Annotated in this window: 40 protein-coding genes and 2 pseudogenes; 17 read left to right on the top strand and 25 right to left on the bottom strand. The window is 73.2% G+C overall.

The window, feature by feature from the left end:
- Positions 1-83 precede the first annotated feature (83 nt).
- Together E1212_RS21125 and E1212_RS30090 are read right to left on the bottom strand one after the other, a co-directional pair.
- The gene (locus E1212_RS21125; protein WP_203417060.1) at positions 84-1,103 is read right to left on the bottom strand and encodes a DNA polymerase IV; all 1,020 of its coding nucleotides are present in this window, start codon (positions 1,101-1,103) and stop codon (positions 84-86) included.
- Positions 1,104-1,134: 31 nt separating this feature from the next.
- Positions 1,135-1,989, bottom strand: a complete 855-nt coding sequence (locus tag E1212_RS30090) for a hypothetical protein (protein ID WP_203417061.1) — start codon at positions 1,987-1,989, stop codon at positions 1,135-1,137.
- Positions 1,990-2,162: 173 nt separating this feature from the next.
- Here E1212_RS30090 and E1212_RS21130 point away from each other — a divergent pair, with 173 nt between their 5' ends.
- From E1212_RS21130 to E1212_RS21160, 7 genes are all read left to right on the top strand, one after another.
- Positions 2,163-2,543 carry a VOC family protein gene (locus E1212_RS21130; RefSeq protein ID WP_131986108.1) on the top strand — a complete coding sequence of 127 codons (381 nt, stop codon included), beginning with the start codon at positions 2,163-2,165 and terminating at the stop codon, positions 2,541-2,543.
- A 220-nt stretch (positions 2,544-2,763) separates the two neighbouring features.
- On the top strand, positions 2,764-3,807 hold the full coding sequence (locus tag E1212_RS21135; RefSeq protein ID WP_131986110.1) for a LacI family DNA-binding transcriptional regulator: 1,044 nt from the start codon (positions 2,764-2,766) through the stop codon (positions 3,805-3,807).
- A 29-nt stretch (positions 3,808-3,836) separates the two neighbouring features.
- Positions 3,837-5,138, top strand: a complete 1,302-nt coding sequence (locus tag E1212_RS21140) for an extracellular solute-binding protein (RefSeq protein WP_131986112.1) — start codon at positions 3,837-3,839, stop codon at positions 5,136-5,138.
- Positions 5,139-5,151: 13 nt separating this feature from the next.
- Positions 5,152-6,105, top strand: a complete 954-nt coding sequence (locus E1212_RS21145) for a carbohydrate ABC transporter permease (RefSeq protein WP_131986114.1) — start codon at positions 5,152-5,154, stop codon at positions 6,103-6,105.
- Complete coding sequence (locus E1212_RS21150; protein WP_203417062.1) at positions 6,102-6,935, top strand: carbohydrate ABC transporter permease; 834 nt, start codon at positions 6,102-6,104, stop codon at positions 6,933-6,935. Before E1212_RS21145 ends, E1212_RS21150 begins: the two co-directional genes overlap by 4 nt.
- Before the next feature lie 2 nt (positions 6,936-6,937).
- Complete coding sequence (locus E1212_RS21155; protein ID WP_131986116.1) at positions 6,938-8,011, top strand: glycoside hydrolase family 130 protein; 1,074 nt, start codon at positions 6,938-6,940, stop codon at positions 8,009-8,011.
- Between the two features lie 20 nt (positions 8,012-8,031).
- Complete coding sequence (locus E1212_RS21160) at positions 8,032-10,035, top strand: hypothetical protein (RefSeq protein WP_131986118.1); 2,004 nt, start codon at positions 8,032-8,034, stop codon at positions 10,033-10,035.
- A gap of 3 nt (positions 10,036-10,038) precedes the next feature.
- Here the strand turns inward: E1212_RS21160 and E1212_RS21165 are convergent, their stop codons facing one another.
- On the bottom strand, positions 10,039-10,269 hold the full coding sequence (locus tag E1212_RS21165) for a hypothetical protein (protein ID WP_131986120.1): 231 nt from the start codon (positions 10,267-10,269) through the stop codon (positions 10,039-10,041).
- Between the two features lie 229 nt (positions 10,270-10,498).
- On the opposite strand from E1212_RS21165, the gene E1212_RS21170 reads away from it, so the two are divergent.
- The 3 genes and pseudogenes from E1212_RS21170 to E1212_RS31185 all read left to right on the top strand — a co-directional run.
- Positions 10,499-10,720 carry a hypothetical protein gene (locus E1212_RS21170; RefSeq protein ID WP_131986122.1) on the top strand — a complete coding sequence of 74 codons (222 nt, stop codon included), beginning with the start codon at positions 10,499-10,501 and terminating at the stop codon, positions 10,718-10,720.
- A 5-nt stretch (positions 10,721-10,725) separates the two neighbouring features.
- Positions 10,726-11,151, top strand: coding sequence for an MmcQ/YjbR family DNA-binding protein (locus E1212_RS21175; RefSeq protein ID WP_131986124.1), 426 nt, complete (start codon positions 10,726-10,728; stop codon positions 11,149-11,151).
- Between the two features lie 91 nt (positions 11,152-11,242).
- Positions 11,243-11,491: pseudogene (locus E1212_RS31185) on the top strand (TMEM175 family protein); the annotation flags it as partial.
- 285 nt (positions 11,492-11,776) lie between these two features.
- Here E1212_RS31185 and E1212_RS21185 read toward each other — a convergent pair.
- Genes E1212_RS21185 through argC form a run of 9 tightly spaced genes read right to left on the bottom strand, consistent with a single transcriptional unit; the run spans position 11,777 to position 19,825 of the window.
- Entirely contained in the window at positions 11,777-12,280 is a 504-nt protein-coding gene (locus E1212_RS21185) for an O-acetyl-ADP-ribose deacetylase (protein ID WP_131986126.1), read from the bottom strand.
- An 11-nt stretch (positions 12,281-12,291) separates the two neighbouring features.
- A complete protein-coding gene (gene argH / locus E1212_RS21190) occupies positions 12,292-13,692 on the bottom strand; it encodes an argininosuccinate lyase (protein ID WP_238992430.1) in 1,401 nt (466 codons plus the stop codon).
- Positions 13,693-13,702: 10 nt separating this feature from the next.
- A complete protein-coding gene (locus E1212_RS21195) occupies positions 13,703-13,936 on the bottom strand; it encodes a hypothetical protein (RefSeq protein ID WP_131986130.1) in 234 nt (77 codons plus the stop codon).
- Positions 13,933-14,448 (bottom strand): arginine repressor, encoded by a 516-nt coding sequence (locus E1212_RS21200; RefSeq protein WP_131986132.1) that lies wholly within the window; start codon positions 14,446-14,448, stop codon positions 13,933-13,935. Before E1212_RS21200 ends, E1212_RS21195 begins: the two co-directional genes overlap by 4 nt.
- Entirely contained in the window at positions 14,445-15,377 is a 933-nt protein-coding gene (argF, locus tag E1212_RS21205) for an ornithine carbamoyltransferase (RefSeq protein WP_131986134.1), read from the bottom strand. The genes E1212_RS21200 and argF overlap by 4 nt, the downstream gene beginning before the upstream one ends.
- Complete coding sequence (locus tag E1212_RS21210) at positions 15,374-16,684, bottom strand: acetylornithine transaminase (RefSeq protein ID WP_131986136.1); 1,311 nt, start codon at positions 16,682-16,684, stop codon at positions 15,374-15,376. The genes argF and E1212_RS21210 overlap by 4 nt, the downstream gene beginning before the upstream one ends.
- Entirely contained in the window at positions 16,681-17,622 is a 942-nt protein-coding gene (gene argB, locus E1212_RS21215; RefSeq protein WP_131986138.1) for an acetylglutamate kinase, read from the bottom strand. The genes E1212_RS21210 and argB overlap by 4 nt, the downstream gene beginning before the upstream one ends.
- Positions 17,619-18,776, bottom strand: a complete 1,158-nt coding sequence (gene argJ, locus E1212_RS21220) for a bifunctional glutamate N-acetyltransferase/amino-acid acetyltransferase ArgJ (protein WP_131986140.1) — start codon at positions 18,774-18,776, stop codon at positions 17,619-17,621. The genes argB and argJ overlap by 4 nt, the downstream gene beginning before the upstream one ends.
- A complete protein-coding gene (gene argC, locus E1212_RS21225; RefSeq protein ID WP_131986142.1) occupies positions 18,773-19,825 on the bottom strand; it encodes an N-acetyl-gamma-glutamyl-phosphate reductase in 1,053 nt (350 codons plus the stop codon). The genes argJ and argC overlap by 4 nt, the downstream gene beginning before the upstream one ends.
- A 106-nt stretch (positions 19,826-19,931) precedes the next feature.
- On the opposite strand from argC, the gene E1212_RS21230 reads away from it, so the two are divergent.
- Positions 19,932-20,873: a phosphotransferase gene (locus tag E1212_RS21230; RefSeq protein WP_131986144.1), complete on the top strand. Its 942-nt coding sequence runs from the start codon at positions 19,932-19,934 to the stop codon at positions 20,871-20,873.
- A 167-nt stretch (positions 20,874-21,040) separates the two neighbouring features.
- Here E1212_RS21230 and E1212_RS21235 read toward each other — a convergent pair whose 3' ends face one another.
- The 9 genes and pseudogenes from E1212_RS21235 to infC all read right to left on the bottom strand — a co-directional run bounded on the left by E1212_RS21235 (position 21,041) and on the right by infC (position 29,038).
- The gene (locus E1212_RS21235) at positions 21,041-21,850 is read right to left on the bottom strand and encodes an SDR family NAD(P)-dependent oxidoreductase (protein WP_203417063.1); all 810 of its coding nucleotides are present in this window, start codon (positions 21,848-21,850) and stop codon (positions 21,041-21,043) included.
- Entirely contained in the window at positions 21,847-24,351 is a 2,505-nt protein-coding gene (gene pheT / locus E1212_RS21240; protein ID WP_131986146.1) for a phenylalanine--tRNA ligase subunit beta, read from the bottom strand. Before pheT ends, E1212_RS21235 begins: the two co-directional genes overlap by 4 nt.
- Positions 24,351-25,460 carry a phenylalanine--tRNA ligase subunit alpha gene (gene pheS, locus E1212_RS21245; RefSeq protein WP_131986147.1) on the bottom strand — a complete coding sequence of 370 codons (1,110 nt, stop codon included), beginning with the start codon at positions 25,458-25,460 and terminating at the stop codon, positions 24,351-24,353. Before pheS ends, pheT begins: the two co-directional genes overlap by 1 nt.
- Positions 25,461-25,516: 56 nt before the next feature.
- Entirely contained in the window at positions 25,517-26,056 is a 540-nt protein-coding gene (locus E1212_RS21250) for an MOSC domain-containing protein (protein ID WP_131986149.1), read from the bottom strand.
- A 77-nt stretch (positions 26,057-26,133) separates the two neighbouring features.
- Positions 26,134-26,598: pseudogene (locus E1212_RS21255) on the bottom strand (PPOX class F420-dependent oxidoreductase); the annotation flags it as partial.
- A gap of 9 nt (positions 26,599-26,607) precedes the next feature.
- The gene (locus E1212_RS21260) at positions 26,608-27,456 is read right to left on the bottom strand and encodes a TrmH family RNA methyltransferase (RefSeq protein WP_131986153.1); all 849 of its coding nucleotides are present in this window, start codon (positions 27,454-27,456) and stop codon (positions 26,608-26,610) included.
- A gap of 133 nt (positions 27,457-27,589) precedes the next feature.
- Positions 27,590-27,979 carry a 50S ribosomal protein L20 gene (gene rplT, locus E1212_RS21265; RefSeq protein WP_131986155.1) on the bottom strand — a complete coding sequence of 130 codons (390 nt, stop codon included), beginning with the start codon at positions 27,977-27,979 and terminating at the stop codon, positions 27,590-27,592.
- 58 nt (positions 27,980-28,037) lie between these two features.
- A complete protein-coding gene (gene rpmI / locus E1212_RS21270; RefSeq protein WP_131986157.1) occupies positions 28,038-28,232 on the bottom strand; it encodes a 50S ribosomal protein L35 in 195 nt (64 codons plus the stop codon).
- Positions 28,233-28,249: 17 nt separating this feature from the next.
- Positions 28,250-29,038, bottom strand: coding sequence for a translation initiation factor IF-3 (gene infC, locus E1212_RS30930; RefSeq protein ID WP_131986159.1), 789 nt, complete (start codon positions 29,036-29,038; stop codon positions 28,250-28,252).
- A gap of 158 nt (positions 29,039-29,196) precedes the next feature.
- On the opposite strand from infC, the gene E1212_RS21280 reads away from it, so the two are divergent.
- The gene (locus E1212_RS21280; RefSeq protein ID WP_131986161.1) at positions 29,197-29,544 is read left to right on the top strand and encodes a DUF1844 domain-containing protein; all 348 of its coding nucleotides are present in this window, start codon (positions 29,197-29,199) and stop codon (positions 29,542-29,544) included.
- 517 nt (positions 29,545-30,061) lie between these two features.
- Here the strand turns inward: E1212_RS21280 and E1212_RS21285 are convergent.
- On the bottom strand, positions 30,062-30,664 hold the full coding sequence (locus E1212_RS21285; protein ID WP_162605572.1) for an SseB family protein: 603 nt from the start codon (positions 30,662-30,664) through the stop codon (positions 30,062-30,064).
- A 180-nt stretch (positions 30,665-30,844) separates the two neighbouring features.
- On the opposite strand from E1212_RS21285, the gene pknB reads away from it, so the two are divergent.
- The 3 genes from pknB to aroF all read left to right on the top strand — a co-directional run bounded on the left by pknB (position 30,845) and on the right by aroF (position 35,030).
- On the top strand, positions 30,845-32,956 hold the full coding sequence (pknB, locus tag E1212_RS21290; protein ID WP_131986165.1) for a Stk1 family PASTA domain-containing Ser/Thr kinase: 2,112 nt from the start codon (positions 30,845-30,847) through the stop codon (positions 32,954-32,956).
- 28 nt (positions 32,957-32,984) lie between these two features.
- Positions 32,985-33,857: a deoxyribonuclease IV gene (locus E1212_RS21295; protein ID WP_203417064.1), complete on the top strand. Its 873-nt coding sequence runs from the start codon at positions 32,985-32,987 to the stop codon at positions 33,855-33,857.
- A gap of 117 nt (positions 33,858-33,974) precedes the next feature.
- Positions 33,975-35,030, top strand: coding sequence for a 3-deoxy-7-phosphoheptulonate synthase (gene aroF / locus E1212_RS21300; RefSeq protein WP_131986169.1), 1,056 nt, complete (start codon positions 33,975-33,977; stop codon positions 35,028-35,030).
- Positions 35,031-35,039: 9 nt separating this feature from the next.
- On the opposite strand, the gene E1212_RS21305 is transcribed toward aroF, so the two are convergent.
- The 3 genes from E1212_RS21305 to E1212_RS21315 form a co-directional block, all read right to left on the bottom strand.
- A complete protein-coding gene (locus E1212_RS21305; protein ID WP_131986171.1) occupies positions 35,040-35,948 on the bottom strand; it encodes a sulfite exporter TauE/SafE family protein in 909 nt (302 codons plus the stop codon).
- A 110-nt stretch (positions 35,949-36,058) separates the two neighbouring features.
- On the bottom strand, positions 36,059-37,093 hold the full coding sequence (locus E1212_RS21310) for a threonine aldolase family protein (protein ID WP_131986173.1): 1,035 nt from the start codon (positions 37,091-37,093) through the stop codon (positions 36,059-36,061).
- A 222-nt stretch (positions 37,094-37,315) separates the two neighbouring features.
- Entirely contained in the window at positions 37,316-38,677 is a 1,362-nt protein-coding gene (locus E1212_RS21315; protein WP_238992432.1) for a class II 3-deoxy-7-phosphoheptulonate synthase, read from the bottom strand.
- Between the two features lie 133 nt (positions 38,678-38,810).
- Between E1212_RS21315 and E1212_RS21320 the strand changes: the two genes are divergently transcribed.
- On the top strand, positions 38,811-40,025 hold the full coding sequence (locus E1212_RS21320) for a pyrophosphate--fructose-6-phosphate 1-phosphotransferase (protein ID WP_131986175.1): 1,215 nt from the start codon (positions 38,811-38,813) through the stop codon (positions 40,023-40,025).
- A gap of 130 nt (positions 40,026-40,155) precedes the next feature.
- Positions 40,156-41,084: acyltransferase family protein (locus E1212_RS21325; protein ID WP_131986177.1), on the top strand; the 929-nt coding region annotated here is incomplete at its 3' end.

Genomic DNA, 41,084 nt, shown 5'->3' on the forward strand with positions numbered 1-41,084 from the left:
CTCCCACCCTGGCGCACATGGTCCTCTCCCCCGCCCTCGGAGTCCAGAGAATCCCGGGATATCGCGGTGCGCAGTCGCGGTACTCAGCCGCCGAACTCGGCCCGCACGCCCAGCAGCCGGACCGGCCGGCGGTCGGTGAACTGGTCGAGCGCGACCAGCGCGGCGGCGGCGATGGCGTCGGCGTCGCTGGTGGGCTCGGGCAGCTTGTGGCCGTGGGTGGAGGTGAAGAACGGCGCGTAGCGGACCTTGACGACGACGCGGACGGCCGGGCGCTCCTCGGCGACGACCTCGCGGGTGACGTCGTGGGCCAGCGCGACCACCTGAGCCTGGACCTCGGCCCAGTCGTCGAGGTTCTGCTGGAACGTCTTCTCCTTGCCGCGCGAGCGCGCCATCCAGGCCTCCCCGGTGACCCGTGCCGACGCGACGCCGCGGGCGATGCGCACCAGCCACGGCCCGATCGTGGGCCCGAACCGCGCGGCGACGGTGTCCGGATGCGTGGCCGCGAGGTCGTGGACGGTGTGGATGTTCATCTCGGCCAGCTTCTTCGCCGTCTTGGACCCGATGCCCCACAGTGCGTCGGTGGGGCGGTCGCCGAGCACGTCGAACCAGGTCGCGTAGGTCAGTGTGGCGACGCCGGCCGGCTTGCCGAACCCCGTGGCGAGCTTGGCCTGCAGCTTGTTCTCGCCGATGCCGACGGTGCACTCGAGCTCGGTGGCCTCGCGCACGCGCCGCTGGATGCGCCGGGCGGTGCCCTCGGGGTCGTCGTCGCCGGCGTCGACGAACGCCTCGTCCCAGCCGAGCACCTCGACCGTCCCGAACTCGCGCAGCGTGGCCATGACGTCGACGGACACCGCCTCGTACGCCTCTTTGTCCGACGGCAGGAAGATCGCGTCGGGGCAGCGTTTCAGTGCGGTGCGCATGGGCAGGCCGGAGTGGACGCCGAACGCGCGCGCCTCGTACGACGCGGTGGCGACCACGCCGCGCTTGGTGGGGTCGCCGTCGCCGCCGACGACCACCGGCTTGCCGCGCAACTCGGGACGGCGCAGCACCTCGACGGCAGCGATGAACTGGTCGAGGTCGACGTGCAGCACCCAGCGGGACACACGGCCATTCTGGCCGCTCGCACCGACAGCGTCAGGGCGCCTTGGTCTCCGGGGCGGGATCGTCGGTGGCGTCGCGCCACACCTCGCCCGGCGCACGCGTCTGTGCACCCCGGTCGGCGGCCTGGTCGGCGGCCTGGTCGGCGGCCTGGTCGGCGGCCTGGTCGGCACCCTCATCGACGACGGCGTCAGCCTGCGGCTCCGCTGGGCTCGCCTCCCTGGCCACCGCGCCGCCGTGGGCGTCGTACTCGACCTCGTCGGCAGGGCCGGCCCCGGTGCCGGCGCTGCCGGCGACGGGGAACCGCTCGGCGCCCGCGGAGTCGTCGGGCCGGGCCGGGGCGCCGCCGAGGAAGTCGCGGATGCGCTGCCCGTACGCCGCCGCCTTGGAGGGGTCGACGGGAAACGTGACGTCCTCGACCAGCCGCGCGACGGTGTCGCGGACCTTCGTGGTGCCGGCGTTGGTGGCGGCGCCGCCGAGGATGGAGCTGACCTGGTCCTGCACCGAGGTGAGGGTGTCGCCGACGAACTCGCGGATGCCGGAGTCGTGCACCGGGCAGCGCGGCAGCGCCGACCGCACCGGGCGGACCAGCCGCTGCCGCCGCCGCCAGGCGGGGTCGTGCAGGTAGGACTGGCCGTCGACGGCGTACCGGCAGATCAGCCCCCCGGTGGCCAGCGCCTCGAGGTCGTCGGCCATGGCCGACGTCGGGTGCTCGTCGAACCGCAGCGCCCACAGCCGCCCGTTGACCACGGCGGCGTTGTCGACCGCGCGGCCGTCGTCGTCGAGCACCGTCGGCAGATACGCCCAGGTGTACGCCGCGGCCAGCGGCAGCCGGGCCACCCGCTCGTCCTGGACGTCGCCCGGCTGGATGGTCCTGGGACTGTGCGCCATGGTCGGCTCCCTCGTCGCTCTCTTCTGCATGCACCTCGTGAGACTCGCCGCCGCTGGGACCTCGCGCTCGGCGCCCGGCCCGTCGGCTACCTCGAATCTACGTCAGCCGGACCCCGCGAACGGGTCTACGCTCGGCCCGTAGCGCACCCACGCCACCTGAGGGGGCGGTCATCGTGACCGGACACGTCGTGCACTTCGAGGTTCCCGCCGACGACCTCGACCGGGCCCGCGAGTTCTATCGCGCCGCGTTCGGCTGGGAGCTGACGCCGATGCCCGAGGTCGACTACACGATCGTCATGACGACGCCGGCCGACGACACCGGCCGGCCGAAGGAGCCCGGTGCCATCAACGGCGGCATGTTCACCCGCGACGACGCACGGCCGAGCCCCGTCATCACCCTCGACGTGCCCGACGTCGACGCCGCGCTGGCCACCGTCGAGCAACTCGGCGGCAGCACCGTCCTGCCGAAGACCGAGGTCATGGGCATGGGCTACGCGGCGTACTTCCGCGACACCGAGGGCAATGTCATGGGCCTCTGGCAGTCCGCCGGCTGACGGACCGGCCTCCCACCGAGCCGGCGTCGTCGCCGCCCGCGGCAGCGGCACGTCACCCGCGCCGACGCCGGACCGCGCCGACGCCGGACCGTGCGGACGCCGGAGCGCAGGGGGCGCAGCGACCGCCGCACCAGACCGGACCACCGTCCTTGCGGCGCCATCTAAACCGGTATAGGCTTGGTGGCTAAACCGGTTTAGAGCTCAGTGTCGAGGAGACCGTATGCCCACCGCCAGGCCCACCATCGCCGACGTCGCCCAGCGCGCCGGCGTCAGCAAGGGCCTGGTGTCGTTCGCGCTGAACGACCGGCCGGGAGTCTCGCCGCAGACCCGCGAGCGCATCCTCGAGGCCGCCCGCGAGCTGGGCTGGCAGCCGAACCTGCGCGCCCGCGCGCTCTCCGTCGACCGCGCGTTCGCGCTGGGCCTGGTCATCATGCGCGACCCCGAGATCATCACCGGCGACCCGTTCTACCCGTCGTTCATCGCCGGCGTGGAGCGCGAGCTCGCCTCGGCCGGGCAGGCCCTCGTGCTGAGCGTGGTCCCGGACGAGGCCGCCGAGCTGGCCGCCTACCGCAAGCTGGTCACCGACCGGCGGGTCGACGGCGTGTTCGTCACCGACCTGCGCCACGACGACGCCCGCATCGCGCTGGCCGCGGAGCTGGGCGTCCCCGCCGTCACGCTGGGCCACCCCGAGGCGCCGTCGCCGTTCCCGGCCGTCTCGATGGACGACCGCGCGGGCATCGCGGCCGCCGTCGACCACCTGGCCGGGCTCGGCCACCGCCGCATCGCGCACGTCGCCGGGCCCGACCGCATGCTGCACGGCAGCCGTCGCCGGCGGGCGTTCGAGGAGGCCATGGCCGCGGCCGGGCTGCCCGCGGGAATGGTCGTCGAGACCGAGTTCCGGGCCGTCGACGGCGCCCGCGCCACCCGCGACCTGCTCGCGCGCCCCGACCGCCCGACCGCGATCGTCTACGCGAACGACCCCATGGCCATCGCCGGGCTCGGCATCGCCCAGCGGGCCGGGCTGCGCGTCCCCCATGACCTGTCGATCACCGGCTTCGACGGCAGCGACGTCGGCGAGCACCTCTTCCCCTCCCTCAGCACCGTGGCCACCGACGCGGTCAGCTGGGGTGCCGTGGCCGCCCGGGTCCTGCTGCGGTCGATCGCCGGCGAGGAGCCCGGCGACACCGACCTGCCGCCCGCCCGCTTCGTGCCGCGTGAATCGACCGCACCTGTCACAGAACCCACCGACCGGACGGTCCCCTGACTGTCCGGTCCCCAGAGAAGGAGACGACCGTGCAACGACGCACCCGAGTCACCGCCGCCGTACTGACGGCGGCCGGGCTGCTCACCGCCGCCGCGTGTGGCGGCGACGACGAGACCTCCGGCGGAGGCGGCGGCGAGGACGGCGGCCGCGGCGACATCACCATCTGGTACTCCAATAACGAGGCCGAGGTGGCCTGGGGCGAGCAGATGGTCGAGGCGTGGAACGCCGAGCACCCCGACGAGCAGATCGAGGCGCAGGAGATCCCGGCCGGCGCCAGCAGCGAAGAGGTCATCGGCGCCGCCATCACCGCGGGCAACGCCCCCTGCCTCATCTTCAACACCGCCCCCGTGGCCGTGCCGGACTTCGAGCGCCAGGGCGGCCTGGTGTCGCTGTCGAGCTTCGACGACGGCGACAGCTACATCGAGGAGCGCAGCGGCGACATCGCCGAGCAGTACCAGTCCGCCGACGGCGAGTACTTCCAGCTGCCGTGGAAGTCGAACCCGGTGATGATCTTCTACAACAAGGACATGTTCGCCGCGGCCGGCCTCGACCCCGAGAACCCGCCGCTGGCCACGCATGACGAGTTCCTCGAGACCGCGCGCACGCTGGTGTCGTCCGGCGCCGCCCCGATGGCCATCTGGCCCTCGCCGACCAGCGAGTTCTTCCAGAACTGGTTCGATTTCTACCCGCTCTACGCGGCCGAGACGGGCGGCACGCCGCTGGTCGAGGACGGCTCGGCGACGTTCGCCGACGACGCCGGTCTCGAGGTCGCGGAGTTCTGGAAGACGCTCTACGACGAGGGTCTGGCCGGCCGCGAGGCCTACCAGGCCGACGCGTTCGCCGACGCCCAGGCCGCCATGGCCATCGTCGGCCCGTGGGCCATCAGCGTCTACGGCGAGAACGTGAACTGGGGCGCCGTGCCGATCCCGACCTCGGAGGGCAAGCCGGCCGAGGAGATCTACACGTTCAGCGACGCCAAGAACATCGGGCTCTACACGGCGTGCGAGAACCAGGCGACGGCGTGGGACGTGCTCAAGTTCGCCACCAGCGAGGAGCAGGACGGTCTGCTGCTGGAGACGACCGGCCAGATGCCGATGCGCCAGGACCTGCCCGGCACCTACCCGGACTACTTCGCCGCCAACCCGGCGTACGAGGCGTTCGGCGACCAGGCCGCTCGCACCGTCGAGGTCCCGAACATCCCGAACTCGGTCGCGGTGTGGCAGACGCTGCGCGACGCGTGGTCGCAGTCGGTGATCTTCGGCGAGGGCGACCTCCAAGAGGCCTTGCAGGGCGCCGCCGACGAGATCGACGGCCTGGCCGGCCAGTCCTGACGGGCGGACCGACATGACGGTCCTCGACTTTGACGCGCGGGCGGCGGACGGCGCACCGCCGCCGCCCGGGCGGCGCCGGGCGCGCCGCGGCGGCCTCCTCGGCAAGAACCCGGCCGGGTTGCTGTTCAGCGCCCCGTACCTCGTGTTCGTGGCGGTGGTGTTCGCGTTCCCGCTGGGCTTCGCGGTGTGGATCTCGTTCCACGACTACTTCTTCGCCGCGCCCGGCGCCGACGTCGCCCGCCCGTTCGTCGGGCTCGACAACTACACGTCCGTGCTGAGCGACCCGGCCGTCCGGCGCTCGTTCGTCAACATCGGCATCTTCCTGATCATCAACGTGCCGTTGACGGTCGGGCTCTCGCTGGTGCTGGCGACGCTGCTCAACCAGGTGGTCCGGGGCCGCACCTTCCTGCGGGTCGCGTTCTACGTCCCGTACGTGACGGCGTCGGTGGCGATCGTGGGCGTCTGGCTGTTCCTGTTCAACGGCAACGGGCTGGTCAACGAGATCCTCGGTCCGCTGGCGCCGGACCCGCCGTGGCTGATCAACTCGGCCTGGGCGATGCCGTCGATCGCGTTCTTCGTCACCTGGAAGCAGCTGGGGTTCTACATCCTGCTGTACCTCGCTGCGCTGCAGAACGTGCCGCGCGAGCTGTACGAGGCGGCCGCGACCGACGGCGCCGGCCGGCTGCGGACGTTCTGGTCGGTCACCGTTCCCGCGGTACGCCCGGCGACCGTGCTGGTGGTGCTGCTGTCCACCATCATCGGCGCCAATCTGTTCACGGAGCCGTACCTGCTGACCGGCGGCGGCGGGCCCAACGGCGCCTCGGCCTCGCCGGTGCTGATCATGTACCAGCGCGGCATCGAACAGGGCACGCCTGGTGTGGCCGCAGCCCTCGGCGTCGTCCTGGTGGTGCTGGTCCTGCTGGTCGCCTGGCTGCAGCGCCGCTTCGTCGGAGGTGATGAGTCGTGAGGCGCGGGGCTTCGTTCTGGCGCTACGTCGTGCTCGGCATCGGGGGGCTCGCGTTCCTGTTCCCCTTCTACTACATGATCGTCGGCTCGCTGCAGGAGTCGCCCGACCCGACCCCGGCGGGCGCCTTCCCGGACCCGTCCAACCTCACCCTGGACAACTACGTCGCCATCGACGAGCGCATCGACCTGCTGCAAGGGCTGCTGAACTCGGGCATCTTCACCGGTGGCGTGCTGCTCGGGACCGTGGTGTTCGGCGTCCTGGCCGGTTATGCGCTGGCCGTGCTGCACTGGCGCGGCCGCGGCGTCACGTTCGCGCTGGCGCTGCTGGTGCAGGTGGTGCCGTTCCAGCTGCTGATGATCCCGCTGTACGTCCTGATCGCCCGCGACTACGGTCTGGCCGACAGCTACCTGGGCATGATCCTGCCGTTCGCGATCAACTCGACGGCGGTCATCGTGTTCCGGCAGTACTTCCTGCAGTTGCCGCGCGAGCTGTTCGACTCGGCGGCCGTCGACGGCGCCGGCGAGCTGCGCACGCTGTGGAGCGTCGCGCTGCCGCTGGTCCGCCCGGTGGTGCTGACCGTCGTGCTGCTCACGTTCATCGGGCCGTGGAACGAGTTCCTGTGGCCGTTCCTCATCACGAAGGAACAGTCGATGCAGCCGCTGGCGGTCTCGCTGGCCAACTACATCAGCAACGTGGCGGCGTCGGCGGCCAACCCGTTCGGCGCGGTGCTGGCCGGCGCCGTCGTGCTGGCGGTTCCCGCCGTCGTCCTGTTCATCGTCTTCCAGCGCTACTTCAGAACCACGAACATCGGCTCCGGCGTGAAAGGCTGAGCATGACCGTCTCGACCCTGATCCCGTACACGCTGACCCGCCTGGGAGTCGTCATGACCCCGCGCGACGGCGACCCGAACGAGGCCGAGGGGGTGCTCAACCCGGCCTCCGGCCGCGACCCCGACGGCGTCCTCTACCTGCTCCCCCGGCTGGTCGCGGCGGGCAACGTCTCGCGCGTCGGCCTGGCCCGGGTGGTCATCGACGACGACGGCGTGCCCGTGGGCGTCGAGCGCGAGGGCGTCGTCCTCGAGCCGGACCGGGCGTGGGAGCGCGGCGCCTCGCACGGCGGCGTCGAGGACCCCAGGGTCACGTGGGTCGCCGCGCTCGGGCTGCACGTCATGACCTACGTCGCGTACGGGCCGCTGGGTCCGCGCACGGCGCTCGCGGTGTCGTCGGACCTGCGATCGTGGCGGCGGCTCGGCCCGGTGTTCTTCGAGTACGACGACGACCTCGACGTCGACCTCAACCTGTTCCACAACAAGGACACCGTGTTCTTCCCGACGCCGGTCATGTCGCCGGCCAGGGTCGAGAGCCTGGCCGTCCTGCACCGGCCGATGTGGGACCTCGGCGAGATCCGGCCCGGCCAGGGCGTCGTGCTGCCGCGCGGCGTCACCGACGATCGGCACAGCATCTGGATCTCCTACGTGCCGCTGACGGACGTGCTGGAGGACGTGCGCACCCTGGTGCGCTGGCGCGAGCACCGGTTCCTCGCCGGCCCGGAGTACGCGTTCGAGGAGCTGAAGATCGGCGGCGGCCCGGCGCCGCTGCGGGTCCCCGAGGGATGGCTGCTGCTGCACCACGGCGTCACCGGTGTGCTCGCGTCCGGCATCGCCCAGCAGCAGCGGGTCAACTACGCCGCCGGCGCCCTGCTGCTCGACGCCGACGACCCGTCGACGGTGCTCGCCCGCACGCCGGAGCCGCTGCTGGCGCCGGAGACCGACGACGAGCGCAGCGGCATCGTGCCCAACGTCGTCTTCCCGACCGCCATCGAGGAGATCAACGGCGCGCACTACGTCTTCTACGGCATGGCCGACAGCAAGATCGGCGTCGCCCGGCTGGACCGCACGAACACCTGACCTGGAAGGGAGCCGTCTCGATGAGGAGACCGCTGATCGGATGGACGGCGACACTGGCCGCTCTGCTGCTCGGATCCGGAGGCCTCGTCGCCACGGCGGCGCCGCAGGCCGACACCGTCGGGCCGCTGGCCAACACCGCGCACCTGGACTTCCTGCTCGACGAGGCGACCCCGGCGCCGGTCGACGGGCACACGACGTACCGGCTGGCCGAGGAACCGGCGCTGACGTTCCCGTGGACGTACGCCGACGCGCGTCCGGGCGGGACGTTCGAGCGGATCGGCGGCGGGTCGCTCGACCCGGCGACCGGGCACTGGTCGCAGGGCGCCTACAACGCCGACGACGTGTCCCGCGCGGCCGTCGTCTACCTGCGGCACTGGCGGCAGACCGGGTCGCCGGCCAGCCGTGAGCACGCCTACGAGCTGCTGCGGTCGCTGGCCTACCTGCAGACGTCGAGCGGCCCGAACGCCGGCAACGTCGTGCTGTGGATCCAGCCCGACGGCGTGCTGAACCCGAGCGCCGAGCCGGTCGAGCTGCCCGACCCGTCCGACTCCGGGCCGAGCTACTGGCTGGCGCGGACGATCTGGGCGTTCGGCGAGGGGTATGCGGCGTTCGCCGGCGTCGATGCGGAGTTCGCGGCGTTCCTGCAGGAGCGGCTCGGACTGGCCGTCGACGCCGTCGAGCGGCAGGTGCTGACGCGATACGGCGACTACACCGTCGCCGACGGGCTGCGGGTGCCCTCGTGGCTGATCGTCGACGGCGCCGACGCGACGGCCGAGGCGGTGCTGGGGCTGGCGGCCTACGTCGGGGCCGCGCCGTCGGATGCCCGAGCGCGCGACGCGCTGCGGAAGCTGGCCGAGGGCGTCGCCGCGATGGGCGGCGGCGACGCCGGCTCGTGGCCGTACGGCGCGATCCTGCCGTGGGCGCAGTCGCGGTCGATCTGGCACGCGTGGGGATCGCAGATGCCGGCGTCGCTGGCCGCCGCGTCGACGGCGCTGGGGTCGCCGGAGCTGGTGGCGCCGGCCGTCGTCGACTCGGCCCGGTTCGTGCCGGTGCTGCTCACGGCGGGCGGCGCCGACAACGGCTGGCTGCCCACGCCGACTGAGCGCGTGCAGATCGCCTACGGCGTCGACTCGCGGCTGCAGTCGCTGCTGGCGGTGTCGGCGGCGACCGAGCGGCCGGCGTTCGACGAGCTCGCGGGGCTGACGGCGAGCTGGTACTTCGGGACGAACCCGTCCGGCGAGCCGATGTACGACCCGGCGACCGGCGTGACCTTCGACGGCGTGGCGGCCGACGGGACGATCAACCGCAACAGCGGCGCCGAGAGCACCATCCACGGGCAGCTGTCGATGCTCGCGCTGGACGCGGCGCCGGCGGCGGTGAGGTCGCTGGCGCTGGGGCTGACGTCGGTCGAGGCGCGCGACGGGCTGCGGCTGGTCGAGGCCGAGGCGGCGACGTCGACGACGGGGACCGTGCGGGCGCCGTCAGCGGCGTGGACGGGCGAGTCACTGTGGAGCGGGTCGCTGCTCGCGCTGGAACCCGGCCAGACGGCGACGTTCGACCTGGGCGCGTCGGAGGGCGCGCGGCTGGTGGAGCCGGTGTCGTGGCTGCCGCTGCGCGGCGATGCGCGGACGGCGTGGACGGCGGACGGACGCGGGCTCGGCTCGCTGCGGCATCGTGCCGGCTCGCAAGGGCTGACCGCGGTGCCGGGCGTCCTGCTGCCGCAACCGCTGCGCCGCGCGCTGCCGGCGGGGACGTCGTCGGTCTCGGTGACGGCGTCGCGGGACACGGTCGAGCTGGACGCGCTGCTGGTCCGCCCCGAGGTCTCGCGCCTCGAGCTGGCCGGCGACGGCGGGGCCCGGGCGGAGCTGCTGCACTCCGCGGCATCCTCGCCCCGGCGCATCCCCGTGGACGGCCCGGGCACGGTGCGGGTCTACGACGCGACCGGCCGCGAGATCGCCTCGGCCGGCGCCCCGGCGACGATCACCCTGCGCCCCGGCGGCTTCGCGGTGGTCTCGACCGGCTGAGCGTCAGAGGACGGCTCCGCGCGGGGCGACCTCGAGGGCGGCCACGCCCCGCGCGAACACCACCACCAGCCGGTCGCCGTGCCGGGCGCGGAGTACGCCGTCGTCGTGCGAGAGCGCGGCGATGGCGTGCTCGACCAGCTCGTCCTCGCTCACGTCGGGCTCGTCGACGATGACGTCCACGTGCGCGCCGCCGATGAACTTGACCCGCAGAACCGCCGTCGTCGAGCCCACCATGAGTGCTCCCTTGCCGGGGAGCCCGGTCGGCCCCGCATTGCTCACCCTACGCCGGTCCGATCATGTGCGATGCTGCCTCGCGCCAGAGCGCGGCTCCGCAACACCGCCCGGCGTCGCGGACGGTCAGCCGCAGGTCGGTCCGGGCCGCCTCGGCCTCGCGGCTCGGGTCGCCGGCCGCCGGCGCCGGATCCGCCGGAGCGGCCCGGCCGGCGACCGGCCCGTCACCAGCATGACGGCGAGAGCGGCGACCAGCACGGCGACCGTCCCCGCGCCCGGCCGCGAGCTGCCGCCGTCGTCGATGCCGGGACCGCCGGGCGGGTGGTCGCCATGGGGTTCGGCGGTGGCGATCGCGGCCTATGCGCCCCTGGTGCTGTGGGCGCCGCTGCTCACCGTCGTGGTGGCCGACCATCGCCGTCGCCGCCTGAGCCGCGAGCTGTCGGCACTACGCTGACGCTCATGGTGGACGACGGCGACCGGCCCGCGACCGTCGCCGACGTGCACGAGTTCGCACTCGCGATGCCGCACGTCACCGTCGTGCCGTTGAACAACGGCAATCCCGTCTACCAGGTGGGCGGCAAGTCGTTCGTGTTCTTCCGCAACCCGCGCCCCGACGCCGTCGACCCCGAGTCCGGCGAGCGTTATGACGACGTCATCGTGCTGTGGGTGGAGTCCGAGGCGGAGAAGGAGGCACTGGTCCAGGACCCGCGCACGCCGTACTTCACCACGCCGCACTTCGCCCGGCACCTCTCGGTGCTGGTCCGCGCGAGCCGGCTGGGCGAGCTGACCCGCGCCGAGCTGGCCGAGCAGATCCAGGACGCCTGGATGTCGCGCGCCTCGAGGGCCCGGGTGACGGCCTGGCTGCGCGACCATCGGCCGGGCTGAGGCCCTTCACCGCATCTCCCAGTGCGAGCACAATCCGGGTGTGCGCGGTGAGGAGCCGCCGGCTCGCCCACCACGACACCGCACTGCGCGCATGAGGGCGGTCTGCGACGGTGTGTTCGCGATCGCCGTCACCCTGCTGGTCCTCGAGATCGCCGTCCCCGACGAGTCGGCGGAGGACCTGCTCGGTGCACTCGGCGACCAGTGGCCGTCCTACCTGGGCTATGTGGTGAGCTTCGCGACGATCGGCGCGGTCTGGTTCGTCCACACCGTCGTCTCCGAGCACCTGGGCCACACGACCTTGGTGTTCGAGCGGCTCAACCTGCTGCTGCTCATGGTGGTGTCACTGCTTCCGTTCTCGACCGGAGTGGTGGCCGAGCACATCGGGGAACCGGTGGCCACCACGGTGCACGGGCTCAACCTGTTCCTCGCCGCGGCGCTGCTCTCGGTCCTGTGGCGGTATGCGGTGCACGACGGCCTCGTCCGGGCCGATGTGCCCGCCGCCGACGCTGGACGGCGGTGGCCGACCTGGGGTGATCGACGGGTCGCGGGCCTGGCGCGGTCGGCTGCCCAAGGCCTTCTCCCTGCCGGCACGCTGCGATGTTCTCTGCCCGCGGCGGGACCCCGGTCACGTCGCGAGGGCGGCGGTGAGCAGGTCGTGGGTGGCGCGGTCGAAGGCGACCAGCCGGATCAGCTCGACCCGCGTGTCAGCCGACCGGACGGTGTCGACGGCGATGCGGGCGGCATGGTCGGGCGGGTAGCCGAAGACGCCGGTCGAGATGGCCGGGAACGCGACCGACCGCGCTCCCAAGGAGTCCGCCACCTCCAGCGACCGGCGGTAGCACGAGGCCAGCGTTGCCGCCTCGTCGGCGACTCCCCCGCGCCACACGGGGCCGACGGTGTGAATGACGTGGCGTATGGGCGGGTCGAGGTCGAACGCGGGCGTCGCCACCGCATCACCGGGCGGGCACGGCGCCAGCGCCGCTCCGGCCGCTTCGAGCCGCGGTCCCGCGGCCCGGTGGATGGCGCCGTCGACCCCGCCACCGCCGCGCAGCGACGGGTTGGCCGCGTTGACGATCGCGTCGACGTCCTCGCGGGTGATGTCGCCCTGGACGACCTCGATCAGCGCCATACCCAGCGAACCTAGCCCCAGCTGCGGCCTGCTGCCACGGCCGCCCGCACCGCCTCCAACTGCTCGGCCACCCGCTCCGGCGCCGTCCCGCCGCGCGCCGAACGCGAGGCCAACGACCCCGCCACCGACAGCACCGACCGCACCCCAGGCGTCAGCGACGGCGAGATGGCGGCCAGATCGTCGTCGGTCAGCTCCCACAGCTCCAGACCGCGCGACTCGCACACCCGCACGCACGCCCCGGCGGTCTCGTGTGCCGACCGGAACGGCACGCCCTCGCGGACCAGCCACTCCGCGACGTCGGTGGCGAGCGAGAATCCCTGCGGCGCCAGCTCCTCCAGCCGCGACGGATGGAACCGCAGCGTCGCCACCAGCCCGGTGAATGCGGGCAGCAGGACGCTCAGCGTGTCGACGGAGTCGAAGACCGGCTCCTTGTCCTCCTGCAGGTCGCGGTTGTAGGCGAGCGGCAGCGCCTTGAGCGTCGCCAGCAGCCCGGCGAGGTTGCCGACCAGCCGGCCGGCCTTGCCGCGGGCCAGTTCGGCGATGTCGGGATTCTTCTTCTGCGGCATGATCGACGAGCCGGTCGACCAGGCGTCGTCGAGGGTGACGAACGAGAACTCCTTCGTCGCCCACAGGATGATCTCCTCGGCCAGCCGCGACACGTCGATGCCGATCATCGCGAAGACGAATGCGGCCTCGGCCACGAAGTCGCGCGACGCCGTCCCGTCGATCGAGTTCTCCACCGACGTCGAGAACCCCAGCCGAGCCGCGACGAACAGCGGGTCGAGCCCCAGCGACGACCCGGCCAGGGCACCGGCGCCGTACGGCGACTCGTCCGTGCGCCGATCCCAGTCGCGCAGCCGGTCGACGTCGCGCAACAGCGCCCACGCGTGCGCCAGCAGGTGGTGCGAGAGCAGGACGGGCTGGGCGTGCTGCAGGTGCGTGCGTCCGGGCATCGCGACCCCGAACTGCGCGTCAGCCTGCGCGACCAGCGCGTCGACCACGTCGAGGACCAGCCCGGACACCGTCCGCGCGGACTCGCGCAGGTACATCCGGAACAGCGTCGCCACCTGGTCGTTGCGCGACCGGCCGGCCCGCAGCTTCCCGCCCAGCTCGGACCCGACGCGGTCGATCAGGCCGCGCTCCAGCGCGGTGTGCACGTCCTCGTCACCCTCCGCCGGGACGAACGAACCCGACGCCACGTCGGTCGCCAGCCGGTCCAGGCCGGCCACCATCCCGGCCAGCTCGTCAGCCGTCAGCAGCCCGGCCTGGTACAGCACCGTCGCGTGCGCCTTCGAGCCGGCGATGTCGTACGGCGCCAGCCGCCAGTCGAAGTGCGTCGACTTCGACAGCGCGGCCAGCGCGTCCGACGGACCGCCCTCGAACCGGCCGCCCCACAGTGCACTGCTGCTCACTCGTCCTCCGTCATGGCACTCGTCGTTCCTGTTCAGCGAGGGGAACCGGCACCGTCCCGCTGTCGGCCGCCAGCCGGCGGTGGGCCGCATCGAGGACGGCGGCGCCTGCGGCGAGGACCGACACTCCGGGCCCGACCAGGCCGTGCGCGCGAGCCAGTTGCCCGGCCAGCAGCAGCGCCTCGGGCAGGGTGACGGTCTCGCCGTCCAGCGCGACCGGCCGGCCCTCGTCGAACGTGACGGTCATGACGGCGGCGAGGGCACGTTGCCCTCGGCGAGGGCGAGGAACCACGCGGCCACGCCGGCTCCGCCCTCCGGGTCGGTCGAGATGACGAGGACCGTGTCGTCGCCGGCGATGGTGCCCAAAATGTCCGTGCGCGCCGCATGGTCGATCGCCGAGGCCAGGTACTGCGCGGCGCCGGGCGGCGTGCGCAGCACCACCAGGTTGGCCGACGAGCGCGCCGACACCAGGATCTCCTCGCAGACGCGGATGAGCCGGGCGTCGACGGCGCCTTCCTCGGCAGCGCGGGGGCGCATGTCGCCGCCCTCGCCGGGCAGCGCGTAGACGAGCCAGCCGCCGGCGCCCCTGATCTTCACCGCGCCCAGCTCGTCGAGGTCGCGCGAGAGCGTGCCCTGGGTGACCTCGATGCCGCTCTCGGAGAGCCGCTCGGCCAGCTCCGTCTGCGACCGGATCGGCGTCTGCGACAGGATCTCGGCGATCCGGCCGTGCCGGGCCGCACGGGTGGCCGGCTGCGTCATGCCACCGCCTCCTGCGAGAACAGCCAGGTCAGCAGCGCCTTCTGTGCGTGCAGCCGGTTCTCGGCCTCGTCCCAGACGGCGCTCGCCGGGCCGTCGATGACCTCGGCGGCGATCTCTTTGCCCCGGTAGGCGGGCAGGCAGTGCAGCACGATCGCGTCGGCGGCGGCGCCCTTCAGCGCGTCCGCCGTCAGCGCGAACGGGACGAACGGCGCCCCGCGGTCGCCCGCCTCGTCCTCCTGGCCCATGGAGACCCAGGTGTCGGTCGCCAGCACGTCGGCTCCGGCGAAGCCGTCGGCGGGGTCGGTGACGTGGGCGACCGAGCCGCCGGTCTGCGCCGCGATCTCCCCCGCCCGCGAGAGCACCGACGGCGACGGCGCGTACCCCGCCGGCGAGGCGATGCGCACGTGCATGCCGACGGTGGCGCCGGCCAGCAGGTAGGAGTGCGCCATGTTGTTGGCGCCGTCGCCGGCGTAGGTCAGCGTCAGCCCGGCCAGCGTGCCCTTGCGCTCGCGCACGGTCTGCAGGTCGGCGAGGAGCTGACAGGGGTGGAACTGGTCGGTCAGGGCGTTGACGACGGGGACGGCGGCGGCTTCGGCCATGGCCTCCAGGCGCCCCTGTTCGTAGGTGCGCCAGACGATGGCGGCGCACTGGCGGTCCAGCACCCGCGCGGTGTCGGCGATCGGCTCGCCCCGGCCCATCTGCGATGTCTGCGCGTCGATGACCAGCGGGTATCCGCCCAGCTCGGCGATGCCGACGGTGAACGAGACGCGGGTCCGGGTCGAGTGCTTGTCGAAGATGACGGCGACGGCGCGCGGGCCCTCGAGCGGCCGGTACGCGAACCGGTCCGCCTTGAGCTCGGCGGCCATGTCGAGGACCTGCAGGTACTCGGCCGGCGACAGGTCGTCGTCGCGGAGGAAGTGCCGGGTCATCGGATCTCCTTCGGAGCGGTCCCGACAGCGTCGAGCACCGCCGGGAGCGCCGCCAGGAACTCGTCGGCCTGCGCGGTGTCGAGGATCAGCGGCGGCGCGAGCCGGATCGTATCGGGAGTGACGGCGTTGACGATGAACCCCGCGCCGAGCGCCTCGGCCATGACGGCCGCGGCCACGCCGACATGTCCGCCCTCGGCGGAGAAGCGTGCCTCGGACGGTCCGGCCAGCTCGATACCCAGCAGCAGCCCGCGCCCCCGCACGCCCTTGATCAGTGGGTGGCCCAGCGCGAGCACCTCGGCGCGCAGGTGCGCCCCGACGGTGCGGACGTTCTCGAGCAGGCCGTCGCGCTCGACGGCGTGCAGCACGGCCAACCCGGCGGCGGCCGCGACCGGGTTGCCGCCGAACGTGGTGCCGTGGGCGCCGGGCCCGAGCAGGTCGGCCGCCCGGCCGAGCCCGATGCAGGCGCCGATCGGGAAGCCGCCGCCGAGGCCCTTCGCCACGGTGACGACGTCGGGCACGATGCCCTCGGCCGTGTGCGCGAACCAGTCGCCGCAGCGGCCGATGCCGGTCTGGATCTCGTCGATGACCAGCAGTGTCCCGGTGCGCTCGGTGATCTCGCGCGCCGCCTCCAGGTAGCCGGCCGGCGCCGGGACGACGCCGCCCTCGCCCTGGACCGGCTCGAGGAACACCGCGGCGGTGTCGCCGTCGACCGCGGCCGAGAGCGCCTCGACGTCGCCGAACGGCACGAACGTGACCTCGCCCGGCAGTGGCTCGAACGGCTCGCGGATGGCCGGCTTGCCGGTGATCGCCAGCGCGCCCAGGGAGCGGCCGTGGAAGCCGTTCTCGGTGGCGACGAGCTTCGGCCGGCCGGTGCGCCGGGTGATCTTGACGGCGGCCTCGTTCGCCTCGGTGCCGGAGTTGGTGAAGAACACCCGCCCGCCCAGCGCAGACGCCGCCGGGCCGAGCAGGTCGAGCAGCCGCTCGGCCAGCGCGACCTGCGGGGCGCTGGCGAAGAAGTTCGACACGTGCCCGAGCGTGGCCAGCTGTGCGGTGACGGTCGACACCAGCAGCGGGTGCGCGTGTCCCAGTGAGTTGACCGCCAGCCCGCCCAGCAGGTCGAGGTAGCGCCGTCCGTCGGCGTCCCACACGTAGCAGCCCTCGCCGCGCACCAGCACGCGTTGCGGGCTGCCGAACGTGTTCATCAGCGCCTGGCCGTAGCGCGCGGTCCACGCGGCGTTGTTGCTGGCTGCCAGCGAGTCCTCGGTGAGCCCGGGCACCAGTGCGGACGCCTCCGCCTGATACGTCATGACGACCATTCCCCCTTTCCCTCGGGGGAATCGCCTGTGGTCGGGACCATGCGGTCGGCACCCGCTACAACCATCGTTCCCACACCCTCATCAGTAAAGACCTCGAGCAACAGCGAGTTGGGGACCCGGCCGTCGATGATCGTCGCCTCCGGAACCCCGCCCTCGACCGCGCGCAGGCAGGCCTGCATCTTCGGGATCATTCCCGACGAGAGCGACGGCAGCAGCGTCGTCAGCTCGCCGGCGGTGATCTCCTTAACGATCTCGGTGTCGACGGGGTAGTCGCGGTACAGCCCCTCGACGTCGGTGAGCACGACCAGCTTCTCCGCGCCCAGCTCGACCGCCAGGGCGGCCGCCGCGGTGTCGGCGTTGACGTTGTGCACGACGCCGTCGGCGTCCGGCGCGACCGACGACACCACCGGGATGCGCCCGGCGTCGATGAGATCGAGAACCGCGCCGGCGTCGACCTCAGCCACGTCGCCGACCAGGCCGATGTCGACCGGCTCGCCGTCGATGATGGCCGACTGCCGCTCCGCGGTGAACAGGCCCGCGTCCTCGCCCGACAGCCCGACCGCGAGCGGGCCGTGCGCATTCATCAACCCCACGATCTCGCGGCTCACCTGGCCGACCAGCACCATGCGGACCACGTCCATGGCCTCGGGCGTGGTGACCCGCAGCCCGCCGCGGAACTCGCTGGCGATGCCGAGGCGGTCGAGCATGGCAGTGATCTGCGGCCCGCCGCCATGGACGACGACCGGTTTCAGCCCGGCCAGCCGGAGGAAGACGATGTCGTCGGCGAACGCCCGCTTGAGGTCGTCGTCGATCATCGCGTTGCCGCCGTACTTCACCACGACGATCTTGCCGTGGAACTTCTTCAGCCAGGGCAGCGCCTCGACCAGGACCCCGGCCTTGGCCAGCGCGGCGGCCGTCGTCACCGTCATGTCGAGTACGCCGAGTTCTCGTGCACGTAGTCGTGCGTGAGGTCGCTGGTCAGGATCGTCGCCGTAGCCGGGCCGGCGTTCAGCTCGACTAGGACGTGGACGTCGCGGCCGGACAGATCGACCAACGTCGATGGCTCGCCGACCTGGGTCCCCCCGGCGACGCAGACCTTGACGCCGTTCATCGAGATGTCGATCTTCTCCGGCTCGAACGCCGCCTGCGTGGTGCCGACGGCGGCGAGCACCCGGCCCCAGTTGGGGTCGTTGCCGAAGACGGCGGCCTTGAACAGATTGCTGCGGGCGACGGAGCGGGCGACCTCGACGGCGTCGTCCTCACTCGCCGCACCGGTGACCTCGATGGCGATGTCGTGATGGGCGCCCTCGGCGTCGTGCCAGAGCTGGTGCGCGAGGTCGGCGCAGACGTCGGTGACCGCTTGCGTGAGTTCCCCTTCCGTGGGCTCCACGCCAGAGGCGCCGCTGGCCAGCAGCACCACGGTGTCGTTGGTCGACATGCAGCCGTCGGTGTCGAGCCGGTCGAACGTCGACCGCGTCGCCGCCCGCAGGGCCCGGTCGAGGGTGGCGGCGTCGGCGACGGCGTCGGTGGTGATGACGACCAGCATGGTCGCGAGCGCGGGCGCGAGCATGCCGGCGCCCTTGGCCATGCCGCCGATGGTCCAGCCGTCACCGGTGGCTGTCGCCTGCTTCGCGACGGTGTCCGTGGTCATGATCGCCGTGGCCGCGGCCGGTCCGCCGTCGGGCGACAACTCGGCGTGGGCGGCGCGGATGCCGGCCTCGAGGATCGGCCGGTCCAGCGGCTGGCCGATGAGCCCGGTGGAGCAGACGGCGACGTCGAACGCCTGGCCGCCGGTCAGCTCGGCGACCAGCTCGGCGCTGGCGTGCGTGGTCTGGAAGCCCTCGGGGCCGTTGTAGCAGTTGGCGCCGCCGGAGTTGAGGACGACGGCGGACAGCCGGCCGTCGGCGACGGTCCGCTCGCTCCACAGCACCGGATTGGCCTTGCACCGGTTCGACGTGAACACGGCGGCGGCCGCGAGCTGGGGGCCGTCGTTGACGACGAGCGCGACGTCGGGCGTGCCGCTCGGCTTCAGCCCGGCGACGACGCCCGCCGCCCGGAAGCCGGCCGCCGCGGTGACGCTCACGGCGCCACCCCCGTCACCGGCAGGCCGAGCGTCTCGGGCAGACCCAGCGCGAGGTTGGCCGACTGGACGGCGGCGCCCGCGGTGCCCTTGGTGAGGTTGTCGATGGCGGCGACGGCGACCACGCGCCCGGCGGCCTCGTCGACCGTCACCTGGACGTGCGCGGTGTTGGCGCCGAGAACGGCGGCCGTGGTGGGCCACCGCCCCTCGGGCAGCAGGTGCACGAACGGCTCGTCGGCGTAGGCCTGCTCCCACGCGGACCGCACGCTGCCGCCGTCGACCCCGTCGCCGGTCAGCTTGGCCGTCACCGTCGCGAGGATGCCCCGGCTCATGGGAACCAGTGTGGGCGTGAACGAGAGCGTGACGTCGGCACCGCCGGAAGCGAGGCGCAGGTTCTGCTGGATCTCCGGGATGTGCCGGTGCACGCCGCCGACGGCGTACGGGCTGGCCGCGCCCATGATCTCGCTGGCCAGCAGGTGCGGCGTGAGCGACTTGCCGGCGCCGGACGTGCCGCAGGCCAGCACCGCGACGACGTCGTCGGGCGCGACGACGCCGGTCGCCAGGCCGGGCGCCAGTGCGAGCGTGACGGCGGTGACGTTGCAGCCGGGGACCGCGACGCGGGTGGCGCCGGGCAGGGCGTCGCGCTGCTTGCCGCCGCCGTGCAGGACCAGCTCGGGCAGGCCGTAGGGCCAGCTGCCGGCGTGCTCGGTGCCGTAGAACCGCCGCCAGGCGGCGGCGTCGGTGAGGCGGTGGTCGGCGCCGCAGTCGAGCACCAGCACGTCGTCGGGCAGCTGCGCGGCGAGCTGTGCCGACGCGCCGTGCGGCAGCGCCAGGATCACCACGTCGTGCCCGGCCAGCGCCTCGGCCGTCGTCGGCTCGAGGGTCCGGTCGGCCAGCTCGATCAGCTGCGGGTGGTGCGCACCCAGCGTCTCGCCCGCCTTCGAGTGCGCCGTCACCGTCCCCACGCCGAGTTCGGGGTGCGCGAGCAGCAGGCGCAACAGCTCGCCGCCCGCATAGCCGCTCGCTCCCGCGATCGCCACAGTCGCTCCCATGCGAATGAGTATGCAGAGTTCCGCAATTTCATGCAACGTGGTTCCGGTCACGCCGGCCGGCGGTAAATGGGGTGCGGCCGTGCCGGCGGGTTGGCGACCATGAGTCATGTCGCCCGTCACCGCCTCCGGAGTCCGCGCCACCTGGGAGTCGCTGCCGGCGACCGTGCGCGCCGGTGTCGAGCACATGCTCGGCTCGCCGGTCGTCGCCGCCGTCAACCAGCCCGGCGGCTTCTCCCCCGGCCTGGCCGCGCGCGTGCGCTGCGCCGACGGTGGCCGGGCGTTCGTCAAGGCGGTCGGCACGCCACTCAACCCGGAGTCGCCGGACATCCACCGGCGCGAGGCGGTCGTCACGGCGGCCCTGCCCGGCGGCACGCCGGTCCCGCGGTTGCGCGGCAGCTACGACGACGGCGAGTGGGTCGCGCTGGTCTTCGACGAGGTCGACGGCCGCATGCCGCACGACCCCTGGCGCCCCGAGGAGCTGCGAGCGGTGGTCGACGCCGTGACGGAGCTGTCGCGGTCGCTGACGCCGTGCCCGGTGCCGTCGCCGCGGGTGGCGTGCGACGAGGTGCGCGAGCTCATGCTGGGCTACCGCGACCTGGCCGCCGACCCGCCGGCCGATCTCGACCCGTGGGAGCGCCGGCACCTCGACCGGCTGGCCGACCTCGCCGCGTCGGCGCTCGACGTGGTCGACGGCGACACACTGGTGCACTTCGACCTGCGCGCCGACAACGTCCTGCTGTCCGGGGACCGTGTCTGGTTCGTCGACTGGCCGTGGGCGTTCCGCGGCGCGGCCTGGATCGACTCGGTGATGCTGCTGAAGAACGCGGCCTTCCACGGCCACGACCCCGAGCCCTACCTCGAGGGGCATCCGCTGCTGGCGGACGTCGACCCGTGGCACGTGACGGCGTTCGTGGCCGGCATGGCCGGCTTTTTCGGTTCGGCCGGCCGCCGGCCGGCGCCGCCCGGGCTGCCGACGGTGCGCACGTTCCAGCTCGCCCAGCACGCGACGACCCTGGCGTGGGTGCGCCGCCGCACCGGCTGGAACTGAGCCCTCGGCCCCGGCCGACGCCGCCCTGTCAGCGGCAGCCGACACAGGCAACCGGTTCTGAACAGCGGAGATCTGCCGGCCGTTGGCGAGTGCGGATCGCCGCCATGCGGTCTGCGCCGCACACGTTTGCCGCGCCACTCGCGGGGGCGACCATGTCGAGCGAACAGTCAGCGCAGCGGGTCGTCCGGGCCGGCGGTGGGCAGGCGCAGGACGCGGGCGTCGTGGGCGAGGATCTCGTCGCGCAGGGCGAGCAGCGAGTCGGGCGTGTCGGTGCCGGCGCGGAAGAACCGGCCGCCGAGGTCGTCCAGCACGCCGTCGCCGATGGCGGCGACCAGGTCGGTCACGTCCTCGGGCGCCGTCCACTCCGTGCGGCCCTCGTGCATGGGCATCGCCGTCGTCATCTCGGTCTCGACGTGGCCGGGCGCGAGGTCGAACGCCCGCACGCCCAGTGCCCGGTACTGCAGGTCGAGCAGACCGGTGAACCGGGCCAGCGCGCCCTTCGAGACGGCGTAGCCGGTGTAGATCTCGGCCGAGCGGTAGCCCAGGCCGCTGTTCATGTTGACGATCCGCCCGCCCCCGCCGGCCAGCATGACCGGCAGGACGGCGTGCGTGACCAGCAGCGGGCCGCGCACGTTGACCTCGACGACGCGCCAGCTGTCCTCGACGTCGGTGTCGAGGAACGGCTTCTCGACGGTCTCGATGACGCCGGCGTTGTTGACCAGCAGGTCGATCCGGTCGAGGCTGCCGGCCACCGCGGTCACGGCCGCGGCGACGTCGTCGTGGTCGGTGACGTCGGCCGTGACGCCGACCGCCGCCACCCCGTGCGCGCGGCACTCCGCGACGACTTCGTCGAGGCGGGCCCGGTCGCGCGCGACCAGGCCCACGGACACGCCGCGCGCCGCCAGCCCGGCGGCGAGCGCGCGGCCGATCCCCCGGCTCGCGCCGGTGACGAGCGCCGTGCGCGCAGCCGCCATCATGCGCCGCGCAGGACCGCGCCGGTCCGCTCGGCGGCCGCGGCGACGGCGGCGTCGCGAGCGGCGGTGGTCTCCTCGACGGTGAGCGTGCGGTCGGGCGCACGGAACCGCAGCGCGTAGGCCAGCGACTTCCTGCCGTCGCCGAGCTGCGCGCCGGTGAACACGTCGAACAGCCGCGCCGACTCGAGCAGCTCGCCCGCCCCGCGACGCAGCGCGTCCTCGACGTCGGCGGCGGCCACGGCGGCGTCGACGACCAGCGCGACGTCCTGGGTCGCGACCGGGAACGTCGACACCGCAGGGGCCTGCACCGGCGACTCGGTCACCCCTGCCAGCCCGGCCGGGAAGAACCGGTCCAGCTCGAGCTCCATGGCGCTGGTCCGCTCGGGCAGCCCCAGCGCCGCGACCACCCGCGGGTGCAGCTCGCCGGCGTGCCCGACCAGGGTGTCGCCGACGAACAGTGCGGCGCAACGGCCCGGGTGCCAGGGCGCGTGCTCGTCGCGCTCGACCCGCACTGTGAGGCCCGCGGCACGGGCGACGACCCGCGCGGCCTCGACGGCGTCGGCCCAGCTCGCGGGGCGGCCCGCGCCCCACCAGCCGGTCGGCTCGCGGTCACCGGCCAGCGCGACGGCGACCCGGCGCGGCTGCGACGGCACGGCCGCGAGCAGGTCCGCGAGCTCGGAGTCGGTGGGCCGGCGGTCGACCGGCAGCCGCGGCGGGACTGGCAGCGCGCCGGGCGCCGGCCGGAACACCAGGCCGGCCTCGTACACGGCTACGTCCGCAGTGCCCCGGCCGGCGTTGCGCCGCAGCGTGGCCAGCAGGCCGGGCAGCAGGGTGGTGCGCAGCAGCGGCTGCTCCTCGGAGATCGGGTTGGCCAGCCGCAGCGCGACCCGTCGCGCGTCGTCGGCCGGGAGCCCCAGAGCGTCGAAGTCGGCCTCGCCCACGAACGGATACGACGGCGCCTCGACGTAGCCGGCGGCGGCGACCGCGCGCTCGACCCGGCGCCGCAGGCGCTGCGACGGCGTGATGCCGCGCCCGGCGGGGGCCACCGGCAGCACCGACGGCACCGCGTCGTAGCCGTGCAGCCGGGCCACCTCTTCGACCAGGTCGTACGGGTCGGTGAGGTCGGGCCGCCAGGTCGGAGGCACGACGGCGATCCGCTCGGCGCCGCCGACCGCCGACACCGATGCGCCCACCGCCGTGAGCAGCGACCTCACCTCGTCGGCCGGGTAGTCGACCCCGGCCACGCGGGCCGGCAGGCCCACGGAGATCTCGATGGGCGACGGCGACGGCACCGCGCCGGCCACCGTCAGCCCCGGCTCCTGGACAGCGCCGCCGAGCGACACCAGCAGGTCGACCACCCGCTGCGCCGCGACCGCGGGCAGCGCGGGGTCGACGCCGCGCTCGAACCGCTTGGACGCCTCGCTGGGCAGCTTGTGCCGGCGGGCCGTGCGGGCGATGCCGGTGGGCTCGAAGTGTGCGGCCTCGACGACGACCACCGTGGTCGCGTCGCTGAGCTCCGTGGAGCCGCCGCCCATGACGCCGGCCAGGCCGATGGGTCCGGAGTCGTCGGTGATGAGCAGGTCGTCGGGGTCCAGCTCGCGGACCGCGCCGTCGAGTGTCGTCAGCTTCTCCCCCGCCGTCGCCCGCCGGACGACGATCGGGCCGCGCAGCGCGTCGCGGTCGTAGCCGTGGATCGGCTGGCCCAGCTCGAGCATGACGTAGTTGGTGATGTCGACGGCCAGCGAGATGGGCCGCATGCCGGCCAGCTGGACCCGGCGCTGCAGCCAGCGCGGGCTCGGCGCCGTGGGGTCGAAGCCGGTGACCATACGGGCGGCGAACACCGGACACCGCGACGCGTCCTCGACCCGCACCGGGTAGCCGTCAACGCCGGCGGTGTCCAGCGCCGGCCGGACGCCGGGATCGGTGAAAGCGACACCGAATGCGGTCGCCGCCTCGCGGGCCACGCCGCGGACTGACAGGCAGTAGCCGCGGTCGGGGGTGACGGCGATGTCGAGGACGTCGTCGCGCAGGTGCAGCAGCTCGACGGCGTCGTCGCCCGGCGCCGCCTCGTCCGGCTGCAGCACGATGATGCCCGCGTGGTCGTCGCCCAGGCCCAGCTCGCGAGCGGAGCAGATCATGCCGTCGGACACGTGCCCGTACGTCTTGCGCGCCGCGATGGCGAACCCGCCGGGCAGCACCGCGCCGGGCAGCGACACGACGACGAGGTCGCCGGCGGCGAAGTTGTGCGCTCCGCAGACGATCCCCCGCGGCTCGGCCTCGCCGACATCGACGGAGCACCAGCGGATGGTCTTGCCGTTCTTCTGCGGTTCGTCGGCGAACTCGAGCACCCGGCCGACGACCAGCGGCCCGGTGATGTCGGCACCCGCCTCGTCGACGGTCTCGACCTCGAGGCCGGCGCGGATCAGCCGGGCGGCGACCTCGCGCGCGCTGGCGCCGTCGGGCAGCGGGGCGTACTCGCGCAGCCAGCTCAGGGGGACGCGCATCAGATCTCCATCCCGAAGGCCGCCGCGAACCGCACGTCGCCCTCGACCATGTCGTGCATGTCGGCGATGCCGTGGCGGAACATCAGCGTGCGCTCGAGGCCCATGCCGAACGCGAAGCCGGTGTACCGCGCAGGGTCGACGCCGCAGGCCACCAGCACGCGCGGGTTGACCATGCCGCAGCCGCCCCACTCGATCCAGCCCTCGGAGCCGCAGGTGCGGCACGGGTTGTCGGGGTCGCCCACCGACGCGCCGCGGCAGACGAAGCACTGCAGGTCCATCTCGGCGCTGGGCTCGGTGAAGGGGAAGTACGAGGGACGCAGCCGGGTGGTGATGCCGGCGCCGAACATCGACGACGCGAAGTGGTCGAGCGTGCCCTTGAGGTGCGCCATCGTCAGGCCCTCGTCGATGGCCAGCCCCTCGACCTGGCTGAACACCGGCGTGTGGGTGGCGTCGAGCTCGTCGGTGCGGAACGTGCGGCCCGGGCAGATGACGTAGATGGGCGGCGTGCGTGTGAGCATGCTGCGCGCCTGCACCGGCGACGTGTGCGTGCGCAGCACCAGCCCGGAGTCCTCGTTCTCGACGAAGAAGGTGTCCTGCATGGTCCGCGCCGGGTGGTCGGGCCCGATGTTGAGGGCGTCGAAGTTCAGCCACTCGGCCTCGACCTCGGGGCCCTCGGCGACCTCCCAGCCCATGGCGACGAAGACGTCGGCGACCCGCTCCTGGATGGTGGTCAGCGGGTGCCGGGCGCCCTGCGGCGCGCGGTCCCATGGCAGCGTGACGTCGACGGCCTCCTCGACCAGCACCCGCTCGTCGCGCTCGGCCTCGAGCGCGATCTGCCGCGCGGCGAGGGCGGCGGCGACGTCGCGGCGCGCGGCGCCGACGCGCTGGCCGACCTCCTTGCGGGCGGCCGGCGGCAGCGCGCCGATCTCGCGATTGGCCAGCGCCAGCGGCGAGCGGTCGCCGGTGTGGGCGAGCCGGGCCTCCTTGAGCGCGTCGAGATCGCCGGCCGCGGCGAAGGCGGCGAGGGCATCGGACACCATGCGCGCGACCTGATCGGGGTCGAGCGGGGTCACCTGGACTGGGTCGTAGTCGCTGTTGGGCGCGGACATCTTCCTCGTCTATTCACACGCGTGGTCGCAACCCCGCGAGTCTACGCGGCGCGGGGTCAGACGGGGACCAGCGGCCGGTGCGGCTCCGGCGGGGTGTCGACGGTGACCGCGTCGCCCGGGCGGACCTCGCCGCCCACCAGCACGATCGCCATGATGCCGGCCTTACGGACGACGGCGCCGGCGGCATCGCGGCCGACGACCTCCTTCAGCACGCCCTGCTGGAAGTCGTCGATCTGGTAGCACGGGTTGCGCAGTCCGGTGACCTCGATGACCGCGTCGGGCCCCAGCCGCAGCCGGGTACCCGTCGCCAGCCCGAGCAGGTCGACGCCGCGGGTGGTGACGTTCTCGCCCAGCTGCCCGGGACCGACGGCGTACCCGGCGGCGGCGAGCTCGTCGTGCAGCTCGGCGTGGATCAGGTGCACCTGGCGCAGGTTCGGTGCCTTGGGGTCGCGGCGGAGGCGGGACAGGTGCTGCACCGTCGTGCCGAGGTGCGCGTCGCCCTCGACTCCGAGCCCGGCCAGCAGCCGGACGAGCGGCCGCGCTTCCTTGCCGAACTCGTGCCTGGGACTGGCATTGACGCCGACGACCTGCGCCATCAGTGCCCGTGACCGTCGTCGTGGCCGCCGCCGTCGTCGTGGCCGCCGTGGCCGTGACCGTGGTCGTCGCCGTCACCGTCGTCGGGGAAGAGATGGGGTGGGAAGCCGCCCGTCGCGATGGGGCCCCACCGCTCCGGCGTGATGCGCAGCAGCGACTTGCCCTGCCGGTGCATGGCCTCGCGGTAGCCGTCCCAGTCCTCGTGCTCGCCGGCGACGTTGCGGTAGTACTCGACCAGCGGCTCGACGGAGTCGGGCAGGTCGATGACCTCGGCGGGACCGTCGACCTGCACCCAGGCGCCGTCGAAGTCGTCGGACAGCACGAGGACACTGGCGCGCGGGCGGTGCCGGATGTTCTGCGCCTTCGCGCGGTCGGGATAGGTGGAGACGACGATGCGGCCGGAGTCGTCGACGCCGCAGGTGACGGGCGAGGCCTGCGGGCCGCCGTCGGCGCGCTGGGTGATGACGATGCCGTGGTGGCGCGGCCGGACGAACTCGAGCAGCCCGGCGAGATCGACGGTGGTGTTGGTGGCGATGTTCGGCATGGTGACACCCTACGCAGGGGGTCGGTCAGGCCGGCGCGCCGACGCACGGCGGCGGGCGCGGGCGGAGCCGTACAGGCAGACGGCCGCGGCTGTCGCGAGATTGAGGCTCTCGGCGCGACCGTAGATCGGGACCCGCACCACGTGGTCGGCCAGGGCGCCGACCTCGGCCGGCAGCCCCCACGCCTCGTTGCCGAAGAGCCAGGCGACCGGCCCGCCGAGCAGGCCGTCGTCCTCGGCCTGGTCGAGGTCGAGCGAGCCGGCGCCGTCGGCGGCCAGCACCGTCAGACCGCGCTCGCGCAGCGCCGCCACCGCGTCCGCCGCCGGCGCCCCCGCCGAGACGGGCAGGTGGAACACGCTGCCCGCCGACGCCCGGACGGCCTTGCCGCCCTGCGGGTCGACCGAGCCGTGGGTGAGCACGACGGCGTCCGCTCCGGCCGCGTCGGCGCACCGGATGACGGTGCCCGCGTTGCCGGGGTCGCGCGCCTCGGCGAGGACGGCGACCAGGAGCGGCTCGGCTCCCAGCGCGGCCGGCAGGTCCACCGTCAGCGACCGGCAGACCGCGACCAGGCCCTGCGGCGTCACCGTCTCGGACAGTGCGGCGAGGGCGGCCTCGTCGGCCGGATGCACCGGCACGCCCGCGCCCTCGGCCGCCGCCACGATGGGCGCCCACCGAGCCGCCGCCGTCGCCGTCGCGAACAGCTCGACGACCCGGCCGTCGCCGGAGCCGACCGCCTCGCGGACCGCCTGCGGGCCCTCGGCGAGGAACAAGCCGGCCTTCTCGCGCGCGGCCCGGCGCAGCAGCTTGTGCGCCTCACGCACGCGGCCGGACCGTTCGGTCAGCATCGGTCGTCCACCCATCCCTCTCCGGTGATCATGATCCCTGGCGGTCACCCTGCGACCGCCAGAGGACATCATCACCGGAACGGCACCGGAACGCGCGAAGACCGGGCCCGCCTCGCGACGGGCCCGGTCTCGGGCGTTCGTGCGGCGCTCAGGCCGCCGGCGCCGCCGGAGCGTTGCGGTCGGCCGGCAGCGCGGTGCGCGCGACCTCGACCAGCGCCTTGAAGGCGGCCGGGTCGTTGACCGCGAGGTCGGCCAGCATCTTGCGGTCGACGTCGACCTCGGCCAGGCGCAGACCCTGGATGAAGCGGTTGTACGTCAGGCCCTCGGCCCGGGAAGCCGCGTTGATGCGCGTGATCCACAGCTGCCGGAAGTCGCCCTTGCGCTGCTTGCGGTCGCGGTAGGCGTAGACGAGCGAGTGAGTGACCTGCTCCTTCGCCTTCCGGTACATGCGGGAGCGCTGGCCCCGGTAGCCGCTGGCCCGCTCGAGGGTCTCACGGCGCTTCTTGTGGGCGTTGGCCGCCCGCTTGACGCGTGCCACTGGTACTCCTTGCTGGATTCGGCCGGTCGGGCCGAAGGGTGGACTGGACGGTCGCCGCTTACTTGCCGAGCAGCTTCTTGATGCGGCTCTGGTCCGGCTTGGCCACCTCGGTGGTGCCGGCGAGCTTCCGGGTCAGCGTGGAGGGCTTGTGCTCCAGGTAGTGGCGACGGTTCGCCTTCTGGCGCAGCACCTTCCCGCTCCCGGTGATCCGGAACCGCTTGCTCGTGCCGCTGTGCGTCTTGTTCTTCGGCATGGCGCCGTCTGCTCCTCTTAGTCTTCGTTGTCAGGCGTGGGACGGACGACCTCGGGCCGGTGGGCCTTCTCGGCCTCGGCCGCCGCCCGGCCCGCCGCGCGCTCGGCCTTCTCGGCCTCTTCGTCGGCTTGCCGTTGCGCCTGCCGCTCGACCTTGGCCGCTTCCTTCTCGGCCCTGGCGTCGGCCTTCTTCTTGTGCGGCCCCAACACCATGATCATGTTGCGGCCGTCCTGCTTCGGCGACGACTCGACGAAGCCGAGGTCGGTGACGTCCTCGGCCAGCTTCTGCAGCAGCCGGAAGCCCAGCTCCGGCCGCGACTGCTCCCGGCCGCGGAACATGATGGTGACCTTGACCTTGTCGCCCTCGGCCAGGAAGCGCTCGACGTTGCGCTTCTTGGTCTCGTAGTCGTGCTTGTCGATCTTGGGACGGAGCTTCTGCTCCTTGATCAGGACGTGCGACTGGTTCCGGCGAGCCGCGCGCTCCTTCATGGCGGACTCGTACTTGAACTTGCCGTAGTCCATGAGCTTGGCCACCGGCGGCCGGGCGCCGGGAGCGACCTCGACCAGGTCGAGATCGGCCTCCGCCGCAAGTCGGAGCGCGTCCTCGATGCGGACGATGCCGACCTGCTCACCGTTGGGGCCGACGAGCCGGACCTCCGAAACGCGGATCCGGTCGTTGATGCGGGGCTCTGCGCTGATGCCTTCCTCCTGAAATCGCCGGGGTAGTGCCTCGACCACGCCGCGGAAAACACGAAAGGCCTCCGCGAACGTGCACGCAGAGGCCAACCCATCGGCGCCGCGGTACATTCCTGCACCACGACCACAAGGGCGTCCACTGGACGCCCTGACCAGGGAACCCGACGACCTGAGCAGCCGTTGCGGGTGGGAGAGGTCTCCGCTTGCTGGCCGCCTGGCCTGAGGGGTCTCGGGTCAGACGGTCCGGTCGGTGTGAGAGCCTACCATGAATGAGCACGCCGGATCACATCGCCGCCCAGGCCGGCCGCGACATCGCCGAAGTCCCCGCTGTCGAGGTCATCTCCACGGCCGCCGTCCATCTGATGAGTGCCGCCGCCGTCCACCTGGGACTGGCGGAGGATCTGCCGGAGCACCGCGACCTGGACGAGGCGCGATCGCTGATCGAGGCACTGGCCGGGCTGATCGTCGCCGCCGCGCCGTCGCTCGGGACCCACCACGCCGGGCCGCTGCGGGACGGGTTGAAGACGTTGCAGCTGGCGTTCCGCGAGGCGTCGGTGCTGCCTGACGCGGTCGGCGAAGGTCCGGGCGAGAAATACACCGGGCCGGTCTACTCCTAGTTCGCCGGCCCCTGCTGCTCTTCATTGTCGGGGGCGTTCGAGCAGCGGCAGGGGGCCGCTCCAACGATGGCCCCGGCCCTTGGCTCCGCTGGCGCTCTGTCCCGCCGGCCGCTGACGGTGGACGCCCATGATCATCAACCCTTCGCGTCGTCGGGGCAGTTCGTCAGGACAGCACGAAAGGTTGATGATCATGGAGAAGGTTGGGCTCTGAGCGCCGCGGAAGCCCCGCTTCTCCGTGATCAACAGTGAGCGGCCGGCGCGACCCCACCCCAGCGGGACCGGCTGCCGAGAACCACGCGCGAACAGGTAGCGGCCGGCGCAACCCCCACACAGCGGCACGGAGGGCCGGGGCCATTCAGGGGAGGGGTCATGGCGCTGTGAAAGGCGAGGGTGCGGCGGCGCGGGTCAAGCGGTCCCCTCTGCGCGAAGCGCCGTCGGTCCGCTCGAGGCGCACCGCCGCGCCTCGACGATGACGGACAGCAGGGGCCCGACCAACTGGGCAGACGACAACGACGAACTAGCGGATCAACGCACGCCGAACGCGCCGCCGAACCCCGCGCCACACCCTGCCACCGGTCCGGCGCACTCGAGCCGCTCCCCCGCCGCCGACGACGACGTCCGCGCGAGGCGCCCGGTCGGCCTCTTCCACCCCCGGCCAGGGACCGAGCGGCCGCCACCCCGACGCCAGGGACCTGAGGTCGGGAGCGTCGACCGCGAAGGTGACGGGGCCGGCGAGGTCGATGACCAGGGCTTCGGCGCCGTCGGCCAACGCGGCTTCGGCGGCACTGCGGGTCGGCACCGGCGACGGCCTCGCCTCGGGGTTCCAGCGTCGCAGCGACTCGACGCAGGTGAACGCGAGCAGCCCGCGCCGTCCGTCGCGGCCGGTGGTGAGCACCGTCGCCATGGCGGTCTCCTTCTCCGCGCCCGTCGCGTCGGCCGACTCGGCGACGGCGACGACGGGAATCAACAACCGCCCGGCGGCCAGCGCCGCGAGCACCTCGGCGGAGCCGCCCGCACCCCGGTCGTACGCCGCCAGCGCGGCGACGATGCGAGGATCGGCCGAGCCGTCGTCGTCGCCGAAGGGCGTGGACGGCACGGAGCGTCGGGGCGCGGCATTCACGGGGCGCGACCCTAGCCCGCCCACGACGCGAGCGCCATCCGACTGCGGTTTTTCGGCCACACAGATCTATCCACAAACGACAATACGGACTGGTCGGGGCGAGCCACGACCTACCGGGCGGGCCGGATCGCCGCCCCGTGTCGATCGGCCAGCGCCCTCAGGTGAACGTACACTCCACCCGTGGACCTCTCCGTCTCCGACGCACCGGTGGGCCGTCTCCTCGACGGACGCTACCGGATCGAGGCGCTCCTGGCGCGCGGCGGAATGGCGACGGTCTACAAGGCCACCGACACCCGGCTCGACCGCCCCGTCGCACTCAAGATCATGCATGCGGAGCTGGCGGCCGACGACGACTTCGTGGCCCGGTTCATCGGCGAGGCCCGCGCCGTCGCCCAGCTGTCGGACCCCAACGTCGTCAACGTGTTCGACCAGGGCGAGGACGACGGCGCCGTCTACCTGGCCATGGAGTACATCCACGGCCGCACGCTGCGCGACGTCCTGCACGAGCGCGGCCGGCTGGGCGCCGACCTCGCCCTCGAGGTCGCCGAGTCGGTGTTGTCGGCACTGGCCGCGGCGCACCGGGCCGGCATCGTCCACCGCGACGTGAAGCCCGAGAACGTGCTGGTCGGCAACGACGGCCGGGTCAAGGTCGCCGACTTCGGGCTGGCCCGGGCCAACAGCAGCTCATCGAAGACCACCCGCGGTCTGCTGGGCACCGTCAGCTACATCTCCCCCGAACAGGCGCTGGGCGAGCGCGCCACGCCGCGCTCCGACGTCTACTCCGCCGGCATCATGCTCTACGAGCTGCTCACCGGGAAGACGCCGCACGAGGGCCCCACCGACTTCGTCGTGGTCCGCAGCCACATCGACGACGACGTTCCGCGGCCGTCCGAGTCGGTGCCGCTACCGGCCCCGGTCGACGACCTCGTGCTGACGGCGACGGCGCGCGACCCGCAGCGGCGCTACGCCGACGCCGGCGCGTTCCTGACGGCGGTCCGGTCCACCCGCTCGGCCATCGCCGGCGTCCCGCTGGTCGAGCCCGACAACGACCCCGAGCTCACCGAGGTCCACGCCGAGCCGCGCGACTCCGCCGGCGTCACCCTCGACGAGGCGCTGGCCGGCACCGTCCTCGCCGGGCAGGTCGGCCGCGTCGACTCCCCGGGCCGCGGCGACGACCACCGCTACGGCGACGACGACGGCGTCCGGCGCACCGACAGCCGCCTCCTCCCCACCGAGGAGAGCCGCCCCGGGTCGACCCGCCGCATCGACGCCCCGCTGTCCATCCGGTTCACCGAGGACGACGGCGACGGCGACGAGCCACGGCCGGGCACCCGGTCCGCCCGGCAGGCCGAGGTCCGCGCCCGCTCCGCCGGGCACCGCCGCACCGAGCAGACCCGCGGCCGCCGCGGCCTCTACCTGTTCTTCTTCGTCCTGCTGCTCGCCACCGGCGTCGCCACGGCGGCGTGGTGGTACGGGTCCGGACGGTGGGAGGCGACGCCGTCGCTGCTCGACCTCAGCGCCGAGCAGGCCGAGACCCGCGCCGAGGAGGAGGGCTTCACGGCGGTCAACGGCGGCGAGGAGTTCTCCGAGACGGTCGAGGCCGGCCTGGTCCTGAGCACCGAGCCCGGCCCCGGCGAGCGGCTGCTGGGCGGTGGCGAGATCACCTACGTCCTCTCCAAGGGCCCGGAGCGCTACGTCGTGCCGGAGCTGACGGGGCTCACCGTCGAGGCCGCCACGGAACTGGCCGAGCCACTGTCCATGACCCTGCGCATCGAGGACGAGGTCTACCACGACGAGGTCGAGGCCGGGCTCATCGTCAGCCAGAGCCTCGACCCCGGCGAAGAGGTCCGCCGCGACACCGAGGTCGCCATCACCGTCAGCCGTGGCCGCGAGCCGATCGACGTCCAGGACTTCACCGGCCAGCCCGCCGACCAGGCCGAGGCGGCGCTCGCCGAGGCCGGATTCCGGGTGAATAGGGCCGAGGAGCATTCCGCCGACATCGGCGCCGGCACGGTCATCCGGCAGGATCCCGCCAGCGGAACCGCTTTCCGTAACGACGAGATCACGATCGTGGTCTCCCTCGGGCCGGAAATGATCGAGGTTCCGAATGTCACCGGCGAAAGGGTCGACAGAGCCGAGCAAATCCTCCGAGAGGCCGGCTTCGAGGTCGTCGTCACCGATGTGCTCCCCGGCATTCCCAGCATGGGCCGCGGCGAGCGCGTGCAACGCCAGGAACCGGCGGCCGGCACGCCGGTCGCGCCGCAGTCCCGAGTCGAGATCTTCCACTTCTGACCGGGCTCCGGCCCACCCCGAGGACCCCGTGACCGATGCGCTCGCCCTGCTGGGCACCCACCTCCCGGTCGCCGGCAAGCTCGTCGCGCTGCCCGAGCGCGCGGCCGGCATCGGCGCCTCGTCGGTGCAGGTGTTCCTCGGCAACCCGCGCGGCTGGGCCATGACCCCTGGCGACTCCGGCACCGACGCCACGTTCCGCACGGCTGCCGACGACCACGGCCTGACGGTGCTCGTCCACGCTGCGTACCTGGTCAACCTCGGCAGCCCGGTGCCCGAGACGGCGCAGCGGTCGGCCGCCGCGCTGGCGCACTCGCTGCGCCGGGCCCGCGACGTCGGCGCGCGCGGCGTGGTCGTGCACACCGGCTCGTGCGTCACGGCAGGCCACCGCGACGACGCCATGCGCCAGGTCCGCGAGCTGCTGCTGCCGCTGCTCGACGAGCTCGACGCCGCGCCGGGCGGGCCCGGCCTGCTGCTCGAGCCGACCGCCGGGCAGGGCCAGTCCCTGTGCGCGACGGTGGACGACCTCGGCCCTTACCTCGCCGCCCTGGACCACCACCCGCGCGCACTGGTCTGCCTCGACACCTGCCACTTGTTCGCGGCCGGCCACGACCTCGCGGCGCCCGGCGGGATGACGGCCATGCTGGACCGCTTCGCCGACGTCGCCGGGCCCGACCGGCTGGCCGCCGTGCACGCGAACGACTCGATGGACGTGTGCGGCTCGTTCCGCGACCGGCACCAGCGCATCGGCAAGGGGCACATCGGCACGGCGGCGTTCGGCGAGCTGCTGCACCACAAATCGGTCGCCGGATTGCCCGTCGTGCTGGAGACGCCGGGCGGTCCCCCGGCTTATGCCGAAGATCTTTCGCTGCTGAAGGAATTACAGCCGAGTTCCCAGAAATAACAACATGAGATGTCAAGTGACCTGATTGTGACCAACTGTCTTGCCCTCCGGACAACCCTGCCGAACTCGGCTTTCGGTAGCTTAGTTTCAGGTGGGGACGAGGCGGGAGGTTGCGTCATGGTGGTCGTGATGTCGCCCGATGCGACGCCGGAACAGATCGACGCCGTCGTGGCGCGGGTGCGCACCACCGGCGGCGAGGCGTTCGTCAGCCGCGGCGTGCAGCGCACCATCATCGGACTCGTCGGTGACGTCGACGACTTCCGTGCGCTCAACCTGCGCGGCATGCCCGGCGTGGCCGACGTCATCGCCGTCTCCACGCCGTACAAGCTCGTCAGCGTCGACCACCAGCCCGGCCGCAGCACCGTGGTCGTCGGCACCGGCACCGGGGCCCGCCCGGTCATGATCGGCCCCGACACCTTCACCCTGATCGCCGGCCCGTGCGCCGTCGAGTCGCTCGAGCAGACGCTCGAGGCGGCCGAGATGGCCAAGGCGGCCGGCGCCACCATGCTGCGCGGCGGCGCCTTCAAGCCGCGCGCCGCGCCCCGCGACTTCCAAGGGCTGGGCAAGGTCGGGCTGCACATCCTCGCCGAGGTCCGCGAGGTCACCGGCCTTCCGGTCGTCACCGAGGTCATCGACCCCGCCGACGTCGACCTCGTCAGCGGCTACGCCGACATGCTGCAGGTCGGCGCCCGCAACATGCAGAACACCGCGCTGCTGCAGGCGGTCGGCCGGGCCCGCAAGCCGGTGCTGCTCAAGCGCGGCATCCAGGCCACCGTCGAGGAGTGGCTCATGGCGGCCGAGTACGTCGCCCAGCGCGGCAACCTCGACATCGTGCTGTGCGAGCGCGGCATCCGCACCTTCGAGACGGCCACGGCCACCACGCTCGACATCGCCGCGATCCCCGTCGTGCAGCGGCTGTCCCACCTGCCGGTCATCGTCGACCCGTCCCACTCGGCCGGCCGGCGCGACCTCGTGCTGCCGCTGTCGCGGGCGGCCATCGCGGTCGGCGCCGACGGCATCCTCGTCGACGTCCACCCGGACCCCGAGGCGGCACTGTGCGACGGGCCGCAGGCGCTGGCCGGCGCCGACGTGCGCGAACTGGCCTCCACGCTGCGCCGGCTGGTGCCGGCATCGGGCCGCGTGCTCGGCGAGCCCTTCCCCGCGGTGATGTGAGGGCGGGCGTCAGCTGCTGACGCGAGCCAGCTCTGACTCGGGCCGGACCGCCCGCTGCTGCGCCCGGTGCGCGCGGATCGAGTAGGCCAGCGCAGCCACCCAGAGCACGGCGACGACCACGTAGACGGCCGCACGGACGCCTCCGGGCGCGTCGACCCAGTCGCTGCGCAGGATCGTGCGGCTGTTGGTGAGGACGATCATGCCGCCGACGGCGGAGCCGAGCACCCGCGGCGGCACGACCCGCACCAGGTACGCGGCGATCGGCGCGGCGATGACGCCGCCGGCCAGCAGCACGGCGACCCAGGCGAAGTCGATGTTCTCGGTGCCGAGCCCGATGAGGAAGCCGACACTGGCGGCGACAGCGACGATGAACTCGCTGGTGTCGATCGAGCCGATGACCTTCCGCGGCTCCATGCGGCCGCTCGCCAGGATCGCGGGCGTGCCGACGGGGCCCCAGCCACCGCCGCCGGTGGCGTCGACGAAGCCGGCGACCAGCCCGAGCGGCGTGAGGAACCGCCGTCCCGGCGGCCGCGGGTCGCGGCGTACCGGCAGCCCTCGCAGCGTGAACCTGACCAGCAGGTACGTGCCGAGTCCCAGCAGGATCAGCGACATGAGGGGCGCGGCGGTCTCGGTCGGGATGCCGGACAGCAACGTGGCGCCGGCGAACGCGCCGACCGCGCCCGGGACGCCGATCCTCGCGACGACCTTCCAGTCGACGTTGCCGAACTTCCAGTGCGACAGGCCGGAGACCAGGGTCGTGCCGATCTCGGCGAGGTGGACGGTGGCCGACGCCGCCGCCGGGTTCGCCGTCACGGCGAGCAGCAGCGTGCTGGAGGTGACCCCGTAGGCCATGCCGAGACTGCCGTCGACGAGCTGGGCGGCGAAACCGACCAGGCCCAGCAGGACGAGCGTGCGCACCCGGCGGCCTCCCTACCACTTAACCGGTCAGAACTATAGGAATAGTGGCTGAAGGAGGAATCCAGGTCAACAGTCGACGGCCGCCGTCTCGGAGTGCGGGACGCTCTGTCTCAACTCGCGACCGCGGTGGCGACGACCTTGGCCGCCCGCCGGGCGTCGGCCGCGGAGACGTCGAGGTGCGTGGTGAGCCGCACCAGCCCCGGCCCGACGATGCCGGAGAGCACGCCCTCGGCCCGGGCCGACTCGACCACGGCGGCCGCGCGCCCGCCCACGTCGAGGATGACGATGTTGGTCTCGACGGAGGCGGGGTCGACGGCGCCGGCGTCGGCATCGGCCACCGCCTCGGCGATGAGCCGGGCGTGCGCGTGGTCGTCGGCCAGCCGCTCGACGTGGTGGTCCAGCGCGTGCAGTCCGGCCGCCGCCAGCACGCCGGCCTGCCGCCAACCGGCGCCGAGCCGCTTGCGCCAGACCCGTGCCTCGGCGACTGCCGCGGCCGAGCCCACGAGCACCGAGCCGACCGGCGCCCCCAGACCCTTGGACAGGCAGACCGAGACGGTGTCGAACAGCCGGCCGTAGTCGGCCAGCGCGACGCCGGTGGCGACGTGCGCGTTCCACAGCCGGGCGCCGTCGAGATGCAGGCGAACGCCGGCCGGGTCGACCAGGGCGCGCAGTTCGCGCAGGGTCTCGAGCGGTTGCACCGTCCCGCCGGCGAAGTTGTGCGTGTTCTCGACCGCCACGGCCGTCGTCGACACCAGGTAAGGGCCGGCGTCCGGACTCATGAGCCGGCGGACTGCGTCGAGGTCGACGTGCCCGCGCGGGTCGGACCAGGTGCGGGTGGTGACGCCGTGCCAGGCCGCGTGCGCGCCCAGCTCGGCCCGGACCGCGTGTGCCCGCTCCTCGCAGAGCAGCTCCTGGCCGGGCGCGACCAGCGACCGGATGCCCAGCAGGTTGGCCAGCGACCCGGTGACGGTGAACAGCCCGGCCTCGTGGCCCAGCAGCGCGGCGACCCGCTCCTCGAGCGCGTGGACCGTAGGGTCCTCGTCGTAGACGTCGTCGCCGGTTTCGGCGGTGGACATCGCGGCCAGCATGGCGGCGGTGGGCCGGGTGACGGTGTCGCTGCGCAGGTCGATCACGCCAGAGGTCATGCGACGACCCTAGTCACCCGGGACCCCAGCGCCGCCACCAGGTTGGACTCCCCGGAGAACCCCGGCTTCTTCATGATCATCAAGGTTTCGGGCGGTGGCAGCGGTGGCAGCGACCCGCTTCTTCGATGATCATGGGGACGTGGTGGCGACGGGAAGCGGTACGGCCCTGACGACCCCGGCGAGTTCCACCATGCGGATACGTGTGTGATGTCTGGCCGCTGCCTAGGGGGTCGACTCGAGGAGCTCGGCGACGAGGAAGGCGAGCTCGAGCGACTGGGTCCGGTTGAGCCGCGGATCGCAGACGGTCTCGTAGCGGCTGCCGAGGCCGTCCTCGGCGATGGGGTCGCCGCCGCCGACGCACTCGGTGACGTCGTCGCCGGTGAGCTCGATGTGGATGCCGCCGGGGTGAGTGCCCAGCGCGCGGTGGACCTCGAAGAAGCCGCGCACCTCGTCGACGACGTCGTCGAAGCGGCGGGTCTTGTGGCCGCTGGGCGCCTCGTAGGTGTTGCCGTGCATGGGGTCGCAGATCCAGGACGCGACCAGGCCGTCGGCCTGGGCCTTCTGGATCAGCGCCGGCAGCGCCTCGCGGATCTTCCCGGCGCCCATGCGGGTGACGAAGGTCAGCCGGCCGGGCTCGCGCTCGGGGTCGAGCTTGGTGGCCAGCGCCAGCAGCTCGTCGGGCGTCGTCGTGGGCCCGACCTTGACGCCGATCGGATTGCGGATGCGTGCCGCGAACTCGAGGTGGGCGCCGTCGAGCCGGCGGGTCCGCTCGCCCACCCACACGAAGTGGCCCGACACGTCGTACGGCGCGCCGGTGCGGGAGTCGATGCGGGTCAGCGCCAGCTCGTAGTCGAGCAGCAGCGCCTCGTGGCTGGAGTACAGCTCGACGGTGCGCAGCTGGTCGGTGTCGATCTCGATGGCCCGCATGAACGACAGCGCCTGGTCCAGCCGGTGGGCCAGCCGCTCGTAGCGCTGGCCGGCCGGCGACGTGCGGACGAAGTCGGTGTTCCAGGCGTGCACCTGGTGCAGGTCGGCGAACCCGCCGCCGACGAACGCGCGGGTGAGGTTCAGCGTGGCCGCCGACGCGTGGTAGGCGCGGACCATGCGGTGCGGGTCCGGCACCCTCGCATCGTGCGTGAACTCGAAGTCGTTGACGATGTCGCCGCGGAACGCCGGCAGCGTGACGCCGTCGCGGGTCTCGGTCGACTTGGAGCGCGGCTTGGCGTACTGCCCCGCGAGCCTGCCGATCTTCACCACGGGAACGCTGGCCGCATAGGTGAGCACGACGGCCATCTGCAGCAGCGTCTTGAGCTTGTTGCGGACGTTGTCGGCGCTGACGCCGGCGAACGTCTCGGCGCAGTCGCCGCCCTGCAGGACGAACGCCTCGCCGCGCGACACCGCGGCCAGCCGCTCGCGCAGCAGGTCGCACTCGCCGGCGAACACCAGCGGTGGCATGGCCCGCAGCTGCGCGACGGCGTCCTGGACGGCGACGGGGTCGGGCCACTCGGGCTGCTGACCGGCCGGCAGCGCGCCGACGGTCTCGGTCAGCTCGTGGTACAGCGCAAGGTCCTCCGGGGAGTTCACGTCCTACAGGGTAGGCCGCGCGCTGCCCCGTCCGTCGCGGCGGCCCATACCCCGGACAGCGCGGCCGGGCCGCACCGGGGCCGGCGATAAGGTGGCTGCCGATCCGTCCCACTTCGACAGAAGGTCACCTCACATGCCCGAGAGCACTCCTGTGCGCAAGGTCGCCATGCTCACGGCCGGCGGCCTGGCCCCGTGCCTGTCGTCGGCCGTCGGCGGCCTGATCGAGCGGTACACCGAGATCGCGCCCGAGGTCGAGATCATCGCCTATCTCGACGGCTACGCGGGCCTGCTGACCGGCCGCTCCATCACCGTCACCCCCGAGATGCGCGCCACCGCGTCGCGGCTGCACCGGTTCGGCGGCTCCCCCATCGGCAACAGCCGGGTCAAGCTGACCAACGTCGCCGACTGCGTCCGGCGCGGGCTGGTCCAGGAGGGCCAGGACCCGCTGCACGTGGCGGCCGAGCAGCTCACGCGCGACGGCGTCCACGTGCTGCACACCATCGGCGGCGACGACACCAACACGACGGCGGCCGACCTCGCCGCGTACCTCGCCGGCAACGACTACGAGCTCACCGTGGTCGGGCTGCCGAAGACCGTCGACAACGACATCATCCCGGTGCGGCAGAGCCTCGGCGCCTGGACCGCCGCCGAGCAGGGCTCCATCTACGCCCGCAACATCATCGCCGAGCACTCGTCGAACCCGCGCATGCTCATCGTCCACGAGGTCATGGGCCGGCACTGCGGCTGGCTCACGGCGGCGACGGCGCGCGCCTACCGCACGTGGCTGGCCGCGCAGGAGTGGGCGCCCGAGCTGGGCGTCGACCCGCGCCGCTGGGACGTGCACGCCGTCTACCTGCCGGAGCAGAAGCTCGACCTCGACGCCGAGGCCGGCCGGCTGCGCTCGCTCATGGACGACCTGGGCTGCGTCAACATCTTCCTGTCCGAGGGTGCCGGCGTCGACGAGATCATCACTGAGATGGAGGAGGCCGGCGAGGAGGTCCCGCGCGACCCGTTCGGCCACGTCAAGATCGACAAGATCAACCCGGGCGCCTGGTTCGCGCACCAGTTCGCCGCCCGCGTGGGCGCCGAGAAGGTCATGGTGCAGAAGAGCGGCTACTACAGCCGCTCCGCCGCGGCCAACTCCGACGACCTGCGGCTGATCAAGAGCTGCACCGACCTCGCCGTCGAGTGCGCGCTGCGGCACGAGGGCGGGCTCATCGGGCACGACGAGGAGCGCGGCGGCCGGCTGCGCGCCATCGAGTTCGACCGCATCAAGGGCGGCAAGGAGTTCGACCCGTCGACGCCGTGGTTCGCGGACCTGCTCGGCGCCATCGGGCAGCCCGCCTGATCCCGTTCCACCCGGCCGCGGCGGACTCGTGTGTTCGCCGCGGCCGGAACCGGGTACGCCCTCAGGGACGGGTCCGCACTCTGCGCGGGCTCGTCCGCCTGTGCCCCCGGACGATGCGAGAGGTGGTTGGATGACGGCGGTCGGGACCGCCGAGGGCCGGCCCCGGTTCCGGCCCGACGTCGAGGGTCTGCGCGCCGTCGCGGTGCTGCTGGTGCTCGCCTATCACGCCGGTGTGCCGCTGGCCAGCGGCGGCTTCGTCGGCGTCGACGTCTTCTTCGTCATCTCCGGCTTCCTCATCACCGGCCTGATCCTGCGCGAGATCGACACGACGGGACGGCTGCGGCTCGGCCGCTTCTACGCGCGGCGCATCAGGCGGCTGCTCCCGGCGACGGCGGTCGTGCTGGCCGCGACGGCGGCGCTGGCGCTCCTGCTGCTGCCACCGCTGCGCTGGCCCGCGATCGCGGGCGACATCGCGGCGTCGGCGACGTACGTGGTGAACTGGCGGCTGGCGTCGGAGTCGGTCGACTACCTGGCCGCCGAGGACGCCCCCAGCCCCGTCCAGCACTTCTGGTCGCTGGCGGTCGAAGAGCAGTTCTACCTGCTCTGGCCGGTGCTGATCATCGGGCTGCTGTGGTGGCACCGGCGCCGCCGCGGAAGGCCGTCGCTGCGCCGGACGCTGCTGGCTGGGCTGGCGATCGTCGCGGTGCCGTCGTTCGTCTGGTCGCTGCACCTGACGGCGTCCTCCCCCGGCGCGGCCTACTTCGTGTCGACGACGCGGGCCTGGGAGCTCGCGGCGGGCGCGGCGCTGGCCATCGGGGCGCGCCGGCTGGAGCGGCTGGGCTCGCTGGAGTGGGCGGGGTGGATGGCCGGCGCGCTGGCCTGGGCCGGGCTCGCGGCCATCGGCTGGGCGGCGCTCACCTACGACGCGACGACGGCGTTCCCGGGGATCGCGGCGCTGGCTCCGGTCCTGGGGACGACGGCGGTCGTCGCGGCCGGCGTCGTGTCGAGGCGGACGTCTGCCGGGCGGCTGCTCGGGACGGCGCCGATGCGGTGGGTGGG

Origin of the sequence: Jiangella ureilytica, from assembly GCF_004348545.1 — a bacterium.
Classification (GTDB): domain Bacteria; phylum Actinomycetota; class Actinomycetes; order Jiangellales; family Jiangellaceae; genus Jiangella; species Jiangella ureilytica.

Bases quoted from the DNA above. Each gene is read 5' to 3' on its own strand.
- pheS (WP_131986147.1), bottom strand. From the start codon at position 25,460: ATGTCCGCGCCCAACAGCGACTACGACCCAGTCCAGGTGACCCCGCTC.
- E1212_RS21320 (WP_131986175.1), top strand. From the start codon at position 38,811: ATGCCCGAGAGCACTCCTGTGCGCAAGGTCGCCATGCTCACGGCCGGC.
- E1212_RS21185 (WP_131986126.1), bottom strand. From the start codon at position 12,280: ATGGCGCTGATCGAGGTCGTCCAGGGCGACATCACCCGCGAGGACGTC.
- E1212_RS21280 (WP_131986161.1), top strand. From the start codon at position 29,197: ATGAGCACGCCGGATCACATCGCCGCCCAGGCCGGCCGCGACATCGCC.
- rpmI (WP_131986157.1), bottom strand. From the start codon at position 28,232: ATGCCGAAGAACAAGACGCACAGCGGCACGAGCAAGCGGTTCCGGATC.
- E1212_RS21155 (WP_131986116.1), top strand. From the start codon at position 6,938: ATGACCGTCTCGACCCTGATCCCGTACACGCTGACCCGCCTGGGAGTC.
- E1212_RS21310 (WP_131986173.1), bottom strand. From the start codon at position 37,093: ATGACCTCTGGCGTGATCGACCTGCGCAGCGACACCGTCACCCGGCCC.
- E1212_RS21160 (WP_131986118.1), top strand. From the start codon at position 8,032: ATGAGGAGACCGCTGATCGGATGGACGGCGACACTGGCCGCTCTGCTG.
- E1212_RS21230 (WP_131986144.1), top strand. From the start codon at position 19,932: ATGTCGCCCGTCACCGCCTCCGGAGTCCGCGCCACCTGGGAGTCGCTG.
- infC (WP_131986159.1), bottom strand. From the start codon at position 29,038: ATGTACCGCGGCGCCGATGGGTTGGCCTCTGCGTGCACGTTCGCGGAG.
- pheT (WP_131986146.1), bottom strand. From the start codon at position 24,351: ATGCGCGTCCCCCTGAGCTGGCTGCGCGAGTACGCCCCGCTGCCCGAC.
- E1212_RS21210 (WP_131986136.1), bottom strand. From the start codon at position 16,684: ATGACGTATCAGGCGGAGGCGTCCGCACTGGTGCCCGGGCTCACCGAG.
- E1212_RS21235 (WP_203417063.1), bottom strand. From the start codon at position 21,850: ATGATGGCGGCTGCGCGCACGGCGCTCGTCACCGGCGCGAGCCGGGGG.
- E1212_RS21170 (WP_131986122.1), top strand. From the start codon at position 10,499: ATGACGGCGAGAGCGGCGACCAGCACGGCGACCGTCCCCGCGCCCGGC.
- argF (WP_131986134.1), bottom strand. From the start codon at position 15,377: ATGACCCGGCACTTCCTCCGCGACGACGACCTGTCGCCGGCCGAGTAC.
- aroF (WP_131986169.1), top strand. From the start codon at position 33,975: ATGGTGGTCGTGATGTCGCCCGATGCGACGCCGGAACAGATCGACGCC.
- E1212_RS21260 (WP_131986153.1), bottom strand. From the start codon at position 27,456: ATGGGTGGACGACCGATGCTGACCGAACGGTCCGGCCGCGTGCGTGAG.
- E1212_RS21145 (WP_131986114.1), top strand. From the start codon at position 5,152: ATGACGGTCCTCGACTTTGACGCGCGGGCGGCGGACGGCGCACCGCCG.
- E1212_RS21175 (WP_131986124.1), top strand. From the start codon at position 10,726: ATGGTGGACGACGGCGACCGGCCCGCGACCGTCGCCGACGTGCACGAG.
- E1212_RS21195 (WP_131986130.1), bottom strand. From the start codon at position 13,936: ATGACCGTCACGTTCGACGAGGGCCGGCCGGTCGCGCTGGACGGCGAG.
- E1212_RS30090 (WP_203417061.1), bottom strand. From the start codon at position 1,989: ATGGCGCACAGTCCCAGGACCATCCAGCCGGGCGACGTCCAGGACGAG.
- E1212_RS21165 (WP_131986120.1), bottom strand. From the start codon at position 10,269: ATGGTGGGCTCGACGACGGCGGTTCTGCGGGTCAAGTTCATCGGCGGC.
- argB (WP_131986138.1), bottom strand. From the start codon at position 17,622: ATGACGGTGACGACGGCCGCCGCGCTGGCCAAGGCCGGGGTCCTGGTC.
- E1212_RS21200 (WP_131986132.1), bottom strand. From the start codon at position 14,448: ATGACGCAGCCGGCCACCCGTGCGGCCCGGCACGGCCGGATCGCCGAG.
- argC (WP_131986142.1), bottom strand. From the start codon at position 19,825: ATGGGAGCGACTGTGGCGATCGCGGGAGCGAGCGGCTATGCGGGCGGC.
- E1212_RS21250 (WP_131986149.1), bottom strand. From the start codon at position 26,056: ATGGCGCAGGTCGTCGGCGTCAATGCCAGTCCCAGGCACGAGTTCGGC.
- E1212_RS21135 (WP_131986110.1), top strand. From the start codon at position 2,764: ATGCCCACCGCCAGGCCCACCATCGCCGACGTCGCCCAGCGCGCCGGC.